At 58.6% G+C, this 56,733-nt stretch carries 53 protein-coding genes and 2 pseudogenes (1 of these 55 only partly in view); 34 read left to right on the top strand and 21 right to left on the bottom strand.

Features of this window, described 5'->3' with window-relative positions:
• Nucleotides 1-686: the 3' portion of a helix-turn-helix transcriptional regulator gene (locus BS629_RS34415; protein ID WP_018245418.1), read on the top strand. Its footprint begins 334 nt before the window's first position; only the last 686 of its 1,020 coding nucleotides appear in the window; its start codon lies beyond the left edge, outside the window; the stop codon is at nt 684-686.
• Between the two features lie 84 nt (nt 687-770).
• Here BS629_RS34415 and aptA read toward each other — a convergent pair whose 3' ends face one another.
• Nucleotides 771-2,105: an omega-aminotransferase AptA gene (aptA, locus tag BS629_RS34410; RefSeq protein ID WP_018245417.1), complete on the bottom strand. Its 1,335-nt coding sequence runs from the start codon at nt 2,103-2,105 to the stop codon at nt 771-773.
• A gap of 143 nt (nt 2,106-2,248) precedes the next feature.
• Here aptA and BS629_RS34405 point away from each other — a divergent pair, with 143 nt between their 5' ends.
• Nucleotides 2,249-2,797, top strand: a complete 549-nt coding sequence (locus BS629_RS34405) for a cupin domain-containing protein (RefSeq protein WP_018245416.1) — start codon at nt 2,249-2,251, stop codon at nt 2,795-2,797.
• On the opposite strand, the gene BS629_RS34400 is transcribed toward BS629_RS34405, so the two are convergent.
• The 4 genes from BS629_RS34400 to BS629_RS34385 form a co-directional block, all read right to left on the bottom strand.
• Nucleotides 2,794-3,576 carry a pyrroline-5-carboxylate reductase gene (locus BS629_RS34400; protein WP_018245415.1) on the bottom strand — a complete coding sequence of 261 codons (783 nt, stop codon included), beginning with the start codon at nt 3,574-3,576 and terminating at the stop codon, nt 2,794-2,796. The genes BS629_RS34405 and BS629_RS34400 overlap by 4 nt on opposite strands.
• A 216-nt stretch (nt 3,577-3,792) precedes the next feature.
• Nucleotides 3,793-4,374, bottom strand: coding sequence for a TadE/TadG family type IV pilus assembly protein (locus BS629_RS34395; RefSeq protein WP_018245414.1), 582 nt, complete (start codon nt 4,372-4,374; stop codon nt 3,793-3,795).
• A 1-nt stretch (nt 4,375) separates the two neighbouring features.
• Nucleotides 4,376-4,906, bottom strand: coding sequence for a TadE/TadG family type IV pilus assembly protein (locus BS629_RS34390; RefSeq protein ID WP_018245413.1), 531 nt, complete (start codon nt 4,904-4,906; stop codon nt 4,376-4,378).
• Nucleotides 4,903-6,264 carry a TadE/TadG family type IV pilus assembly protein gene (locus BS629_RS34385; protein WP_026188666.1) on the bottom strand — a complete coding sequence of 454 codons (1,362 nt, stop codon included), beginning with the start codon at nt 6,262-6,264 and terminating at the stop codon, nt 4,903-4,905. The genes BS629_RS34390 and BS629_RS34385 overlap by 4 nt, the downstream gene beginning before the upstream one ends.
• 688 nt (nt 6,265-6,952) lie before the next feature.
• Between BS629_RS34385 and BS629_RS34380 the strand changes: the two genes are divergently transcribed.
• Together BS629_RS34380 and BS629_RS34375 are read left to right on the top strand one after the other, a co-directional pair.
• On the top strand, nt 6,953-7,366 hold the full coding sequence (locus BS629_RS34380; RefSeq protein WP_018245411.1) for a hypothetical protein: 414 nt from the start codon (nt 6,953-6,955) through the stop codon (nt 7,364-7,366).
• Nucleotides 7,367-7,432: 66 nt separating this feature from the next.
• Complete coding sequence (locus tag BS629_RS34375; protein WP_018245410.1) at nt 7,433-7,678, top strand: hypothetical protein; 246 nt, start codon at nt 7,433-7,435, stop codon at nt 7,676-7,678.
• 183 nt (nt 7,679-7,861) lie between these two features.
• On the opposite strand, the gene BS629_RS39055 is transcribed toward BS629_RS34375, so the two are convergent.
• A complete protein-coding gene (locus BS629_RS39055; RefSeq protein WP_155256966.1) occupies nt 7,862-8,017 on the bottom strand; it encodes a hypothetical protein in 156 nt (51 codons plus the stop codon).
• Nucleotides 8,018-8,371, bottom strand: a complete 354-nt coding sequence (locus BS629_RS34370) for a hypothetical protein (protein ID WP_018245409.1) — start codon at nt 8,369-8,371, stop codon at nt 8,018-8,020.
• 91 nt (nt 8,372-8,462) lie between these two features.
• Between BS629_RS34370 and BS629_RS34365 the strand changes: the two genes are divergently transcribed.
• From BS629_RS34365 to BS629_RS34295, 15 genes are all read left to right on the top strand, one after another.
• A complete protein-coding gene (locus BS629_RS34365) occupies nt 8,463-9,002 on the top strand; it encodes a hypothetical protein (RefSeq protein ID WP_018245408.1) in 540 nt (179 codons plus the stop codon).
• A 3-nt stretch (nt 9,003-9,005) separates the two neighbouring features.
• Nucleotides 9,006-9,668, top strand: a complete 663-nt coding sequence (locus tag BS629_RS34360) for a lytic transglycosylase domain-containing protein (protein ID WP_018245407.1) — start codon at nt 9,006-9,008, stop codon at nt 9,666-9,668.
• Nucleotides 9,665-9,964, top strand: a complete 300-nt coding sequence (locus tag BS629_RS34355; RefSeq protein WP_077988792.1) for a TrbC/VirB2 family protein — start codon at nt 9,665-9,667, stop codon at nt 9,962-9,964. The genes BS629_RS34360 and BS629_RS34355 overlap by 4 nt, the downstream gene beginning before the upstream one ends.
• A gap of 5 nt (nt 9,965-9,969) precedes the next feature.
• Nucleotides 9,970-10,308, top strand: a complete 339-nt coding sequence (locus BS629_RS34350) for a VirB3 family type IV secretion system protein (protein WP_018245405.1) — start codon at nt 9,970-9,972, stop codon at nt 10,306-10,308.
• Complete coding sequence (locus BS629_RS34345) at nt 10,301-12,667, top strand: VirB4 family type IV secretion/conjugal transfer ATPase (protein ID WP_018245404.1); 2,367 nt, start codon at nt 10,301-10,303, stop codon at nt 12,665-12,667. The genes BS629_RS34350 and BS629_RS34345 overlap by 8 nt, the downstream gene beginning before the upstream one ends.
• Nucleotides 12,667-13,365, top strand: coding sequence for a P-type DNA transfer protein VirB5 (virB5, locus tag BS629_RS34340; protein WP_018245403.1), 699 nt, complete (start codon nt 12,667-12,669; stop codon nt 13,363-13,365). Before BS629_RS34345 ends, virB5 begins: the two co-directional genes overlap by 1 nt.
• Complete coding sequence (locus BS629_RS34335; protein WP_018245402.1) at nt 13,362-13,586, top strand: EexN family lipoprotein; 225 nt, start codon at nt 13,362-13,364, stop codon at nt 13,584-13,586. Before virB5 ends, BS629_RS34335 begins: the two co-directional genes overlap by 4 nt.
• A gap of 3 nt (nt 13,587-13,589) precedes the next feature.
• Complete coding sequence (locus BS629_RS34330; protein WP_027690921.1) at nt 13,590-14,510, top strand: TrbL/VirB6 family protein; 921 nt, start codon at nt 13,590-13,592, stop codon at nt 14,508-14,510.
• A gap of 52 nt (nt 14,511-14,562) precedes the next feature.
• The gene (locus BS629_RS34325) at nt 14,563-14,847 is read left to right on the top strand and encodes a hypothetical protein (protein ID WP_018245400.1); all 285 of its coding nucleotides are present in this window, start codon (nt 14,563-14,565) and stop codon (nt 14,845-14,847) included.
• 1 nt (nt 14,848) lies between these two features.
• Nucleotides 14,849-15,520, top strand: a complete 672-nt coding sequence (locus tag BS629_RS34320; RefSeq protein WP_018245399.1) for a VirB8 family type IV secretion system protein — start codon at nt 14,849-14,851, stop codon at nt 15,518-15,520.
• The gene (gene virB9, locus BS629_RS34315) at nt 15,517-16,374 is read left to right on the top strand and encodes a P-type conjugative transfer protein VirB9 (RefSeq protein ID WP_018245398.1); all 858 of its coding nucleotides are present in this window, start codon (nt 15,517-15,519) and stop codon (nt 16,372-16,374) included. The genes BS629_RS34320 and virB9 overlap by 4 nt, the downstream gene beginning before the upstream one ends.
• Before the next feature lie 9 nt (nt 16,375-16,383).
• Nucleotides 16,384-17,559, top strand: a complete 1,176-nt coding sequence (gene virB10 / locus BS629_RS34310; protein ID WP_018245397.1) for a type IV secretion system protein VirB10 — start codon at nt 16,384-16,386, stop codon at nt 17,557-17,559.
• A gap of 6 nt (nt 17,560-17,565) precedes the next feature.
• Nucleotides 17,566-18,597, top strand: a complete 1,032-nt coding sequence (virB11, locus tag BS629_RS34305; RefSeq protein WP_018245396.1) for a P-type DNA transfer ATPase VirB11 — start codon at nt 17,566-17,568, stop codon at nt 18,595-18,597.
• Nucleotides 18,598-18,693: 96 nt separating this feature from the next.
• Nucleotides 18,694-19,149, top strand: coding sequence for an NUDIX hydrolase (locus BS629_RS34300; RefSeq protein WP_018245395.1), 456 nt, complete (start codon nt 18,694-18,696; stop codon nt 19,147-19,149).
• The gene (locus tag BS629_RS34295) at nt 19,146-20,168 is read left to right on the top strand and encodes an extracellular catalytic domain type 1 short-chain-length polyhydroxyalkanoate depolymerase (RefSeq protein ID WP_018245394.1); all 1,023 of its coding nucleotides are present in this window, start codon (nt 19,146-19,148) and stop codon (nt 20,166-20,168) included. The genes BS629_RS34300 and BS629_RS34295 overlap by 4 nt, the downstream gene beginning before the upstream one ends.
• Nucleotides 20,169-20,609: 441 nt before the next feature.
• Here BS629_RS34295 and BS629_RS34290 read toward each other — a convergent pair whose 3' ends face one another.
• The 3 genes from BS629_RS34290 to BS629_RS34280 all read right to left on the bottom strand — a co-directional run bounded on the left by BS629_RS34290 (nt 20,610) and on the right by BS629_RS34280 (nt 22,385).
• Nucleotides 20,610-21,491 carry a DUF1236 domain-containing protein gene (locus tag BS629_RS34290; protein ID WP_018245393.1) on the bottom strand — a complete coding sequence of 294 codons (882 nt, stop codon included), beginning with the start codon at nt 21,489-21,491 and terminating at the stop codon, nt 20,610-20,612.
• Between the two features lie 101 nt (nt 21,492-21,592).
• A complete protein-coding gene (locus tag BS629_RS34285; protein ID WP_018245392.1) occupies nt 21,593-21,988 on the bottom strand; it encodes a DUF1236 domain-containing protein in 396 nt (131 codons plus the stop codon).
• A 130-nt stretch (nt 21,989-22,118) separates the two neighbouring features.
• Nucleotides 22,119-22,385 carry a BON domain-containing protein gene (locus tag BS629_RS34280; protein ID WP_018245391.1) on the bottom strand — a complete coding sequence of 89 codons (267 nt, stop codon included), beginning with the start codon at nt 22,383-22,385 and terminating at the stop codon, nt 22,119-22,121.
• Nucleotides 22,386-22,638: 253 nt separating this feature from the next.
• Between BS629_RS34280 and BS629_RS34275 the strand changes: the two genes are divergently transcribed.
• Entirely contained in the window at nt 22,639-22,920 is a 282-nt protein-coding gene (locus tag BS629_RS34275; protein ID WP_026188665.1) for a DUF982 domain-containing protein, read from the top strand.
• Between the two features lie 520 nt (nt 22,921-23,440).
• Here BS629_RS34275 and BS629_RS34270 read toward each other — a convergent pair.
• Nucleotides 23,441-24,349 carry a nucleotidyltransferase and HEPN domain-containing protein gene (locus BS629_RS34270; RefSeq protein WP_171820914.1) on the bottom strand — a complete coding sequence of 303 codons (909 nt, stop codon included), beginning with the start codon at nt 24,347-24,349 and terminating at the stop codon, nt 23,441-23,443.
• Nucleotides 24,350-24,712: 363 nt separating this feature from the next.
• Between BS629_RS34270 and BS629_RS34265 the strand changes: the two genes are divergently transcribed.
• Entirely contained in the window at nt 24,713-25,129 is a 417-nt protein-coding gene (locus BS629_RS34265; RefSeq protein ID WP_018245388.1) for a UPF0158 family protein, read from the top strand.
• A gap of 495 nt (nt 25,130-25,624) precedes the next feature.
• Here BS629_RS34265 and BS629_RS34260 read toward each other — a convergent pair.
• A pseudogene (locus BS629_RS34260) lies at nt 25,625-25,855 on the bottom strand (methyltransferase); the annotation flags it as partial.
• An 89-nt stretch (nt 25,856-25,944) separates the two neighbouring features.
• Here BS629_RS34260 and BS629_RS34255 point away from each other — a divergent pair.
• Nucleotides 25,945-28,605 carry an AAA family ATPase gene (locus tag BS629_RS34255; RefSeq protein ID WP_018245386.1) on the top strand — a complete coding sequence of 887 codons (2,661 nt, stop codon included), beginning with the start codon at nt 25,945-25,947 and terminating at the stop codon, nt 28,603-28,605.
• 912 nt (nt 28,606-29,517) lie between these two features.
• On the opposite strand, the gene BS629_RS38770 is transcribed toward BS629_RS34255, so the two are convergent.
• The 4 genes from BS629_RS38770 to BS629_RS34235 all read right to left on the bottom strand — a co-directional run bounded on the left by BS629_RS38770 (nt 29,518) and on the right by BS629_RS34235 (nt 37,913).
• Nucleotides 29,518-29,790, bottom strand: a complete 273-nt coding sequence (locus tag BS629_RS38770; protein ID WP_130813555.1) for a hypothetical protein — start codon at nt 29,788-29,790, stop codon at nt 29,518-29,520.
• Nucleotides 29,791-30,060: 270 nt separating this feature from the next.
• Nucleotides 30,061-31,383 (bottom strand): McrC family protein, encoded by a 1,323-nt coding sequence (locus BS629_RS34245; RefSeq protein WP_018245382.1) that lies wholly within the window; start codon nt 31,381-31,383, stop codon nt 30,061-30,063.
• Nucleotides 31,383-34,622 carry an AAA family ATPase gene (locus tag BS629_RS34240; RefSeq protein WP_018245381.1) on the bottom strand — a complete coding sequence of 1,080 codons (3,240 nt, stop codon included), beginning with the start codon at nt 34,620-34,622 and terminating at the stop codon, nt 31,383-31,385. Before BS629_RS34240 ends, BS629_RS34245 begins: the two co-directional genes overlap by 1 nt.
• Nucleotides 34,623-37,913 carry a TM0106 family RecB-like putative nuclease gene (locus tag BS629_RS34235; protein ID WP_026188664.1) on the bottom strand — a complete coding sequence of 1,097 codons (3,291 nt, stop codon included), beginning with the start codon at nt 37,911-37,913 and terminating at the stop codon, nt 34,623-34,625.
• Between the two features lie 117 nt (nt 37,914-38,030).
• On the opposite strand from BS629_RS34235, the gene BS629_RS34230 reads away from it, so the two are divergent.
• Nucleotides 38,031-39,014 (top strand): helix-turn-helix transcriptional regulator, encoded by a 984-nt coding sequence (locus BS629_RS34230; RefSeq protein WP_018245379.1) that lies wholly within the window; start codon nt 38,031-38,033, stop codon nt 39,012-39,014.
• A gap of 395 nt (nt 39,015-39,409) precedes the next feature.
• Nucleotides 39,410-39,670 carry a hypothetical protein gene (locus tag BS629_RS34220; RefSeq protein ID WP_018245377.1) on the top strand — a complete coding sequence of 87 codons (261 nt, stop codon included), beginning with the start codon at nt 39,410-39,412 and terminating at the stop codon, nt 39,668-39,670.
• Nucleotides 39,671-39,739: 69 nt separating this feature from the next.
• Here the strand turns inward: BS629_RS34220 and BS629_RS34215 are convergent, their stop codons facing one another.
• The 3 genes from BS629_RS34215 to BS629_RS34205 all read right to left on the bottom strand — a co-directional run bounded on the left by BS629_RS34215 (nt 39,740) and on the right by BS629_RS34205 (nt 42,326).
• The gene (locus BS629_RS34215) at nt 39,740-40,543 is read right to left on the bottom strand and encodes a GIY-YIG nuclease family protein (protein ID WP_018245376.1); all 804 of its coding nucleotides are present in this window, start codon (nt 40,541-40,543) and stop codon (nt 39,740-39,742) included.
• A gap of 103 nt (nt 40,544-40,646) precedes the next feature.
• Nucleotides 40,647-41,510: a PGN_0703 family putative restriction endonuclease gene (locus tag BS629_RS34210; protein ID WP_018245375.1), complete on the bottom strand. Its 864-nt coding sequence runs from the start codon at nt 41,508-41,510 to the stop codon at nt 40,647-40,649.
• Between the two features lie 90 nt (nt 41,511-41,600).
• Nucleotides 41,601-42,326: a DUF2726 domain-containing protein gene (locus BS629_RS34205; RefSeq protein WP_018245374.1), complete on the bottom strand. Its 726-nt coding sequence runs from the start codon at nt 42,324-42,326 to the stop codon at nt 41,601-41,603.
• Nucleotides 42,327-42,819: 493 nt separating this feature from the next.
• Here BS629_RS34205 and BS629_RS34200 point away from each other — a divergent pair, with 493 nt between their 5' ends.
• The 4 genes and pseudogenes from BS629_RS34200 to BS629_RS34185 all read left to right on the top strand — a co-directional run bounded on the left by BS629_RS34200 (nt 42,820) and on the right by BS629_RS34185 (nt 45,750).
• Nucleotides 42,820-43,494 (top strand): MreC domain-containing protein, encoded by a 675-nt coding sequence (locus tag BS629_RS34200; RefSeq protein ID WP_018245373.1) that lies wholly within the window; start codon nt 42,820-42,822, stop codon nt 43,492-43,494.
• A gap of 129 nt (nt 43,495-43,623) precedes the next feature.
• Entirely contained in the window at nt 43,624-44,178 is a 555-nt protein-coding gene (locus BS629_RS34195) for a hypothetical protein (RefSeq protein ID WP_018245372.1), read from the top strand.
• A gap of 114 nt (nt 44,179-44,292) precedes the next feature.
• Nucleotides 44,293-44,658 (top strand): hypothetical protein, encoded by a 366-nt coding sequence (locus BS629_RS38765; RefSeq protein WP_130813554.1) that lies wholly within the window; start codon nt 44,293-44,295, stop codon nt 44,656-44,658.
• Between the two features lie 196 nt (nt 44,659-44,854).
• A pseudogene (locus BS629_RS34185) lies at nt 44,855-45,750 on the top strand (MBL fold metallo-hydrolase).
• Between the two features lie 446 nt (nt 45,751-46,196).
• Here the strand turns inward: BS629_RS34185 and BS629_RS34180 are convergent.
• The gene (locus BS629_RS34180; protein ID WP_183610777.1) at nt 46,197-48,338 is read right to left on the bottom strand and encodes a methyl-accepting chemotaxis protein; all 2,142 of its coding nucleotides are present in this window, start codon (nt 48,336-48,338) and stop codon (nt 46,197-46,199) included.
• Nucleotides 48,339-48,355: 17 nt separating this feature from the next.
• Nucleotides 48,356-49,285 (bottom strand): substrate-binding domain-containing protein, encoded by a 930-nt coding sequence (locus tag BS629_RS34175; protein WP_077988789.1) that lies wholly within the window; start codon nt 49,283-49,285, stop codon nt 48,356-48,358.
• A gap of 432 nt (nt 49,286-49,717) precedes the next feature.
• Between BS629_RS34175 and BS629_RS39050 the strand changes: the two genes are divergently transcribed.
• The 6 genes from BS629_RS39050 to BS629_RS34145 all read left to right on the top strand — a co-directional run bounded on the left by BS629_RS39050 (nt 49,718) and on the right by BS629_RS34145 (nt 56,377).
• Nucleotides 49,718-49,861, top strand: a complete 144-nt coding sequence (locus BS629_RS39050) for a hypothetical protein (protein WP_158081471.1) — start codon at nt 49,718-49,720, stop codon at nt 49,859-49,861.
• Between the two features lie 312 nt (nt 49,862-50,173).
• Nucleotides 50,174-51,112 carry a substrate-binding domain-containing protein gene (locus BS629_RS34165; protein WP_077988812.1) on the top strand — a complete coding sequence of 313 codons (939 nt, stop codon included), beginning with the start codon at nt 50,174-50,176 and terminating at the stop codon, nt 51,110-51,112.
• A gap of 137 nt (nt 51,113-51,249) precedes the next feature.
• Nucleotides 51,250-52,242 (top strand): inositol 2-dehydrogenase, encoded by a 993-nt coding sequence (gene iolG, locus BS629_RS34160; protein ID WP_077988787.1) that lies wholly within the window; start codon nt 51,250-51,252, stop codon nt 52,240-52,242.
• Nucleotides 52,243-52,274: 32 nt separating this feature from the next.
• Nucleotides 52,275-53,237 (top strand): Gfo/Idh/MocA family protein, encoded by a 963-nt coding sequence (locus BS629_RS34155; RefSeq protein WP_077988786.1) that lies wholly within the window; start codon nt 52,275-52,277, stop codon nt 53,235-53,237.
• 113 nt (nt 53,238-53,350) lie between these two features.
• On the top strand, nt 53,351-54,925 hold the full coding sequence (locus BS629_RS34150; protein WP_077988785.1) for a Re/Si-specific NAD(P)(+) transhydrogenase subunit alpha: 1,575 nt from the start codon (nt 53,351-53,353) through the stop codon (nt 54,923-54,925).
• Between the two features lie 18 nt (nt 54,926-54,943).
• On the top strand, nt 54,944-56,377 hold the full coding sequence (locus tag BS629_RS34145) for an NAD(P)(+) transhydrogenase (Re/Si-specific) subunit beta (protein ID WP_077988784.1): 1,434 nt from the start codon (nt 54,944-54,946) through the stop codon (nt 56,375-56,377).
• The last annotated feature ends 356 nt before the right edge of the window (nt 56,378-56,733 follow it).

Below are 56,733 nucleotides of genomic sequence, written 5' to 3'. Positions count from 1 at the left end.
ATTCGGTTCCCGCTCGTGGCACGATCCTTGAAGCAGGTCGTGCCACAGGTGCTCGCCTGTTTGGCCCCCGCCGTCATTTCGGCCTGTTCATCGATCAGGCAAAGATCATCAGCCACCTCACGCAGATGTTCGAGCGAACGATCAGCGGCGATATCGATTTTCATCCTCACATCGATCTGACGGCCGGCCCGGGGCTTGTATTGCAGCAGCTTGTCTCGAGCCTCCATCGCGGCCTTAGCGGCAACGGGCCGCTGCAACGGTCGCCGCTGGCCGTCGGCTCGCTCTTCGACGCGGCGGTCTACCTGCTTCTGGAAAGCTGCCCCAATCGCTATTCGAACCAGCTTGCGCTCCCTGCTCCGGCACCAGCCCCACGCCATGTGAAATGGGCGATCGACTTCATGCAGGAACACATCGCCGAGCCGATTTCGCTCAACGATATCGCGATGGCCGCCAAGGTAAGCGTTCGCACTCTGCAACAGGGTTTTCGGCAGTTCAGGGATACGACTCCGATGGCCTACCTGCATGAACTTCGCATGGCCGCGGCCCATCGCGATTTGCTCGCGTCTGATGCGAAGCAAGGCATTGCCGACGTCGCGCTCAGATGGGGATTTACGCATCTGGGGCGGTTTGCTGCCGAATACAGGAAGCGTTTCGGCCAACTACCGTCACAGACCTTGAAGCGCTGAGCTCCGTCTCGGTGTGCCGGATGGTTCCGTCGACGATGGACCAGGCGTCCGATCGCCGACGGGAGCGGCACGCGGGATGCGGATCTATGCCGCGCGCTTCAGGGCATCGCCAAGTGTCGAAACAATTCTGTCGATCTGGGTTTTCTCGATAATGAGCGGCGGGGAAAGGGCGATAATGTCGCCGGTCACCCGGATCAGCAGGCCCTTGTTGAAGCAGTCGACGAAGATTTCGTAGGCGCGGGTTCCCGGCGCGCCGTCACGAGGAGCCAGTTCGACTGCGCCGACCAGTCCGAGATTACGGATGTCGACGACGTGAGGGAGGCCTTTCAGCGAATGGAGGGCCTCTTGCCAATACTCGGCCAAATCGGCTGCGCGGGTCAGCAGGCCTTCCTCCTCGTAGATCTCCAGAGTAGCGAGCCCGGCCGCGCAGGCGACCGGATGGCCGGAATAGGTGTAGCCATGGAAGAGTTCGATCGCATTATCAGGTCCGACCATCAGGCCGTCATAGACCTTGCGGCTGGCAAAGACCGCGCCCATCGGGATCGTGCCGTTGGTGATGCCCTTTGCCGTGGTGATCAGGTCGGGCACGACGCCGAAGTAGTCGGTTGCGAAAGGCGTGCCGAGACGCCCGAAGCCGGTGATGACCTCGTCGAAGATCAGCAGGATTCCGTGCTTGTCGGCGGTTGCGCGCAGCTTCTCCAGATAGCCCTTCGGAGGCAGAACGACGCCTGCCGATCCCGACATCGGCTCGACGATGACGGCCGCGATGGTTTCGGCGCCGTGCAACTGCACCAGGCGCTCGAGATCGTCCGCCAGTTCCACGCCGTGAGCGGGAAGGCCCTTTGAAAATGCATTGCGCCCGATGTCGAGCGTATGGCGCATATGGTCGGCCGGTATTTGCGGGAAGACCCGCCGGTTGTTGACGAGACCGCCAACGGAAATGCCGCCGAACCCGACGCCATGATATCCCTTCTCACGCCCGATGATCCGCGTGCGGGTGCCCTGGCCGATCGCCCGCTGATAGGCGATGGCAATCTTGAGCGCCGTATCGACCGATTCCGAGCCTGAGCCGGTGAAGAAGATCCTGTCGAGCTTGGCTTGCGGGCCGCCCGGCGCGTTCGCAGCCAGCTTCGAGGCAAAGTCGAAGGCGATCGGATGCCCCATCTGGAAGGTCGGTGCATAATCCAGCGTTGCAAGCTGTCGTTCGACGGCTTGGGAAATCTTCTTGCGGCCGTGGCCGGCATTGCAGCACCAGAGCCCGGCCGTGCCGTCAAGCACCTGATTTCCATCGATGTCGGTGTAGTACATTCCCTCGGCTGCTGCGAGAAGCCGCGGTGTGGCCTTGAATTGCCGGTTCGCAGTGAACGGCATCCAGAAATTTTCAAGTACGGGTGCGTTCGTTTTGCTGAGCTGGTCCATCCTGGCCTCCTTTGGGGTGGCGCCGAGAATGGCAATTTCTCCCTTTCAAACAAGTCCTTTTCTTTGTCGGCGCAAACTGTTGAAATTCAAAGGATGTAAAGATATAATTTTGGATATTCTGGACAACACAAACGAACCGCATCATGTCAGTCGATATCGGCAACCGTCTTCGCCATCTCCGCATCGCCCATAAGCTTTCCCAGCGTGAGCTCGCCAAGCGCACCGGAGTGCCCAATTCGACGATCTCGCTGATCGAATCGAACGCCTCCAATCCCTCGGTCGGAGCCCTGAAGCGAATTCTGGACGGCATCCCCATCGGTCTGGCGGAATTCTTCGCCTTCGAGCCCGAGCGTCCAAGGAAGGCCTTCTATGCCGCCGAGGAGCTGGTGGAGATCGGCAAGGGCGCAATCTCCTACAGGCAGGTTGGGGAAAACCTGTTCGGACGCAGCTTGCAAATCCTCAAGGAATGTTACCAGCCGGGCGCCGACACTGGAAAGGTTCCCCTTGTTCACGAGGGCGAAGAAGGCGGGATCGTGCTCTCGGGAAGGCTCGAGGTGACGGTCGATGACGAGCGGCGGATCCTCGGGCCGGGTGACGCCTACTATTTCGAAAGCAGGCGCCCGCACCGCTTCCGCTGTGTCGGGCCGGTGCCCTGCGAGGTCATCAGCGCCTGCACGCCGCCGACGTTCTAGTTCCTGCCCTCGATCCGGGCAAGTACTCCGTCGAGTGCAGCGGTCAGGGCGGCAAGGCCGCCCTTCTTCTCGAAGTCTGAGTAAACCTGCTCGTTAAGTCCGCCCTTGGTCGCAAATTCGCGGCTCAGCGCGCTGAACGGTTCGTTGCCGGGGCTGTTCGCTTTCTGCGCCAGGCTTGCAAAGAGCGGGGCAATGTAGGCCTGTCCCTTCGCCTTTTCGAGGCCGCTTCTTTCCAGCCAGACGGCAACCTGCTCCATGATGCCGAAATAGGTCGACATCATTGCGCTCGCTGCCGCGAGAAGATCATATTCCTTCCTCGACTGGCATTGGACAGCCGTTCCGAGCGCATCGAAAAGCGCTGCGACGGCGGTATCGGGCGGATAGATGGCCGTGACGCCTTGCCGGCCGGCGACGAAGGGCAGGGGTATCGCCTGCACGAGATGCACGTCGGCGCCGATCCATTCGGAGAGGGCCTGGCGCTCCGTTGCCGCAACGAGGCTGACGACCATTTGGCCATCCCTGAACGATAGCGCGCGCACGACCTCCTCGGCGACCTGCGGCCGTATCGCCAGGAATACCATGTCGCTGCGCTCGACGACGTCCTGATTGTCCTTGGCAATTCTCACGGCGGCGAATTCGTCAGCCAACGTCGCGGCGATGTGAGCGCTGCGTGGAGACACGTGAATCTCGGATGCATAGGCCGGCTCAGTGAGAAGCCCGCGAACCATCGCTTCGGTAATCGCGCCGGTGCCGACGAATCCAATACGGTCGATTTTCATTTGATTGCTCCGCAGCCCGCAGCCGGCCCTACGCGACATCACCGCGCCAAACCAGATAGCCTCCAACACGACGAAGGCAGCGGTTGCCGTCTTCACCCAACTCCCCCGCGACTATGCACCCAGCAAGCTTTGGGTCAATGCCGTCCGCCGTAGCTGTATGGCGGACTGTTGGGAACGATCGGCCCGCAGAGGACGAAATCCGACAGACTCTGGAGCTTACTTGTAAGTGATCTTGTCGCCGACCCTCGGGCGATTGAAGTAATGGCGATCGAAGCTGTAGCCATTCTGCCCGGTGAAGTTTGAAAAGAACGCCGAGACCGGCGTCGTCAATGTGTACTGCACCCTGGTCAGCACCACCTGTACGCCGTCATCCTGGATCTCCGAAGGGACCTCGATCGTGCTCGCCGTGCCGGAGTTCAGTGCGGAGGTGTTGAGTGCTGCAGACCAGTTGACCGTGGCGCTGCCGCTCTTGGCAATATCGTCCACCGCGACGGTGATCGTGAGCCCTGTCGTCTCATAGGGCTGCAGGATGAAGCTGGCGCCGGAGAGAAGTTTGGCGACATCGGACTTCGTCCAGGAGCCCTGCTGTGAAATCATATCGCCTGTGGAAGAGGCGATCTCGTCTATCTTTCGGCTGACCGTGAGCGCATGGCCGAGATCGACGGTGCCGAACAGCAGCATCACCAGGATCGGCAGGACCAGCGCGAATTCCACGCCCGAAGCCGCCGACCGGTCGCGCATGAGATGACGGGCGCGGGATTGGGCGAGGCGGAAAAGGGACTGGCTCCGTTTCATCATGTCAGAAAGGCTCGTTGCGGAAGAGAACGGAAGATCCGAGTAGGTAGCGGCCGTCGGAAAGCTTGGCGCTCGACAGGCTGAAGAAATTGACGACGGCTGTCCATGGCAGGAACGTCTGAACCAGGATGTAGTCGCTGCCCTTGCCGATATCATAGGTCTCGGTCACAGTGAGATTGCCGCTGTCATCGATGGGATCCGTGCTGGCGGCGGACGAGAGGTCGGAAAGCACGATCACCTTGACCAGGAGACCGCTGGAGCAGCTGAACGAGAGAAGCATGTCGTTGCAAATCCTGGCTTTGAAATCGGCCAGCGTAATCTTCGAAGATGCAACCTCGCCGGTGCGGATCATCCGGGAGATCTTGTGAACCGAAGCGTCCAGCGCCGAATTGACGAAGAACATCAGCGACACTTCGATAATGCCGAAAATCATGATGAAGAGCGGCAGAGCCAGGATCGCAAATTCGATCGCAGCGACCCCTTTGCGATCGCCAAGCAGCCGGCGCAACGATGCGAAGCGTTTCCCTCGTCTCATTGGGTCAGCCGGACGGATGCGAGATATTGGGTGAATAGCGCCGACAGGCCTGCCGTGATCTCGGCCGACGACGAGGCTGAGAGGAACAAGCTCTTGGACGATGCGCAGTCGGAAAGCGCATAGGGGATGTAGTCGCGCCTGGTGATGCTGGTCGACACGCCGCTTTGCATGGTACCACCATAGGTGCCCTTCCAGTTGGCGCTTGCCATGGTCGAGCCGACGGTTGCGTTGTAGCCCCAATCCGAAGTGAGCGGCAGGTATTCGGTGTAGAGAACCGCCATGGTGGCGGACTGGTTTTTGACGTAGGCGCACCAGTCCGGATTGAGAGGCGCCACCTTGTTCCAGTATGCCCCATACGTCGCCTGCCCGTTCTTCCATGTCACCTTGTCGGTCACCCATTCGCGCTGCGATTGAACGCCGTCCGTCAGCAAGAGAACCAGCTTGAGCGGCGAGTTTGAGGAGGTTCCGTCCCCGCCGGTCCCGACCTTCTGTTTGAGCGTTGCAAGCGACACGTCAAAATAGGTGGCTGCCTTCGAGGTCGCGCTTGTGAGGCCGTAGCTTGAGGTTGTGAGCCGGTTGCGCGCCGTGTCCGTGCTCAGCGTCGGGGCGAGAACTTCTGTGAGCGTATCGCCGAGGCTATATAGTCCGACCTTGATCCGTTGATGGTTGCTGTCTGAGGTGTCGATCAGGGCAAGCACGTCCTTGACGGCATCGCCGGCGACATCGGCGCGCAGCTTTATGCTCTTGGCCGTGCTGTATTCATAGTTGTTGTTGTATGTCTTGTTGCCGATTTTGTGCGCATCGCCCGTGTGGCAGGCGAACTGGCAGCCGATGCCGGAATACATGGTCGACTGGCCGGCCGTTGTTGCTGCTAGAAGCATCGACGGCGATGTGTCGATGACGATGTAGACATTGAGATAGGAGGTGGCCGGCCCCTTGACGGCGCTTGCCACGCTGACGTCAACGGTGTCGATGTTGGCGATCTTCATCAGCGTCGTCGGAACCGTGCCGCTGGCCGTCGCCGTGATCTTATGGTTTGACGTATCGATGTCGATGTCGCCAAGCGTATAGCTGTTTTCGACCTGCGCGTGGAACCAGTCGGAAACCTTTTGCTTGAGAGCGACGGCGTCGTCGGTATCGATCTCTTTGACTGCGGCGATCAAGGCCGTGTCCAGGTCGCTCTGCATCCTCTGGCGGACATTGTAGGTACGAATGTAGTCAAAGCTCGCGCCGACTGCGACGATCATCGGCACCAGGGTGAGGGCAACGACGATCGCGACATTGCCGCCCCTGTCCCTTCCGAGACCGCGAAGGGTTTTGAAGACCCGATCAACTGAATATGAAAGATCCGAGCGCAAAAAGACCACCGTCAATAAGTCATACTAATGTGCAAGAAGTATCAAAATTGCTTAAGTCTTTGTTAATTCCTGCGTTTTCCGATGGAATGCAGACCGCAAAAGCACTGTTTCGTGCGCAAATTGTATATGTTTGCGAATTTTGGATAGCCGTGGAATGACATCTCTCTCATTCATGATTGCGGGGATCCGCATGCGTGAGTGAAGCCGGAAGCGGGGACACGCCCGGCGCCATCCGCGACCTGGCGGTTTCGTTCGACAGAATGAGCTATCCAATCATGGAGATCAGCGCTTTGGCGGCAGTTTTCTGCTCTTTCTCGGGCTGAAGACCTGCACAAGACCTTCGATCAGGCCGTGGGTTTCGTCGCGCTGCAGCAGGAAGCCTGCCTTGCCCTCTTCCGACAGGGCGGTGCGCCGTCTTCGGTAGGACCTTCAGGATTTGATTTCCGCGAAATAGATGGGCTTCAGATATCAAGGAAAAGTTCGTTGGGAGTTTTCGTGGTTGCCATCGTGCCTCCTGTTACTGGCCAATGAAGCCGCCCAGCGCGGCAACAGTTCACTTTCTCAGACTACGCCGAACTGGTCGGGAAGCTCACGTAACGCTCGCTTCGTTGGACACTTTTGCAAAGGGCTTGCCCTCCTAGGGCGCAACTCCATTTTTACCCGAGAACCAAATGTAAGGAGGACAACCATGCCACCTCGCAAGTCCCCTAAATCTGCTACCCTCGAAGCCGCCGGCCCGAAAATCGGCAGCCCGGTACCAAAGGGCATCGTGAATACTGCGACGGGAGAAGTCGGGGCCGCTGTCCAGCCCGCTTATGATCCTGGCGAAGAATTCGCAGCCGTTCGCAAGCAGCTCGAAACGTTGCAGAAGCAGGTGTCGGATGCTGCCCAGTCTATCAAGAGTGGCGCGCGGAAAGCTGCCAGGCAGACAGAGGCGACGGTGAATTTGTATCCTGTTTCGACGATGATTGCGGTCGCAGCCGCCGTCGGGGCGATCGCCTTCGCAATAGGAGGGTCCCGCTCGGCGCCGCCCCGCTCGCGTTACGACCGCGTGCTCGATGAGATGCGCGATCTTTACGACAGGGTACGAGATCGGATCTAGGTCGTTTCGGGATTGCGAATAAGGTGATTCTCCGCCACGCTTGACCTGCAAGCGAGGGGAAAACGCATGCTCGACATGATCATCAAGAATAGTCTCGAGGTCGTTGATCGCACCGAACGCGTGATCGATGCGGCGAGGCGACTTCTGGGAGCAGGACTCGACGAGGTCGAAGCCTATCGGCTTCACGTTGAAATCGAAAAGTTGACGGACGTCGTCTTTGTCATGGACGAGGCTGCCCGGCTTCTGCGACGGACCTTCGAGCTTCGGCCAGAAATTGCCCGCTACGCCATGGTGAATTGGACGATCCACTGAGGGTTGAACCCCTCGGATGAGGGCAGGAACAGGCGCGCCTCACGCGGGTGAGGTGCCCCCGCAAGCCTTCGTTTTTCTGTTCAGTCGGGCGCCGCCTTTATGCAATTGGAACGCCTCCCCAACGGCAGGATTCTTTCCCTTTATGAGGAAGACGGCGCCTGAGATGGCTGGATTGCCATCCGATCAAACGGTGTCATCCTCGGCAGGAAAGGGATGATCCATCGCCTTCCATTCTTCAGCTGGCATCGATCGACCGCCACCATGGGTCGCTGCAGGCGTTGCACCGATATCTTGAGCGACGGACTTTAGACGACAAAAATCGTCACTTAAATCGGTCATTCATCCGGCTCCGAATGAGCTCAGTTTCTCCAGGAGCGCTTGTGAAATCTCGAACTGGCGTGCTGTTCCACGACCCATCGAGTTCTTCACGATCGTCTCGTCGAGCATCCCCCGTTTCACCAAGAGATCGACCGTCTCCTTGACGCCGGTGCGTGTCAGAGCGGTAATTTCCATGATACTGGAAAGGGTTAACTTCTGGTGTGCCTGGTTCATGCTGTAGAGGACAGTCATCATGCCGACCTGTTTCAGCCTTGCCTGAGGTGTCTCGTCTTCGAGGGGATGATCGAGGATTTCGTGCAGGATGAGACCTGAGAAAGCCAGATTGCGCCATTGGGTTTCGAGTGCTCTTGTCATGCCGTTTTACTGTGTTATATAAATCAGTATAGATTGTTGTACAGGCAAGCCACCTCTTCCGCAACCGAATGTCCTCTGGAGGGTCGTGCTCATGAAAAACCTTCTCGTCAACTCGGTCGTCGCGGCCTGCTGCCTGGCGCCACCCTACCTTACTTCACCTGGCAAGGCGCAAGCAAATGAGTGGGGCTGCGAGGTTATCCTGTGCCTTTCCAACCCCGGAGGCCCAACGCAGTTCGCGGCATGCCGGCCGTCGATCCAGAAACTGTGGCGTGAGCTTGCCGAGGGGCATTCCTTCCCGGCATGCAGCGGCGCCACCTTCCACAGTTCGCGCCCGGGCTATGAGCCCTATTACTGCGAAACCGGATACCGGGTGAAGACCGATTATGGTCCGCGCGGGCAAGAAACCATCTGCGTGTCGGCGGCCCTCCAGCCAGTGAGCGACGCGTTATGCCACGATGTCGGTGAGAGCCGCAGTTCCGGCGACGGCTCGGTTTTGTCCCCGCGATGGCAACGGTCGGATGGTGGGCGCCGATGCATGGGCTATCCGACGGCCCGCCCGAAGGTGAGAGCGCAGCCCCACTATGTCGACGTGACGATCGATGGGATGGCGACGCAACGGGTCTGGTACTGATCGATGGCCGTCACTTTCATGGATCTCGCCCAGGATTGCGCGCCCATGGTGGAGGTCAGGACGCTCGCCGCCGTCATCAGTCTCGAAAGTGGTTTCAAGCCTTTCGCCATTCGCATCAACAGCGGCCCGCCGCTAGAGCGTCAACCCGCATCAAAGGCTGAGGCAATTGAACTCGCGACCTCCCTCGTTGCCAATCGTCAGGACATTCAGATCGGTCTTGGCGGCATTGGCGAGGCGGAACTGCGCAGGCTCAAGCTATCGATTTCGGATGCGTTCGATCCCTGTGTGAACCTCAAGGCGACGGCCACCCTGCTCGACGGCTATTATCGCCTTGCCTTGCGTTTCGGCGCCGATGCGAAGCAGGCCGAAACAGTGATGCTTCAGTCCTATTACGGGCATGACGATCCGTCGGTTGGCAAGATGGTCAGATATGACGAGCAGGTCCGCCAGGAAATGGGGCGACTGCCTGCCAGCCTGGGGTCTCTCACCATCGTCGAGCTGCGTGACGAAGCGCTTCGCGCCGAGCCGTCACCCAGCCGGGAGGCGTCCGCGGTCGAACAATTCCCTCCCCAATCCGGTGAAGCCGCATCGTGGGACGTCTTCAACGCCCGGCGCTCATCCCAGGTTCTCGTGTTTCAAAAAACTCGATCGGAGCAAAGCCAATGATCTCGAAAGCAAACCTTCGCCCTGTGGCGGCCCCTCTCCTGATGGCCGCAGCCATCGTCGCCTGCCTGGTGGAGCCTGCCTTTGCCCAGGCAGCCGGCGTCGAAACCGTCCTGCAGAATATCGTCGACATGCTGACCGGCAACATCGCTCGGTTGCTCGCGGTCATCGCCGTCATCATCATCTGCATCGCCTGGATGTTCGGCTACATGGATCCGCGCCGCGCCGGCTTCTGGATCATCGGCATCGGCGGGATTTTCGGGGCGACGGAACTCGTCAATACGATCGTCGGAAGCTGATCATCATGCCGACCACCGCCGCGATTGAGGAGGACACCCTGTTCCTTGCCTGTACCCGCCCGGCGATGATCGCCGGCGTGACGATGGAGGCGATGGGCTTGAACGTCATGCTGACGACGATCCTTTACATCACCGCCGGATCGATCGCCTACGCGCTTGTCGGCGTCGTCTTCCATTTCATATTCCGAACACTCGTCAAGCACGACCACAACATGTTCCGCATCCTGATCTCGTGGATCGAGACCCGCGGCCGGTCGCGCAACGCCGCCTTTTGGGGCGGCGCGACCCTCTCGCCCCTGACGCTCATCAGGCGCTATGACGAAAAGGATCTGAGCCTTGCCTAGCATCGCAACGCTTCGCTCGCGCGAACTCGGGCCCGAGACCTTCATTCCGCACGTCCGTCATGTCGATGAGACGATGATTGCCCTCGAATCCAGGGCGCTGATGGTGATGCTCGCGCTCGAAGGCATATCGTTCGAGACCGCCGATGTCCTGGATCTCAACAGTCTGCACCGCGATCTCAATACGCTCTACCGCAACATCGCCGATGAGCGCCTGGCGCTCTGGACGCATGTCATTCGTCGTCGCGACAACACCTATCCGGAGGGAGAGTTCGCCAATTCTTTCTCGCAAGGGCTGAATGCGCGCTACCGCGACCGCATGGTCGCGGAGGATCTGTTTCGAAACGATCTTTACCTCTCGCTGGTCTGGCATCCGGGCCGGGATCCCGCCGAAGCAGCAGCCAGGCTGCTTTCACGCCTGCGCAGGGCGCGCCGCGCCGGCATCGAACTCGACGAAGATGCCTTGAAGCATCTCCGCGACAAGCTATCCGACGTGACCGCCGGGCTGAAACGCTTCGAGCCCCGGGTGCTCTCCCTCTACGAGCAGGACGACATTCTCTTCTCCGAGCCGAGCGAGGTCCTGCATCAGATCGTCGGCGGCCGGCGGGAGCGCGTTCCGCTGACGGAGGGCCGGATATCCTCGGCGATCTATTCGGATCGGGTGATCTTCGGGCGTGAGACGATCGAGATCCGTCATGAGGCCGAAAGCCGCTATGCCGGCCTATTCGGGTTCAAGGAATATCCGGCGACGACCCGCAGCGGAATGCTCGACGGCATCCTGACGGCGCCGTTCGAGCTCATCCTGACGCAGTCTTTTGCCTTCGTCTCGAAAGCCGATGCGCGCACGATCATGGGTCGCAAACAAAACCAGATGGTCAGCGCTGGCGACAAGGCGGCGTCGCAGATCGAAGAGCTTGGCGATGCCATGGACGAGCTGGAGTCGAACCGCTTTGTCCTTGGAGAGCACCATCTGGCGCTGTCGGTCTTTGCGCCTTCGGTGAAGGAGCTTGCCGACCACATGGCGAAAGCACGCGCCTATCTCACCAACGGCGGGGCGGTCGTCGCCCGCGAGGATCTTGGGCTCGAGGCGGCATGGTGGGGGCAATTGCCGGGCAATTTCCGCTATCGCGCAAGATCGGGCGCCGTCACGTCGCGAAATTTTGCAGCGCTCGCCCCCTATCATTCCTACCCCACCGGCAAGAAAGACGGCAATGAATGGGGACCGGCCGTCGCCATGCTGAAGACTGCTTCCGGCTCGCCCTTCTATTTCAATTTTCATCATAGCGACCTCGGCAACACCTTCGTCTGCGGCCCGTCCGGCTCCGGCAAGACGGTGCTCTTGAACTTCATGCTCTCCCAACTCGAAAAACATGATCCCCACATGGTCTTCTTCGACAAGGACCGCGGAGCCGACCTCTTCGTGCGGGCAGCAGGCGGCACCTACCTGCCGCTTCGAAACGGCGTTGCCACCGGCTGCGCGCCGTTGAAGGCACTTGAACTGACGCCTGAGAACAGAGTTTTCCTCGCCCGCTGGGTCGGCCAGCTGGTCGGGTCGGCGAAGCGCGAACTCACGGTCTTGGAGCTGCGCGACATCGCCTCTGCCATCGATGGCCTGGCGGACCTGCCGGTGGACAGGCGCTCCATCGGCGCCTTGCGCACCTTCCTCAACAACACCGATCCCGAAGGCATTGCCTCAAGGCTCAGGCGTTGGGAGAGGGGAGGACCGCTCGGCTGGGTGTTCGACAATGAGAGCGACGACATCGGGATCGGCGCCAAGTTCATTGGCTACGACATGACCGACTTTCTCGACAATGAGGAAATCCGCACCCCGTTGATGGCCTATCTGTTCTTCCGCATCGAGCAGCTGATCGACGGGCGTCGGATCATCATCGTCATTGACGAGTTCTGGAAGGCTTTGCAGGACGAGGGCTTTCGCGATCTCGCGCAGAACAAGTTGAAGACGATCCGCAAACAGAACGGGCTGATGTTGTTTGCGACCCAAAGCCCGCGCGATGCGATCGTCTCGCCTATTGCCCACACGATCATCGAGCAGTGCCCGACGCAGATCTTCCTTCCCAACCCGCGCGGCGACCATGGCGATTACGTCGACGGGTTCAAATTGACGGAGCACGAGTTCGAGCTTGTCTCCCGCGAGCTTTCGGTCGAAAGCCGCCGCTTCATCCTCAAGCAGGGTCACAACAGCGTCGTCGCCGAATTGAACCTCAGGGGTTTCGATGAGGAGCTCGATATTCTGTCCGGCCGCACAGCCAACATCGAACTTGCCGAGGCGATCCGGGCGCAGGTTGGCGACCGTCTTGAAGACTGGCTGCCGCTGTTTCAGCAAAGAAGGAGGACGGGTTGATGGAAAGGCTCAAAACAGGGTTTGCTCTGGTGTTGATGGCGGCACTCGTGCCTGTTGGAACGGTGTCGGCACAGGGCATTCCAGTGATCGATGAGACGGCGATCGCCAAGCAGATCGAGAGCATCACCCAGCTGAAATCCCAGCTCGACACGCTCAATCAGCAGCTTCAGCAGGCTCAGCAACTTTACGCATCGCTGAACAAGGTCACCAATATGGCCGATGTCGCCGGGCTGCTGAACGATCCCTCGATCCGCAAGGCATTGCCGCAGGATTTCAATGCCATCGAAGGGCTGCTCAAGGGCAATGGCACCGGTGTCCTCGGCAATTCCGCCTCGAAATTCCTTGATGATAATTCCACCTATCGCACCAGCGCCAATGATTTCTATGCGCAGGAATTGGCGCGCGCCCAGAACCAGAATGCCGGCCAGATGAGCCTCGGCCAGCAGATCTACGATGCCGCCACCAAGCGTATCGACGGCATCGATCAGCTGCGCCAGCAGATATCAGCTGCCGCGGATGCCAAGGATATCGCCGATCTTCAGGCACGCCTGCAGGCCGAAACCGCGTTTCTGCAAACCGACGTGCTGCGCATGCAGGCTCTCCAGATGGTCCAGCAGGCACAGGTTCAGGTCGACGACCAGCGCAAGGCCGAGGACTGGCGAAAGCGCCTGGATGCCATGGGGGAGGCGCTTAAATGAAACTTCTCCTTCTTGGCATCTTCACACTCACCCTTTCCGGCTGCTTCGGCCAGGGAGACAGGATTTATACCGTCGACGAGCTGATGGCTGATGAGGCCCTGCTGGCGAAGATCACAAGTGAATGCCGCAACAACCCCGGCACCCTCCGCCAGACGCCGAATTGCCAGAACGCGGAGGCGGCGCACTGGAAGCTGTGGCTCCGCACTACGCCTGGAGGCTGAGCCATGTACCAGGTCTTCAGCTTCGTCGATGGCCAGTTCAAGTCGCCTCTGGAGAATTTCATCTCGTCGGGCACGTCGAACATCGCCAGCTGGATCAGCGGTCCGCTGACTGCGGCGCTGACGCTCTACGTCGTGCTCTATGGCTACCTTGTCCTGCGCGGCTCGGTCCAGGAGCCCATTCTCGAATTCGCGTTTCGGGCGATGAAGCTTGCCATCATCGTCATGCTGGTGCGCAACGCCAGCGAGTATCAGACCTACGTCACCAACATCTTCTTCGAGACGCTGCCCCGCGAGATCTCACAGGCGCTGAACTCGGGAACGGCGCCGAGTGCCTCCACTTTCGACAGCCTGCTCGACAAGGGCCAGAAATGCGCCAAGGAAATCTGGGCGCGTGCCACATGGCCGGCCGACATCGTCACCGGCATCGGCGGGATGATGGCGATCGGCGCGAGTTTCACCGTGGCGGCGATCGGTTATATCGTCTCGCTCTATGCCCGGCTGGCGCTTGCCATCGTGCTGGCCATCGGCCCGATCTTCGTCGCGCTTGCGATGTTCCAGTCCACTCGTCGTTTCACCGAATCCTGGATCGGTCAGCTTGTCAATTTCGTCATTCTCCAGGTCCTGGTCGTCGCAATCGGTTCACTGCTGATCAGCTGTATCGACACGACCTTCACGGCGGTCGAAAGCTATACCGACGTCATGATGCGCCCGGTCGCCCTTTGCGCCATCTGCCTTGCGGCCCTTTACGTCTTCTATCAGCTGCCAGGCATTGCCTCCGCGCTCGCGGCGGGCGGGGCGTCTTTGATCTACGGCTATGGTGCTGCCCGAGACGCACACGAAGGCACGCTTGCCTGGGCGGCCTCGCATGGTGCCCGAGCGGTTGGACGAGGCGCCCGTTCCGTCAGCCGCCGCCTCAGATCCTGAGGAGCCGAATGATGACTTCTCCACGAAAAACGTTTCAGAGGTTTACGTTCAAATGATCCGCATCTTCTTATCGCTTTTCATTGCCATGGAGCTCACGGGCTGCGCTTCGGCCTCCCACCCCTTGCCCAAATGCGACGGCTATTCACGCCGGCCGCTCAACCGCGCCATGTGGCAGTGGGAGGACGACAAGCCTGCCAAGCAGAGTGGCTCTGATAATGTCCCGGCGACGGCGGCCGGCCAGGCGACTTCCTATAGCGAAGAGCCGCCGACGGAGGAGCCTGCCGCCTTCGCGCATTTCGATGCCGTGGGGTCCTATCGGCCGTGCCGGGGGCGGTGACATGGTGAATACGGACAGTCTGAAAGACTATTTCGACAAGGCGCGCCGTTTCGATCAGGATCGGCTGGTCCAGGTAGAACGCTCGGCGCGCATCGCCTGGTCAATCGCGATCGCCGCCAGCGTGCTTGCCGCCACTTCGATCTTCGCCGTTGCCGGGCTGACGCCCTTGAAAACGGTCGAGCCTTTCGTCGTTCGGGTCGACAATTCGACCGGCATCGTCGACGTCGTCTCGGCGCTGACCTCGACGGCCGGCAGCTATGACGAGGCGGTGACCAAATACTTCGCTGCCAAATATGTGCGCGCCCGGGAAGCCTATGTCTGGAGCGAGGCCGAGGAGAATTTTCGCACCGTCGCGCTCCTCTCGACCCAGCCGGAACAGACGCGCTTTGCTGCGATCTACCGCGGCGGCAATCCGGACTCTCCGCAGAATATCTATGGGCGCAGCGCAACGTCACGCGTCAACATCGTCTCGATCTCGCTGCTCAACGCCAATGTCGTGTCGGTGCGCTATACCAGGACGGTCACCCGCGGTGACGATGTCCGGACAACCCACTGGGTTGCAACGCTCACCTTCTCCTATGTCAACGCGCCGATGTCCTCGACCGACCGGCTGACCAATCCGCTTGGTTTTGCTGTCAGCGACTATCGCGCCGATCCGGAGGCCATCAATTGAAGCAGAGTTCCCTGATCGCCCTGGCCCTGGCCGCCGGCTTTTCCCAGGCAGCGTTCGCGCTCGACATCCCGCGCGGCGCATCGCAGGATAGCCGTGTCCGTTTCATCGACTATCAGCCCTATAACATCACCAAGATCGTCGGCACCTTACGCTCCTCGGTGCAGATCGAGTTCGCGGCCGACGAGGAGATCGCCCATGTGGCGCTCGGCAACAGCGTCGCATGGGAGGTGGCGCCGGCCGGCAACATCCTGTTCCTGAAGCCCCGCGAAAACCAGCCGGTGACGAACATCTCGGTTGTGACGACAAGGCGGGACGGCTCGACACGCAGCTACCAGATGGAGCTGACGGTTCGCGACGGCACGGTCGAGGCGGGGCAGAACACTTATTTTTACGTGAAGTATCGTTATCCCACTGACGAGGCCGAACGCAGGAGACTTGAGACCGCTGCCCGCGCGCAAGCGGCTCAGGCCGGCGAAGCGGACAAGGTTCTTGCCCTTCACGAAGCCTATGGGCCACGCAACTGGCGCTATTCGGCTCAAGGCTCCGCGGCATTGGAACCGCAGGCGGTCTACGACAATGGCAAGGTCACCACCTTCGCCTTTGCAGGCAACCAGGAAATGCCGGCGATCTACATGGAAAATTCCGACGGCAGCGAGACCCTCGTGCCGAAGTCCGTCGAGAACAACGTGGTGCTTGTGCACGCGATCAGCCGCAAATTCATCCTGCGCAGGGGAAGCGACGTCCTCTGCGTCTTCAACGAGGCCTATGATCGTATCGGCATCAATCCCGATACCAATACGACCTCACCCTCTGTCGAGCGCGTCGTGAAGACGCAAGCTGCGACAGGGCAATAGGAGGACGTCATGGCCGAGGAAGACAACAGCACCCACATTCCTGGTGAGCGCGCCGAAACGAGCACGGCTAGGGGCCTCGAGAACAATCCGGCGGTGAGACGTGGCGTGGTGGCGCTGGCGATCGTCGCTTTCGTCGGCTTTGCGCTCTGGTCGATGCGCGGGCAGGAGAAGCCCGCCGACGGGGTCCAGCCCGAGCGCGTCGTCATCCGTCAGACATCCGATTTCGAGCCGGCCAAGGAGCCGGTCCAGCCGGTCGCCGCGCCGCCGGAAAACCTCCTGCCAACGCCCGGCATGCCCGAGCAGACGGGCGAGGATGAGAAGCTCCTCGACGCCGCCCGCCGTGCGCCGGTCATCGCCTATGGTGGCGAGAAATCACCGCCGGCCCATCGTCAGGACGAAGATGCGAGCACTGACGCTAACTCAAACTACCTGCCGCTGGGAAACAACCCGGGCAATCTCTCTGCCCAGGCGGAAAACGAGGACCAGCGCTTCAATCGGATGTTGACGCCGACCCAGTTGCAAGGCTCGCGCGCCGGCACGCTCGGAAATCGCGACTTCATCGTTGCAATGGGCACCTCCATTCCATGCGTCCTGGAGACGGCATTGTCCTCCGACCAACCCGGCTTCACGAGCTGTGTCATCAACCGCGACGTCCTGTCGGACAATGGCCGCGTCGTGCTGATGGAGAAGGGCACGCAGGTCGTCGGCGAATATCGCGGCGGCCTTCGCCGTGGCCAGAAACGCCTGTTTGTCCTCTGGAACCGGGCAAAGACGCCGAAGGGGGTAATCATTACGCTGGCGTCGCCGGCAACCGATGCCCTCGGGCGTGCCGGTGTCGACGGCTACGTCGATACCCATTGGTGGGAGCGTTTCGGCAGCGCGATCCTGTTGTCGATCGTCGGCGACGCGACTTCCTACGCCAGCAGCCAGCTGCAGGATAGCGATGTCGAGGCAGACAACACGACGAGCGCCGGCAAGCAGGCAGCGACCATCGCCGTCGAGCAGTCGATCAATATTCCGCCGACCCTGTTGAAGCATCAAGGAGAGCTGGTCTCGATCTTCGTGGCGCGTGATCTCGATTTTTCGAGCGTCTATCGGCTTCGCGTGAGCGAACCGCGCAACCGCATCTACGATCGGGCGGTTCTTGGTGACTTCAGCCGCGCCTCCACCCTGGTCACGAAATAGACCGCCATGAAAGAGGGAGCCGATTCCGGTGTCGTGCGCGAGCTGCTGGTGCCGCTGTCGCCCTTCCTGGGTGACAAGTCGCTTTACGAAATCATCATCAATTGGCCGACCCAGGTGGTCACCGAGGGCACAGCCGGTTGGCAATCCCACGATCTGCCAGAGCTGTCGTTCGATAAGCTCATGCGGCTGGCGCGGGCTGTCGCGAGCTTCTCCAACCAGGCAATCGACGAAACCCGGCCCATCCTCTCGGCCACACTGCCCGGCGACGAGCGGATCCAGATCGTCATCCCGCCTGCCACGACGAAGGGAACTGTCAGCATCACGATCAGAAAGCCGTCGTCCGTGTCGCTGAGCCTGAACGATCTTGATCAAGGCGGCTTGTTCGCCGAGGTGGCAAGGGAAGACGCGGACGTTTCTGCAATCGACCGTAGGCTCCTGGATCTGCATCGAACCGGCTCATACCAGGCATTTCTTCGAGAAGCGGTCTATGCGCGCAAGAACATCATCATCTCCGGGGCAACCGGTTCCGGCAAGACGACGCTTTCGAAGGCGTTGATCCGCCATATCCCTTCGAGCGAACGCATCATCTCCATCGAAGACACGCCCGAGCTCGTCATCCCGCAACCGAACCATGTCCGTCTCTTCTACTCCAAGGGTGGCCAAGGGCTGGCAAAGGTCGGGGCAAAGGATCTGCTCGAATCCTGCCTGCGCATGCGACCGGATCGCATTCTTCTGCAGGAACTGCGCGACGGCACCGCGTTCTACTACATTCGCAATGTAAACTCCGGTCATCCGGGCTCGATCACAACCGTGCACGCCGATTCTGCCCGGCTTGCTTTCGAACAGCTGACACTGCTGGTGAAGGAATCCGAAGGCGGGAGAGATCTGGAGCGAGACGACATACGCGAGATGCTGAAGATCGCAATCGACGTCATCGTCCAATGCAAGCGTATCGATGGCCGGTTTCGGGTGACTGAAATCTACTATCGGGCCGCCGCGGGAACCAAGACCGTCGATGTTGCTCGCAGTGATCGTTGAAACTGCTGACGCCTTCCCACACGCCAGGACTGAAGCAAACTGGACTCTTGAAAGTCTCCCAGCTAGCTTGCGCGGGCTTCGAACCGGAGGCGGACAATGCTCAACGAAGACGCCCAGGCGGAACTTACGAAAACCCTGTTTGGTCGCGATGTCGCGCAGGCTGGTGCTCTCTGCTACCGTAGGACCGAAGGCGGTGGACTTGATATCCTTTTTGTAGGCAGCCGACGGAACGGCCGCTGGGGCATTCCAAAGGGGCGCGTCGAAGATGGTGAAGCCAGCAGCGCTGCGGCGCTAAGAGAGGCGTTCGAGGAAGCCGGAGTGGTCGGCATCGTCGACGAGACCGTGTTCGGTTCATTTTCGTATCGAAAGGACACGGGTCCCAACCACTACCAGGTGGCCGTCCATCTTCTGCAGGTTTTAAGGATCGCGGACGAGTTTCCCGAGAAAAGCATTCGTAAGACACGATGGTTTCGACTGAAAGACGCCGTGCGCGACGCCGCCCAGCCAGGTCTGCGAACGCTCTTGTCGCGGGTTGAGAACCTGGACCCATGAAGCTCGGTTTCGGCAGATCGCTGTTAAAGGCCCTCAGAGCCCAAAAGAAAATCAGCAAGCAGATCGAGAAAGTTGTCAAAGCGACCCGAGGCAGAACGAAACGTAAAACATCCCGTCCCCCGAAACCGATATTAGTCGAGACAACCGCGTTTGGAAGCAATCCGGGCCGCCTGGTGATGAAATCCTCTGTCCCGACGACGCGGCTGCCGAAGAACCCCGCTCTTGTCGTCTTGCTTCATGGCTGTCATCAGACTCCCGAAAGCCTGGATGCCGCGGCCGGCTTCTCCAAGCTCGCGAAAGAACGCGGTTTCGTTCTTCTTTATCCGCAGCAGAAGAGAGCAAACAATCCGCAAAATTGCTTCAACTGGTTTCGACCCAGCGCGGTGGCTCGAGACCGCGGAGAGGTGCGTTCAATCAAGCAGATGATCGAGCACATATGTGAGCGACATCGCGTTGACCGTTCGAGGATCTTCGTCGCTGGGCTGTCCGCCGGCGGGGCGATGACGGGCGCCCTTGTAGCTAACTATCCCTCCTTGTTTGCCGGCGCCGCGATCATCGCCGGCATGCCATTCGGATCTGCCCGTGACGCGATGTCGGCCCTGCGCGCGATGAAGTCAGGTGCGATGCCGCCACTAGGCGGATGGGGACGACCCATCGCTGAGATTTCCCCGGAAGCCAAGGCATGGCCTGCGATAACCATCTGGCAGGGCATGGAAGACCGGGTGGTCAAGCCGGTCAATGCGCTCGCGTGTGTTGCCCAGTGGCTCGAAGTCCAAGGCATTGGAGAGAGCAGCGGCCGTTTGGAGGAAAAACCCTGGGGCAGGTTGCAGTCGTGGAAGATGAGCGGCCAGCTGAAAGTGGCCCTCTATTCGGTCGCCAATATGGGCCACGGGCTTCCGATCAAGAAGCGCAAGAGCGTCACCGCGCTACGATCTGGAGACCCCTACGTGATCCCGGTTGAAATCTCAGCTCCAGCGGAGATGATGCGGCTGTGGGGTTTGTCGAGGTTTCGAATATAAGCAGCTTGCAGCAAGTTCGGCGGTAGCTGGCAAATTCGCTCCCAGGAAGGGTGCTACGAATACACCGTCCCGCGGGCAACGAAACGCCAGGCTTGCATTCGAACAGCTGACACTGCTGGTGACCCGCGCCCTCCTGCAACCCCTCGCTATAGGCGCCCGTCCGCCATGGGGCTTCGGCCAACCACGCCGCCCACGCTGACATAACGCGTGATCGCTTCCTGTCCCCCTGCTTTGAGCCCCGAACCAGGGCATCCTATTCGATCGGGCACCTTTCCTCGCCATACGAAGATGATACAAATCCTCGGATAATAGGTCCTGTGTACCGAGCTTTCGTATCGTGCCACCTTCGATGTTCCAACGCCAGATTGCCCATACCGTGCTGACCGCGCGCGGAATTTCGCACAGCGCCCCGGCGGCGGATGGCCGCCGAGGCGCTGGCGGTTATGCCGCAATGATGTAGACGATGGTGAATGCAGAAGGATCGACGATGACGATCCGCCCGTCGGCAAGGATGAAGAAGCGGTAGCTTTCATATTGCGGAACGATCTTCACGATGCGCGGCGGTAGCGGTTCCAGCCGTACCTTTTTCGGGATCTTCACCCCGACGGAAACCGTGAAGTCGACTTCCTTCACCGGCTCGACATGGACCTCCTTCACCACAGTGCGAATTTCAGTCTGCTGCTCGACCGAGATGTTGACGTTGGTCTTGGTGTTCGTCTGATTGTTTGTCGTGTTATTGTTATTGACGTTTGTTTCAGACGAGCTTTTGTTGGTCGTCGACGAATTCTGATCGGTCGACTGTTTGGACGCATCACCGCTCTGCGTGGGGGTGCCGCTATCCGTGCCCTCTGCAGGCTTGGCATTTTGCGTGCTGCTCTTCGTACCTGAAGTGGCTGCGCCGCTGTTATCGGTGGTGCCGGACTTGGCGGTGGGCTTCTGTTCGGTCGTCGTGCCGCTACCGGCGTCTTGCGATCCAGGCTTGGTTTCCGTCGAAGCCTTGCCGGAGGCGCTTCCACTCGTCGAAGACTTGTCCTGGGAAGGCTGCTCGGCGCTCTTCTGGGTATCCGAGCCCTGGCCAGATTTCTGCTGCGATGATTGGCCCTTGCCTTGCGGGCAGGCTCCCGACGCGTCGGGGGTGCAGTCGGTGCCGGTTCCGGCGGCGCTGGAGCCGGACTGCGAACCGGAGTCCGTGCCCGTCTGAGAACCGGATTGGGCCTGGCCGCTGCTCTTGGTGTCCTGCTGGGCTGCTGCCGGCAATGTTGCAAGGGGCGACACGCTCAGTGACAACGCTGCCATGAGCATGGTGAGATGGTTGCTTTTCATGATCAATCTCCGAGAATTCGGGCACGCGATGCCGCCTCGCATTCTCATGCGTCGCATGCGTGCCCTCACTGTTAGAAAAACGGCCTAAGCCGGTCCGTCGGTCATTGGATGACCTGGACGACCTTTCGGGAAGAAGGTTCGACGATCACACGCTGATCGTTGACGATCGCGTATGCATATTTCGGATCATCGGGGACTGGTGTCACGACAACGGTCTCCGGCAGGGGCTGTCCTACAACCACCTTCTCCTTCACCACGACGCGTTCGGTCGGGGCCGGAGCCTGCTGGACATAAGTGATCACTTTCTGAGGCGGCGGATCGATGACGCTGCCTGCCACGCCGCCGACGATGCCACCGACAGCAGCACCCACCGGACCACCGACAATCGCGCCCGTGGCAGCTCCGCCTACCGCACCTGTCACCGTTGACGACTGCGCGAAGGCTGACGTCGATACCAACAGGATGCTGGCGGCAATTCCTACTGCTTTGATATTCATCTGTTTTTCTCCTTTGACGCGGTTGGTTCCGGTGGAGGGCGAAACCGTCAAACAGAAAAACTGTTCCAGAGCTGGGACTTCGTGCCGGGGCTACATCGGACCTTGGTCTCAGCCCGTATGGATACCGCCACTACTGCATGGGGAAACGGCTCAACATCCGGTCCTGGACGTTTTCCTGGCCGACGATCATCGCTGCGATTGAGATGGCTTTGTCGCGGTCTGGAGCATTTGTTATGTAGCCTTCGAGCAGAACGACGGGGCCAAGCATCCTGATCTCGATGGCACTGCTGTCAATGTCAGGATCGACGGAAAGAGCTGCTGATATCGTTGCGATAGTGGAGGCCGCACTGTGGCCTTCCGAACAGCGGTCTTCATGACTATTGGGGCCGAACTTCATACTCTCCTCCTGTTCCGCCCCTCCACGGAACTTCATGTTACCTCAAGCCTGATATGAGAAGCAGGTCCTGGGCCGGCCAGTCCGACTTAGGTCCGTCTTCCACTCGGCGCTATCCGACTTAAATTTTGCTCATCCTTGTTGAAAGGACACCAGGGAGGTTTTAGCGATGTTGCTGTATCCAGTCAGAACCTCCCTGGTGAAGCGTTGCCGATCCATGTCCGGCGTCGCATTTTAGGAATAAAGGCGGCTATTCGTGCAAACGGTCGGTATAGTGGATTGGCATAGAAGCGAAGATTTCGCTCCCCTGATGCTTGTGATGAGCGGACAAGAAAAGCATCGGCTGATACGATCACTCCGTGAGGTTGCCGAGGCTCTTGTCGCCGCCTGGCCGACAGACGATGGCAAGGAATACATCGCGGCGGTAAGAACATGTCTCGATGCCATTAAAGGTAATATCCCAGCAAAGGCAGCGCGTACCGCACTCCTTCGCGCTGCGGAGGAAGCCGGAATTCCGGTGATTGCCGTCGTCCGCTGACGGGAAACCTTTGCCGACAGTCGGCGCCAGTGTTGTCGTCGCAGGGCCTTTTTTATTTCGGTTTAAGATGATCGGACCGTAACCGCTGCTCCGCTCCCACCTTGTCCTCGCCGCCCCAATCCGTGATCGCCTTCCATGATGAGCAACCGGAGTTTCTCCATGGAACTGCACGCGGCACAGTGGGCACGATCTCTCATCCAAACGGATTATTGAAATCACCGGTCAGGTCTAGATTTGGAGCAGATTTCCGGCGACCCCACACGAAATGGTCGTGGATTGGGCTCGATCTTCGCGACGGATTCTCTCTTTTAAAAGCAGATGTGGCGGTGCAAAGGAGCCCTCATGGCTGGATCCATGTCGTCGGATGACGCTTGAAATTCAGCCCAGGCGTAGGTTCACCCTCGGGCCAATTGAAGCCATCTTTAAGCTTGGATCTAGCCTTCGGCCTTCCACCTATCGCGACCCGGGGCGTACTGAGGGCAAACGATTTCACCGATCAGTAACGTGAGCCACACCACTGCTAGTGGCTGTCGTGTTTGAGCTTTTCGAGGTGCTCGGAGCAAACGGCCCCGACCAATTCAAGCAGGACGGTCGTCCGCTCACCGAGCCAAATCAGCGCCTCCTCGCTGATCTCGTAATGTTTCGAATAGCGCGCCTTCACATAGGCCTCGTTCAATGTATTGAACCAAGCGCGTTCCTTGTGCTGATCACGTGGAAAGGCTTCGGCCAGCCGGCGGTCCTGCTCCTCGGCGAGTGAGCGAAGGAACTTGATGTTGTGCGATGGCGGGCCATAGTTGGTGAGGGTGAGCAGAACGCAAGAATATGCTTGCTCGAGGGATTGATGAAGTTCGAAAGCAGCATTCTCTGCATATCCACGATCTATCGCCAAGTGGCCTATTTCCAAGAAACGAGTTGCCGCTCGAAACCGTTGGTCAAAATGCTCCTTCGCGACGCGAAGCCGATCCTCTATCGAAAGCGGCTCGGGCTCCGCCAGTGGCTCATCGTCCAATTCATAGAGAACGATGCCCTCCTTGCGAATGTCCGAGAAGAAATACTGCCCCTCCTTAAGGTAGGTATTCACCTCGCGTCTGGAGTGGACGATGAAGCTCACCGGCGTTTCGATCGACTTGTCCCGGATCAGCCGATCCGCTGCCTTGTGCCAGTATTCGGCGAACTCGCAGAGCTTGCGGTTGTTGACTATGATCAAGAGATCGAAATCGGAGCGATACCCCTTCATGGTGAAGGGTTCATCCACCCATCCGCCCTTGGCGTAGGAGCCGAACAGAAGAATCTTCAGGATCCTGCCGCGCTTCTTGAAGTCGGCCGTGCCTTCCTTCAGCGCGTCCTCGAATTCCTCATGCAGGATTTCGAGGACCCGGCCGAGCTCTCGATGCTTGCGAAGCGGCATATGATCAAGCGACGATTTCATGAGCAATCGATAGGCGAAAGATTTCGTAGCGTCTACTCGCAGTTTTGAGAGGCAATCTACAGGAAGTAATCCACATCTAAGATCGCGTCCTTTCGAGGATCGCGTTGATCGAAGGTGACCATGAATGCCGATCCCTGGGCAGGTCGACGCAAACACTCCCCGAGGTGACCCTGGCGGACGGCGGCGTCGCTTTGGCTTTACCTCCCGATTCATTCATCGCACGTTTTCGATCTAACGGCTTCACGCAGGCAGGCGGAGCGCAAGCAGTTCTCCCATTGCAAGCACGGGAGACGCCCACGTTTGCGCCCGATTTGGGACCGAGTTATATCTTGCGACGACAGGCTGGTGAGGGGCAGGACGGGAATGGCTGTGGACTTCAGCGAGCTTCTGGACGCGTTCGAATTCGTGAGCTCCGTCGGAATCGGCGAAAACACGGCTTTTCTATGCAAGGAGACAGGCAAGATCTACTGGCATTCGGACTGGGCGGACGATGTTGAGGAAATACCTGACATCGAGGACAGCGAAGAATACATCCGCATTCCGGAGAAGAAAGAACTGGATCTTGGCAAGCCGCTCGTGCTGAAGTTCGCTCGCCACCACTTGCCCGGCGATAGCGATAAAGTTCTGGAGATCTTCAGCCGGGAGGGTGCCTATGCCCGCTTCAAGGACCTGTTGGAGCAGAGGCACGCCATCGATCGGTGGTACGCATTCGAGAGGAAGGCCACGGAAGAGGCTTTGAGGACCTGGTGCGACGACAACGACATCGAAGTCAGTGGTTGAGGTTGGCTCAGGATCCGACTGGCCCCCAGCGAACAGGAGCCTGAAGTGTTTCCCGCACAGTTTACTGCGTCACGTGGCATGAATCGAACGTCGTGCGACGGAAATCTCTATTGCTCTTTGACTCACGAATCGACTCTGAGCAAATACAAATTGCTGAATTTGCCAGCATAGCCATCGATAACCGTTACTTATCGGTAGCGATGAGGTACGGAAACCGGCGTCCGGATGACAGAAATAAACAGGCAATTCATTTCCTTTTACGCGATTTAAGATGTTAATTCAAATGGTTAATTGTTGACTAAGATGGCGAGGGTGCCATGGGGGCCTCGGGGCAACTTGCCTTTGTGGCTTTCCAAGCTGAACACCCATCCCGCAATTTGGACCTAACCGCTTCACCTTGGGACAGGGGAGGGCTGTTAAAGGCCGGACATTGGTGAGATAGCCGCGGAAGCGGTAGAGCCGCCGCTGATGTACCTATCCGGGTGCGGTTTCCGCTCAGTCAGGCTTGAGGCCGATCACCATCGAGTCCGGCCCCAGGCAACGGCTCGAGCGTGTGGATACGAAACCGGCGTCGCGCATCCAGGCCTGGCAGTCGGCGCCGTTGTAGTCGAACCCACCGAGGGTCTCGATCAGCATGTTCAAGCTCATCAGCAGGCCGAAGGCGTTGCTGCGGCGCTCGTCGTCGATGATGGCGTCATAGACGATCAATGCCCCGCCGTTCGGCAGTTTCGAAATTTAACTAATACAATTTAGAATGTATCGAAAATGGCGCGCTCAGTTTTCGGTTGAAATGCGGGAAGTTCTTGGGGGGAGATATGGCGTCAGCCAGGCAAGATTTTGAACGCTTTATCGCTTGGCTTCATGAGCCGGAGAGGGAGATTCCGTCGAATGTACGTCGTCTAGTCAATTTGGCGTTCGCGAATTTCGACGCTTTGGCGCAGACTTCCCGCAATCGCAGCCAGCGCTCGGTTTATCTTACCGGGTTGGCTCGTGCGGCGCTTGCTCAATCGACTGACGAGGCGCCCATTCCTCAACTCGCCCCGGCAAATGGGGCTTGGCCGTGGAGGCGCTTGGGGCATCTGACGCTTGGCCCGTTCCGTGGTTTCCGCACACCCGAAGACTTCGATCTCCAGAAGCGGATCATCCTATTCTATGGCCCAAATGGTACCGGCAAGACCAGTTTTTGCGAAGCACTGGAGTACGCGCTGCTCGGTGCAGTTGAAGAGGCTGAAAACAAGCGCATCGATCCCCAGGTCTATCTCGCTAACATTCATGAGAATCGATTCGTCCGCCCTACACTAACAGCTTGCGACCACCAGAATCGCGAAGTCGATGTGCACGCGAATGCGGAAGCCTTTCGCTTCTGCTTCGTCGAAAAGAACCGAATAGACGCATTCTCGCGCATCGCAGCGAGGCCCGCTGGCCAGCGGTCAGAATTGATTGCCACCCTGTTTGGTATGGACCAGTTCAGCGACTTCGTCAGCCAGTTTAACGAGAGCATGGATGGCCAGCTCGTTCTCGAACCTGAAAAGGAGCGCGAGTTAACGGCGCGTCGCGAAGCGCTGGCGAACGACCAGACCACCGTCGAAGGGGACGAACAATCGCTGGAGGTTCTGGACACGGAAGAGGCCGACTTGGCACGCGGCTATTCGGCAGAAATGACCTATGCCGGTTTGAAGCAGTTGATCGGCAACGACGAAGTTAAGGGTCGCTTGCAGGAACTGGAAGGCATTCTCAATGCAGTCCCACCCGCCCTCATTGGTGCAACGCGCGATGGTCTTCTTGAAGCCTTCGAAGCGGCCGAGGAACGACACGAACAGGTCGGCAGGATCGAGGCAGCCTTGGCGGAGCGAAGCGCGCAGGTTTCGTTCATGGACCTCTATGCCTCCGTGCTCGCTCTTCGAGAGACTGAGGGTGATCGTTGCCCCGCCTGTGATACGCCATTGAACGGAGCGATACACGTCGTCACCAATCCCTATGAGAAGGCACAAGCGGGTCTGGACCAACTGAGAGACCTCGCCGAGCTGCAGGAGAACCTCGCGACCTCTCAAGCGGAACTCGGAACTGCTTCGCGGGCCCTGCGCCAGCAAATGTCTGCCCTGAACCGGTTCGTTGCTGCCCAACGGGAAGAAGAGACCGCGATCGGACTCTATCTATCGGACCTGCCGGCCGAACCCGCCGGCGCCTGGTGGACACCCCTTCAAAAGGAGCATCCACAGGAGGAAACGGTATTGCTTGAACAGCTGCTTACGGTCGCCGACAGAGTGGCGGCGCAAGACACCGCCTCAGCCCTCGCCCAACAAGAACGGCAGAAAAATATCGAAGAGCGCGATGGATTGAACGGTTTCCGTTTGGCGGTGCAGGCCCAGGATCTCAAGCGTCAGCAGCATGTCGATAACGTTGCCGCTGCGAAGGTCCGAATTGCCGAGTTCGATGAGGCCAACGCTGAACTGATCGCCCAAGTCGCCCAAGAGAGACTGGACATTGACCGCGACGTTCCAATCAAGGCGGCTTACGACCGCTTTCTAACTGAAATCCGGAGTTATCGCGAGCAACTGCCGGGTGGGCTCATGGCTGGTCTCAACGATATGGCCATGACCCTCTATAATGAGTTCAATCGAAATGACCTTGACGCGGACAAGATCGCGGAAATGCATCTCCCCCTAACGGGCGAGGACAAGATCGAAATCGTCTTTCGAGGCAGGCCCGGCGCGCGGGTGGACGCGTTGCATGTCTTAAGCGAAGGTCACATTCGGTGCCTCGGGCTCGCGATTCTACTTGCCAAGGCGAAAAGCATTGAGAGCCCGCTGGTGGTGTTCGACGACGCAATCAACGCGATCGACCACGATCATCGCGGCGGCATCCGGGAAGCTATTTTCGAGAACGACAACTTCCTGGACATGCAGCTTATCGTCACCTGCCATAGCAACGAGTTCATCAAGGACATTCAGCAGCACCTGCCCCAGAGGCAACGAGAACACTGCAGTGTCATACTATTCCGTCCTCACACGGGCGACTATCAGCCGCGGGTTACCCGGAATGTCCCCATCGCGAACTATGTCGCGCAAGCTCGAGCAGCCAAAAATCTCTTGAACGACAGAGAGGCATTGGCCGCGTCACGCCAGGCGCTCGAAATGCTGACAGAGAAGACTTGGCGATGGCTGGGCAGTCACGATTTGGGCCTCTTGACGCTTCAACTTGCCGGAGTAGATGCTGAGCCACGGTTGCGCAACGTCTGTGACGCGATACTCCGCAAGCTCCGGGACGCCGCCGCCTTCAATCACGCAAGCAAGGGCCGGCTGATTGCCGCTTATGGTAGGATTTTGGGTATCCCGGACGCCAACCTCGTTTGGACCTATTTGAACAAGGGGACGCATGAGGAGGCGGACCGGGACGATTTCGACGGCGACGTGGTTGAGACTGTCGTTCAGACTCTCGAAGCACTAGATGCAATCGAGCTGCGCCGGGGACGGTAGAGCGCCGCGATATGCGATGCCTCCGTGTGTTGCCGGCGCAGTAAATTCACAGGGCCGTCGTTGGTGAAAGATGCTTGAGGCGAGGCGAGAAGTGATCGCTGCTGGCCTCAGCTATCCTGGATGGAATCAGAACTAATCGTGCATACCGCCAATCCTACGCCCTCCACCTGCATGAAGAGCGATTTACGCCGCCTTTTCAATGGGCATTGCCTTGCCTGCCAGGGAACCGGAATCCAAACCAGACTCGGGAAAGGGTTCTCAAGCACAACTACTGCCAGAGAATTGGCTATGCCCGGGATGTTTGCGAACGAAGTTTCAAATCTTGCGGTGGACGACGCTCTTTCCGAAAATTCCTACGGCTCGCCGTCCGGGTTGGGCCGGCGAATATCATAGGCACCATGATCACGCGAGTTACAAACTCGGATCGAGGCAGCCACCGTCCTGGTTTTCTCCTCGATTTGAACCAACCGTGATTTGCGAGCAGTACAACTCCGCCGACGCGACGGCGAAGCGTACACTGAAGCTGCCCAAGGAATTTTCGTTCTCGCCCTGGGAGATTCGTAAGTTCGTGTTGGCGTACCCACATGGAAAGCACCTGATAGATTACAGGGTAGCGAAGGCAATCTACTCGGCGCTATCACAGCCGGTTACGACTCCCGTGTTCTGGGGAGAGTGATTGGCCAGGCCAACATTCTGGACTGGATGATCACACGATCACTGATATTCAATACGGCAAGTGCGATCTCCGGGCGCCGCTGCTCGCTCGCCTGCAGGCTTTTTTATGGCTGAGGTCGACGCGTTAAGAAGACGGCCAAATTGGAGCGGTGCACGATGACGTCGCAGGCGAGTTCCACGCACTGTTCGTCCAGCGTCAGGTCGCCATTCTGCACCAAGGCGCTCGCGACCCAAGCTTCATGCGCGTTCAGCTTGCCGCCGTCTTGATTTTCGTTTTCGATCCTGTGGAGAGAAGTTGAGGAGAAACGGTTTGTGACGGACGGTTAAGGTTAAACCAGAGCGTTCATGTTCATGTTCAGAAACTATCGCCAGCGGGTCAAAACCACAGGCGTTGATGATGATTCTGGGACGCTCCTGCACGAGCTTTGCTTCGAGGAAATGCTCATGTGATGCGGATCGCTCCTTGAGGTCTGCGATCTCCCATTTGGCTATGAATTCTTCCGGCGTCATCTGCCGATACAGCCTCTTACGTCATGCAAAAAAAATTGCATTCAGCCATAACACGCGCTCATCTGCTTCAGAACCCATTTGAAGAAAGTTCGCACAGCTTTGCCGCGTAACAGAATCTCGAATATTGCGACTTTCTGCCGGATCTGCACAAAGTGGACATAGGCTCACGACTAAGATGGATGATCGGTTTTGATTGGTATCCGACAGGCAGGATTAGACCCTTACCCAAAATGAAGCTGACATTCTATACATCCGGTGGAAGCATTTTGATTAAACGTTTCCGCTTTCGTCAAACCTGGGTTTGTCATCCCCGATGACCAGGCGGCGAAGCTTGGCCAGCATTTGCGAGCTGTTCGATACATCGATGCTGGCGGTCTCGAGGCTGGTCGCGTGTCCCGTGATGCGGTAGCGCGCGTGAACCGTGTCTTCGGCGCTAAGCCCCGGGTGGTGGGGGTAGAGCAGCGTCAGGCGTGGCGCGCGATAGAGCTGGGCATAGGCCATCATCTGATAGACATCGGCCTGCGAGACACCCTGCTTGGGATCATCGATCCGCGCAGATATCCTCTTCCACTTGGTGTCGATGACATGAGTCACCGTGCCCCCCTGTCGGATCAGAATATCGGGCTTGGTCTGGAACAGGGCGCGTCCGCTGTCTTGTGCACTCAAACAAAAGAGGCGCCCTGCCTGTAACGAGACGGTGAGTCCGGTCCCCGCCAGTGCGCGGGGGATCAAACGGCCGACATATTCCTCAAACAGCGCGTTCATCTCGAACAGCATGGCAGTGCCCTCGCCGGCGCCGCCTGTGGTCGTCTGATAGCGATCCTGCAAAAAGAGCCGGGCCATGGCGAAGAGCTCCTGCCAGGAGCGGTTGGTACGGTCGATCACAACTTGGTCCCAGCGCAGGGCGGAAACCGGCTCATCGGTAATCTCGGCATAGACGAAGGCGAGCTCCCGCAGACGTTGTTGGTTGGCGGCGCGCCGTGAGAGCCGTGCAAGGCGCACCACAGCCGCTTTCATGATCCGGTTGAGCGGCGTGTCTTCCGACAATACATCGAAGCGGCAGGCAAGTCGCGAAGGGTCGACAGCATGGCGGGTGAACTGACGGGTGATGTCGAGCTGTCCACGCAAGATCGACAAATCCTCCTCGCGGGTGACATAGCGGCGCGGCATGCCCTTGCGCAGGGCTTCGGTCAGTTTGTTGCAAAAGATGCGGATCAGGATTTCGAGGAGGGTTTCGCGCTGCCAGGCAAGATCGGTGATAACGCCCAGGTCAATTTTCAGATCGAGGGCGACAGCCAGCATATGCACCAACCGCTTGCGGATCGCCGCGTTATGGTGATCGAGCGTTTCACCGGGCGCCACATCGATCTTGGGTAGAATCTCCAGGCTTGCATCGCCTACCGCCAAAATCCCGACCACGCCGCGGGCGCGCAGGGCATGCCGGCCATGTTCGAGAACGCCGCTGCCGCCGCGCCCGGCAAATGCCGATCGTGCCGCCAGCGCCGCCAGCTTACTGGCATGGCCGTCAGGAATCTGACCCGCTCCCTCGCCATAGGCGAGCTTGTCCCATTCACGAACCGTATAGGCGGGCATCAGACGGCAAAGTCCGAAAAGTCGAAACGGGGCTTCACGCTCCAGCGCATCTTGTCACCGCCCAGTTCATCATCGGCAAAGCCGGCCGGCGCCGCCATTCGTCTAGCTTCGAGGAAATGGGAGCCATTAGTGCCGTCGCCATCGCCCAACACCCCGGCGACCTTCGACCAATCCTCGTAGAAATACTCGGCCAAGAGCGGGATGACTTTGTGGCGCATGACGTCTTCGACATCGGCGCGGCTGCGGCAGCCGGTGAAATAGGCGTGGCCGATCTGGTGTTCGCGATCAAAGAGATATTCGATCCGCTCGTTGATTGTGAGCAACAGCTTGCACAGATCGATCCCATCGAGATTTGCGGCATCAAGCCCTCTGACCGCTAGGGCTCGGCGCAGTTCTTCAACATCGGGCATCAGCTCGCGGAAGGTAAAGCGGCGGCGTAAGGCGGTGTCGAGCAGCGCGATCGAGCGGTCCGCCGTGTTCATCGTGCCAATGATATGCAAATTCGCCGGCACGCCGAATTCATCCCGCGAGTACGGGAGATGCACTTTAAGCGCGTTAGGCTGACCCAGGCGCTTATCGGGTTCCAGGAGCGTAATCAGCTCGCCGAAGACCTTGGAGATGTTAGCGCGGTTGATCTCGTCGATGATCAACACGAAGGCCTCGCGGTCAACGTCGGCGTCGACCTCCGTGATCACGCTGTTCATGTAACGCTCAAGGGCCGGAATATTGAGGCGCTCCTTGTTCAGCCAGTAGAGCGACCGCATCGTGAAATTGCCGTCATAGATTTCGGTGACGGGAACGCCCGCAGGATCGTGCCAGAGCCAGCGGACGGCACGTCTGTGGCCGAATCGTCCCTCCGGTCGCGGATGATATTCGTAGGGGCCAGTTACCTCACCTATGGCTCGGACCAAGCGGTTCCCTTTCGAGACAACGATGATATCGCCGGACTTTAGACGATTGCGAAACGTATCGGTGATCGACACCTGCCCAGACTGCAGGCTGACCGGCCCTTCGATTTTGCCCTGTGCTTCGCAGGTTTTCAGGATCTCCTCGGCTTTTTCGTACTTTGGGTCGCTCCAGTCGATGTCTTCCCAGTCAAGGAGGGTATAGCCACGTTCCGTCACTTCCTCGAAGAGCTCCTGGTCGCCAGCATCCCTGCTGAAGCCCACCGACATCTTGTAAATCTGGCGGCCCTCCGTGGTGATCCGATTGCTAATCGCTTTTTTGCCGAGCCCGGTCTCTGCTCGTTTCGCAATGCGCCGGAATATCCCGGGCACGGTTTCGAGCCGAAACGCTACCGAGGCCCCTTCTTCGCCTTCCTCGGATCCGGTTGTGGGCTGACGACCCTCGACAAAATCCTCGTAGGCCATCGACTGATGGAATGTGACGAATTCGATCCGCCCTTCACCGACGAGCCGGCGATATTCAGCCATCAGGGCATCGCGGTCATTGCGCAGCGGCTCGGCCGCGGCATCGCCCAGGCAAAGCCGAACCGCCTGCCAGGCCGTGGCGTAGGTCTTGCCGGTTCCGGGCGGCCCGTAGAGGATCAGATTGGTAGTGGCGGGCATCGCGGTGGTGGGTTGGAGCGTCATTATCTGGTGCCCTTCGGGTGCGGCGAGCTGATAGGTGAAGACTGTAGAACTGCTGGGATTGGGCAGGGTGTACGTCGGTACAGGGACATCGGCGAGCTTCTGAAATTTCTCGCCGCCGAGCGCGCTGCAAATGGCCGGGAACGCATCGCGCAGACCCATGTCCCGGCTCAGGTCGCTGGCGCGGATCGTGACCTTTGCCGCGCCGTTCTCACGGGGCGGTTCAACATAATAGTTGTGCGCGCAGAGCCGGATGCGATCAGCATCACGTACTAGATGCTCATAGCGTTCTGGCGGGGTGACCGGCGCATTATCGGCATCGACGATGATATATCCGGCATTGTGGAGCTGGGCGGCGGCATCGGCCTTCTGCCCCCAGCCGCCATTGAGCTGCGTCTTGCCGCGGAGGAAGCCGAGGATTGGCTTGGAGGGATAGATCCGGTTGGGCCGCTCGCGGGTAGAGCGCACCCAATAGTCGCGCGGCTCGCCGAAGGCCTTGAAGATGGCGGCGTGCTCACCCGACTGGCGGTAGCTGTCATAGGCGTCCATCGCCGTCTCGATCGCCTCGCGCGAAAAGGTCGCTGCATCCTCTTCCTTGTAGTTGTGGACGATCCACAGCGCGCTTTGCACATCGATCATGTCGCGCGGCGCCAGGCCCCGGTCCGCAAAAGCGCGGCGGACTGCCTGCATGAAGCGCCATTCGTCGCGATAGGTGTCAGCTATCGACGCATGATCGGGAAATCGGCTGCCGACTGCTTCCAGCCAAAGGTCCTGGCGCACGGAATGGCGGACATAGATGCCCTCCTCGGGAGCGAGATGGAGGTACAGGAATTCTGCGATCTGGCGGGCCGGATCGGGTTTGCCGCCCGGGACGGCCGCGATCCAGGCGGCGACAAAGGCCTCCAGCGCAGAGGCATGTCCGTCGGGTGCTCCAAGCGCAACGTCGACGAGCGCGCGCAAGGCTGGCCAGAGCTGCCCGCGATCGGCGTCGCCCTTGGACGACATCGGCCAATAGGTGCGCCATTGCAGCAGATTGCTCTTGGCCAGCGCGGTGTTGACGGCATCGACTAGTTCCTGGTCGGAGCTGGCTTGCGCGATCACTGTCTTGAGCTCGGCCGCAATCTCCAGCTTGTAGGTCCGCTCCGCCTCATCGAAATGCGGATCGGGCCGATCAAACCGATCGAGGGCGGGAAAGAAATGGCGCAGCCGCTCGATCCAGCGCGTGATCGCAGCCGGATTGAGCACCAGCGGAGCGCCGGACTGCAACAGCAGAGCGATCAGCCGGCGCAGAGCTTCGGCATTCTCAATTCTAACGACACAGCAGTCAGCATCGCCAAAGGACCAGTCGCGGCTGAGGGCGGAATGCCGCCCGCCATCCTTTATACCACTCTGATAGGGTCGTAACTCGGTGGCGAAGGCATTCGCCTCGGCCAGTTCGTGCCATTTTGCATGGAGAAAGACGTTGGCCGGGTTCTGGATTTCCCACAGTAGCCGCTCGCCCGCGCCAAATTCAAACGACGCCATTTTCTTGGTGACGCCATCGCCCGGGCGCAGGCCCGAGCCGCGCACCACGTCGAAAAGCACCCGGCGCAGTGGTGTGGGCCGATCGCGCTCATTTTCTTCGAGGCGCGCCTCGAAACTCTCCCACATTCAAAATTCTCCAAGGTCAGGCAAGGCGCATAGTGTGTTCACAAGGCGCATCTGTTCGACGGTGTCGCATTTTGCTTCGCGTAGCTGCGGCGCGCCGAAAACGAGCGCGAGGCCCTTGGCGCGTGAGACAGCGACATTGATGCGGTTGAGCGAGAACAGGAAATCCATGCCGCGCGGTGTTTCTTCGACCGACGAGGCGGTCATGGATACCAGGCATACGGGTGCTTCCTGGCCCTGGAACTTGTCGACCGTGCCGACACGAATGGCAGCAGGCAAGGCGTCCCGCAGGGCATTGACCTGCGCATTATAGGGCGCGACGACGATGATATCAGCGGGACCAAGCGCGCGCGTTGTCCCATTCTTATCGGTCCAGGTTCCGGAGAGCAGATCGTCAATGGTCGCTTGGATGGCAGCGACTTCCTCGGACGCAATCTGGGTATTGGCCTCGTGGGCGACTGGCACCCAGAAAGCGCCAGCTTCGGGACAGCCCGTCCCGCGCACTGCCTGGACGGCCGTTTCGGGAGCGCTGATGAGCCGCCCTTCATAGACCTGCCGCGAAATAAACTCGCAGACATCGGGATGCATGCGGCGCGAGACCGGCAGAAAGATTCCGCGATCGGGCGGAATGGTAGCGTGATCGCCCAGCATCCACTCAAAACAGGAAAGGTTGGCGGGATCGGGATGCGCTCCCTGAATGACCTGGGGCAATTGACGCGGATCGCCGACCAGCACGATGTTGCGAGCGCAGCGGCCCATGGCGACCATATTGGCCAGCCCCACTTGCCCGGCTTCATCGACGAATAGCCAATCGAGCGCCTGCTTGTGTTCGGGCCGAGCGAAGAAGAAGGCGGTGCCGCCAATCACATGGGCGTGGCGCCATAGCGGATCCTCGTTGTCGGTCGCGCGGATGACGCCGATGCAGCTGTCTGGATAACCGTCCTCGCCGCTGCTGACCTTGTGGCCGATACGCAGACCCGGAACAGGATCGCTATCACCTTGCGCGGCAAGACACCCCATCAGCACATTGCGGATAGCCTCGTGGCTGTTCGAGGCCACGCCAACGCGGTGACCTTGGCGTACCAGCGCCAAGATCGCGCGCGCGGTGACATAAGTCTTGCCGGTTCCCGGCGGTCCCTGGATGGGCAAGACGGTGCCGTCCATGGCGGCGATCGCCGCGATCGTGCCGGTCAAAGGATCGGCGCCACCGAGCACATCGGCGCGCTGTCCCGTCACAAGACGCGGAGCCGCGCGCGCAAGCAGGCCATCGAGCGCTGTCAGGCGGCGCGCGCCGCACTGATCGTCGATCACGTCGCGCAAGGCCGCGGCAATGACGTCGGTGCTAAGCGGCCAATCGGGATGCAGCGTCAGGCGATCGGTCAGGAGATGCGCTTTGGCCGGCCCGGCCTTGACAGCAATGATGCGCTCGCCGCGGTCGAGCTCTTCGATGCTAACACTGGCTGGCGGTCCATCGACGACCGGGACAGTCGCGTTGCGACCGGCGCGCAGCTTGGTCTCCTGGGGCGAAAAGCGGTAGCGCCGTACCATCGAGCGCTTGACCGGCTCTGCGGGGCCGATAGCCTCCAGACCAGCCAGCGTGTCGAGATCATCGATCAGATCGTCCTCGTCCTTGCCGGCACTGTCGAAGACCGCCCATTGCGCCGGCTTGGCCTCGCGCTTGTGGAAGAGGCCAAGATTGAACAACATGTCCCGCCGCGCCTGCGGCAGACCCGATGCGGTAAGCTTGGCGCGAAGGGCTTGCGTATCGGCGTCTTCCTCGACTTCCTTGTCGCTGGCATCGGCCGCCAGCACCGGCCAAGGCGCGGCGGGCCGAATGCTCACCAACCAGTCGCGCAATTCTTCGGTCGAGATGCAGTCGATGCGGTTATAGTCCTCGATCTCATCGAGGATCGATTGTTCGCCGGTTTCGCGCCAGCGCTCATAGGCGACAACCGAGCCACCGGCGGTTTTCACCTCACCCTCGCGCACTCGGCCATAGAAGGCTTCCATCGACTTGATCGAGTAATTGGCTTCTGAGCCGATGAGCCCGCAGCGCACCACGGCGAAAAGATCGACAAAACGCCGCTCGCGCAGCAGACGGTCGAGGAGGGCCTCGCCGATCCCATACTTTGCGGTCAGCCGCCGCAAGGCAGTAATCTCATAGGGCGCATAGTGATAGATGCGCGCTTCGGGATAGGCCGCGAGCCTTTGTCGAAAGAAATCGAGGAGCTCGGACAGGGCCCGCGCTTCGGCGCCATGGTCATGTGCCCAGAAAGGTTTGAACTGCCCATCTAACCAGACGCCGTGGAGATATTCGAGGCCGCCTTCGTAATGCGGGTCGCCCTCGATATCGTAAAAGATATCGCCCGGCCGCGGCGCGGGCAAGAGATCGAAGCCCTTGCCGGGTTCCGGCTCGCGCAACTCGAAGGCGGGCGCCCCGGTCTTGCGGGCATGCTGCAGACGCGCCTGCGTCACCAACCGTGCCCGGGTAGTATCGGCCATGCCGCGGATCGGATGATAGAGCGCGGCCAGCGCTTCCATGGTGGTAACACCGGCCGCCTCAAGCTTCTTGACCTGGGTCCGTGTAATGTTCGCGACGTTGAACAGGCTGTCCTCGGCCTGCCACTGGCTTTCGCAATGATCACCCCAGCGGCACAACCCGCAATCGGCGCAAGGGATCGGCCGGGTCGCCACTGGATTTTTTAGGAAGGCCTCGAGCCGCCGGCGCGCCATGCGGGCATAAGCCTGATAGTCGGCGAGGCGCAGGCGCGCACGGTTGCCATCGCCCAGTTCGACATGGGCAAATTCAGGGGCGATGCCCTGAATCTGCGTCAGCAGGTCCGAGTATAGCACTAGCTGCAGCACATGTTTGGGATGGGGACGTCGCTTGAGCTTGGTGTCGGTCACTTCATAACTGAAGAGGCCGAGGTCCGAAGGGCGCTCGACGCGCTCGAGGAAATCCGACCAGCCGCCCCATTTGTCGCCAAGTAACGCCCCCTGAAAGACGATCCGCGGTCCCTTGGCCAACGCCACACGGGTTTCCCGTGCATTGTCGGCCAGATCGGACCGCGCGATCTCAAACACCGATACACCTGACGCCTTGAGCTTGGCCAGATGCGCGGCTTCATGGGCATCGCCCTGCTTCTGAAGCAGAGCCGCGTCATCACTATCCTCGCGGGGCACCGGCCCGTTGCCTCGCATATAGGCGAGATCGAGCGCGGTCGCATGGCTACAGCCCATGAACCGCATTAGATCCGATGCAGACAAAAATATCTGCCCCTCTATAGTTCGCATTGCCGCCCCCTAATCGAGCGCAATCCGCGACAAGAATTGAATCTCGACAGATTGCAAATTCAGCCATAGCGTATGTGGGTGTCAATATCTGACGTAGTGGCGCCCAGGAATTATGTCATGTCGTTCTCCAAGGCTCAGGATCTGATCAGGCTGGCGCGGCTGGCCGCCACGCGACGGAGCGGGATTGGCCTCGATGAAATCTGCGAGGAATTCGGCGTCTCGCATCGAACAGCGCAACGTATGACCGATGCGCTGGAGACCCTGTTCACCAATGTCGAAGTGTTGGATGGCCTGGACCGTCGGCGGCGCTGGCGTGTCGCCGACCCTATGCTCGACCGGCTCCAGATCCGTCAGGAAACGGCAATCGAGGCCCTAGAGATCGCCAGCCGAACGGCGCGCGGCGAAGGCCGGTTGCGCCACGCTGCCGCGCTGGAAGACGTTCGCGACGGATTGCTAGCGCGTCTGACACCCAAAGACGCCCTGCGCACCGAAGCCGATGTCGAAGCGGTTCTCTTGGCGATGGGATCGGTCACGCGCCCCGGCCCGCGCGTCAATCTGGTGCCGACGGTACTGGATGCGGTGATAGAGGGGCTGCGCGGTCCATTCCGCCTACGGCTACAATATGGAACAGAGGATGCGCCGGAACGGATCGTCGAGCCCCATGGTCTCCTGCTAGGGCATCGAAGTTATCTTGTGGCGCGCCAGCCGGCCCGCGGCGAAGAGATGCTGAACTTCCGGATGGACCGGATGCTGAGCGCCCAGTCCCTGGATGAGAGCTTCAGCCTTGCGCCCGACTTTTCGCTAGAGGATTATGCGGCCCAATCATTCGGCGTCTACCAGGATCCGGCGCAATATGACGAAGTCGTCTGGCGTTTTGCGCCCCGCGCCGCAGCGCGGGCGGCTGAGTTCTGTTTCCACCCCAAACAAACCATTGAAGCGCAAGAGGATGGCGGCCTAATCGTGCGCTTTCGTGCGGCGGGCTGGCTCGAAATGGTGTGGCATCTCTATTCATGGGGCGATGCAGTCGAGGTCATCGCCCCCGAGGGGCTTCGCAGCCTGGTGGAACACCACCGCAGAAGCGATTTCGATGCCTTGCCATAATTGAGCTCAAACTCGAAGGCGCGGAAGCGAATCCATCCGCGTCTGAGCATGACAGCTTCTGTCACCCTTATCGAAGTAGTATGGGAATGGCCCGATTCCTAGGGTCATTCGATAAGGAGCGGGCAAATGGCGAAAGGCAAAGGAGGCGGAAGCAATTTCCGCAGCGCAATCAGTGGGCGGTTTGTAACAACCAAACATGGACTGGCAAGCCCCCGGACGACGGTGCGGGAAGCGAACGGTGGCGGGAGCACTGGGGGCACCTATCGGAGTGCCATCTCCGTCAGCCCCCTTTTGGCCTCGCGAAGCGGCCTGAGCACCGAAGAAGACACTATGGCTGTGGTGGCGGACAAGCTCGCCGAACTTGTTGCGACCTAGCTTCATTTAGAGTTGCGCCGATGCTGAAAACCGATACCCGCCAGGCCAACTGGCGCCGAGCCAATCCGGCCAAATATGATGCTCATCTTGCCGTGCAGCGGGCGGTGACGGCGGGTGATCTGGAAAAGCAAACGTGTGAAGTCTGTGGGACTAAATCGGTCGATGCTCATCACGATCAATACGACGAGCCCCTAAAAGTACGTTGGCTATGCCGGCTACATCATACCCGTCTACACCACCGCGGCGAAGATATGTTTCCGATCCGACGCCGAGACAAGTGATAAAGGGGATTATCAAATACTGCCAAGCAGTTGGGATTCCAAAATAGCGGTTCGTTGGTTCGAACCCATTCAAGGCACTCTCTTGAGTTCTGTCCGGCATGCAGCTTCGACAAACGGAAGCGCGTATTTGACATCGGGAGCGCTCGAAATGCGGATTTCGTCCTTCAATCGCCCCCATCCGTGCGTCTCGGGTATCTTTCGCACTTTCTCTTCAGCGTCCACCAAGCTGGTCTCGGGCAGGCGAATCAGGATTGCCCTTCGCTGGACCTTAATCTCCAGAAAGTTCGTCCCGCCCGAAACCTTGTAGGCGATGCGTTGCCGAGGCGTGACGACCTCGCCCGAACGCAAGCGGCCATCAATCGCCAGGATGTGGTCACGGAGCTCACGCAGAAGCGGCTGCCTGACCGCGTCGGCGTAGGCAATGTGATCCTCGAAAGAGGCAGGGCCTTCCGGCGTTCCTTGCCTTCTCCTCTGTGGTCCTACGGAAGGTTTACGCGGGACAAGATCGATGTCGCCTGTGGTCACAGTATCAGCCATCGGAGCGCTGGGTTCCTGTACAGCTGGTTTCTCCGGACGAAGTCCGACTGCGGCGGCAACTTCATTGAGGATATCAATCGCGAAACTGAGACTGACCTGAAAGAATTCACGGTCCGAACCGGACCGATGCTCCGCCAACCTCTGATGGATCAACCGTTCCGCCCGCTGACAATCCGTCACCCGTCTGGACAACAGCACTTCGAAGTTTTGAGGCACTCCCGTCGCTGACGAGATCTCGGCGGCCCTTTCTTCGGGCGTCCGAGTCGTCATTCCGATCTTATACTGGTTTGCGCGATAGGCTGGATTGAATAGGATGTATATGTGCCCTTCAGTCAAGACTTCCTCCCATTTCGGGAATTTACAACGGCTAGCGGGTTCCTCGGTCCTAGGTTCCAACGCACCTCTGGGTGTCGGTCCGTCAATTTCGCCAGTGGCTAGGCTAGCTCGACGGTGAACCCATTGCTGCCGAAGCAATCTTGTGATCGACCCATGCAGCAAGGCCGTTCCAGAGTTCTCGGTCGAGGCCGACTTGGCAAGCGATCGCAATGATCTGCTGGTATGAGACGGGCGTGATCGCAGATTGGCCGGCGAGACTGGGATCCATCAGACCCCGCTTCGCCTTCCGCGCCGTCGGGAAACTGGGGTGATCGGCAAAGACTGCGAGAGCAGTTCCTTGAAGATGGCGGTGCTTGCCGAGCGCTGCCGCCAGCACGGCGTTGCGCATCCACTGATAGGCATCTCCCTTAAAAGGGCAGGGCGTATGGTCAACACCCGTATCGAGCGCGAAGACCGTTGGGATATATTCCCAGTAACGAATGCCCTTGCCTGTAAGAGCACACTGTGAGCGCACGCCGTTGCCCGGGTTGATCTGATCGACGTAGCTTCCGTTGCATTGGCGCGCGCCAAAGCCTGACACCGCGGTTTGGCTACATTGTCCTCCGGGTTCGGTGAACTTGCACTCGATGACGAGTGCTGCCGCGGAGCCGATAGCAAGTGCATCGACTTGCGTCGGCCTCGGTTCCCCCAGAAGCCGATCAGTATCGGTCCACTCGAGTGTTATCGCCCATGGACCACCCGGTGCCACTCCCACACGCTCGGCGATCGCGTCGAAAATGCGGTCGCGATCTGTGCTCGTTTTGAGTGTGCCGAACACATCGATTGCAATGGCTTGCGACGAATGCACCTTATAGGCCTGAATTCGGTTGGTTCGGTCACGATGCCAGGGAAACGTCTCCCAGTCCTCGATCGCTCCGTGACTGGCCGGAAATAGATTTTCGCGGACTGCCTGGAAATCGGAGATCATCTTGGGTGCGCCTCAATTCCATCAAGCCAAGAAGATGGTTTCCTCCAATCGAAGAGGCTCAACCGTGCAGGCATTCGTGATGGGATCGCTTTAGGTGACACTCGGCTTGTCCACCAGCTTCTCGACCAATCGCCTGAGTTCCGACGGGGTCGTTTGGCCAGCCACAACCTCGTGGTAGCCAATTCCGGCGCGTCGCAACGCCTCTTTCTTTACGGCGTCGCGCGCGGCCGCTGCGCCTTGATGATGCGCTCCGCCTTGGTATTCGATGACGTGCCGCGGTCGGCAGTTGCTGTCCACGAGCAGTAAGTCGACACGCTTGGAATTGATGCAACTGTAGGCGTCTGGGTCGGCACTTCGAAGGATCTCGCCCAATGAAACCTGAGCCATCACCTGCCATGACGGATTGCAGCCGATCACGACACTGTCGAGTTCTCGAAACACCCGGGCTTCACTCTTGTTCAGCAATGGCTGGACGGTGAACTTCGAGCGCATCACAATACGCAGTTGATCCGTGGCATCGATTGGCCGCGATGGCTGAGCAGATGGGGTCTGAAGCCAGGGGCCTTGTATGACGCGCTCGTTCCAGCGCCTTTCCTCCGATTGTGACCTGTTTCTCTCTCGCCACGCCAGTCTGCTCGTCGCGGTTAGATACTGCTCAACGGCCATGCCGATGATAATACCCACGAACAGCGCGGCGATTAGCAGTTCGGGCTTTTCAAAGTCTGCAATGGTTATGCCGCCCGAAGCGCCGGCTGCGGCAGCTCCGATGATCAGCCAAGGTGCTGCGAACAGCACCGACCTCTGGCGATATTGCATGCCCCTCTCCGGATTTCCCGCCAAGATAGTATGACGCTTTTACGGGGCGCGGAAAGTTATCCAAAAGAATGAGGTTTCACACGCCGCAAACTTCCACCCGATGATCGGTTTCCTGTTTCCGAGGGATGGTTCTAGCGACTAGCCGGCATCCGCTTTAGCCAGGATTCCTTCATCGCTGGCACAGCGAAAGCTTTAGAGTCAGTGCCAAGCCTGTTGCCATGGTGTTCACGCTCTGGGCTAAAAAGATCGCATAATGCATCGTCGGGAACCTGTGAGAAAGTCTCGGGACGAACTACTGGTCGCCGTTTCCTTTCAAGAACGTTCAGCGCATAGACCGCCCTCAGCCCCCATCCGATTGGCCACAAATTCTGCTCCGCGAATGGTGCGGTGATCGGAAATGACGGTGGGTGTAGACTGGTAGTCCGGAAGGCGCTATTCGTGATGTACCAGCATACCACCAAACCCTTCCGCGGATTTTCCAAGGCCTCTTATATTGAAAAAAGTGCAACGCAGCTTTGCCGTCGAGTACAAAACCGGCAGGCGAAAACTCGATACCAGGTCAAACTCGATCTGGGGCAACGTGGATCTAAAGTCCGTCGCTCGCGACGTAGAGGAAGAGGCAACGCCGATTCTGTCGGGTAGTTCTCAGTGTGGCAAACCCGTCAATGAAATGTCTTTACCAAAAGCAGATCAGCCCGGGTCGTTGTTGACACCGCCTCTCGGGCCGTCGACAACTGCATCAGATACACAGGAGATAAGCATGGCCGACGAGACTGATACGGCAATGAGTGCCGCTGTTCGGACCGTTGTCGAAACGCCCATTGCGCCGAAAAAACAGCGCAAACCCCGCGCCAAGAAAGCGGCGGCACTCGAGACCGCGTCAGCTGACGCTACGGCAGAGCCAGCAGCTGCTCTGGCCGGCGCCGGTGGTGTGAAGAGGAGAGGGCGCAAGGCAAAGGTGATCGAAGCTGCAGCGAGCGCCAAACGCGCACCTGTGCGCCGTGCTCCAAAGGTTGTGCAGGCAGCGCCGGCCGCGCCGATGACCGCGATCGATGAGATGGCAGACCTTTTGCAGTTGGAAGAGGAAAATCAACGACTGCGCAAGCTTCTGGCTGAAAAACTTCGCGCTGAAAATGCCGATCTGCGCAAACGGCTCAAGCTCGATTGATGTAAGCAGCCAGTCAACCGCCGGCCGCATTTCTATGCTTATCGAGACATAGAGTTTGGCGGCGATGGATGCTGCTGCCGGAATTCAAACTCACTGCCTGCTTGCGGGATAAAACGCGAGGTCGGATAGATGGCGTCTCCCTGGAACCTTCTTGCCCGACTGATCTCCCTAGGACGCGGACAAAAGAGAGAAAACGGCTCGACCGAGAAGGTTACGCCGGACGCGTTGGCTATTTCCGGTCCGACTGAAACGCCTGCCGAGGAGAGCCCGATTAGCGCTGCTCGACCGGCAAGTGAGGAGCTACCTCGTCACGATCAAGCCGCTGCAATCTCCGCAGTGCCAGTGCATTCCGAAGAAGCCGAAAACGATGTCCGCGACAAGGTCGACGGCGATGTCGCCAAAATGGTGGAGGTCGCTAATCCGGCTATATCCGGTGGTACTGGTATCGACGTCACCGCTGCACATGATACCCCTAGGATCAAGCGAACTGTCGAGGTCGCACCGCGCAAGCAAAGGAGCCGCGGCAAGGAAGCGGTGGCGATAGCGAACGATCGTCAGGCTATCCACACTGCAAACGAGATGAGCCTCGATGACGAGATCAAGGTGCTGAGGGATCAGTTGGCCAGAAAGCTAACGCTGCAAAACGCGCAGTTGAGAAAAATGCTAGACCGGTTTGAACGGTGAGCGTGGCGCGCTGCCTGCCCATTTAACCCCGGATCAATTGCAAGCCTGTTGCAGGCGAACGAATCTCAGATTTGAACAGGGTGTCACCGGTTCGAGTCCTTTCAAGGCGAGAATTTGGAAGTTCGGCGACATCCTTCTCCCACATTCAATCATCTGCCCGGTTTCCACATCAAAACACGCCCGTTCGACTCGCTGTGGACGCTGATCGCGCCGGAAACGGGAATCTCACGAGTTGCCGAGCTGCGCTTCCTAGGACATGAAACTGATCGGACGATGGATGCAGCGATCATCGGTCCGCCAATTGAACACGTTATGCATTACCTTCAGCAATTCGGGAATGATCGAGTCGCAGAAGCGATGCCTACCGGCAAGACTACGGCGATCGGGGGCTGCTTCTCAATAAAGTCTGCAGCGGTACGCATCGACACCGCCGAGTTGAGCCATAACCCCTGGAATTTCAGTCCCGCCAGCCAAAATTGAGGGTCACTTTAAGAACCGTCGGAGCTCGGCCGAGACCAGCGTCACTGCTCTGTGAAGTGCCGTCCTCAAATGTGATTTCTATTTTTATATTCAAGCTCTTAACTCTCCCGCTAAACCGGCTAATCAACAAAGCGCGTGCATCCCTTGATGACACCCATTCTGGACCGTCCGACAGGGGCTCATTCGGAGATACAAAGTGATTACACGACGAACCTCTTTAAAACTAGCAGCTGCCGCCGGTACGCTCGCCGCGCTTGCCCCTTCTATGCTGCGGGCCGCGAACGGTGAGCTACAATGGCGGTATTTTCAAGCCGATGAGGCCGGCTTCTGTCGTACGCCGGTGCTTCTGACAAGCGAACATGAAGCCATTCTCATCGACGGCGGTTTCACTTTGCCGTTCGGGCGGGACCTTGCCGAAGCCATCAAGCTTACAGGCAAAGAATTGACAACGATTTATGTCAGCCGCAACGATCCAGATTATTATTTCAGCTTACGGCCCATAGTTGAGGCCTTCCCAGGCGCGAGGGTAATCGCCAAGCCCACCACCGTTCAGGCAATAGAGGCTAATGTCCAAAAGAAGCTGGAAATATGGGCACCAAAATTGGGGGGATTGGTCCGCGCACGCTGGCGGATGTAATTATTCCCGAAGCTTCGAACGAGAGCTCACTAGTCCTTGAGGGTAACGGAATTGAAATCGTTGACGTGCCCGACATGTATGACCGTCGATACATATGGGTGCCTTCACTCGAAGCGGTTTTCGGGGGTGCGTTGATCAATTCCGGCATCCACGTGTGGGTTGCCGACACTCCGTCAGCTGAAGCGCGTGCGTCCTGGGTCAAGGCGCTCGATGCCATCGCAACAAGGAAGCCAAAAATTGTCGTGCCGGGCCATCAGAGCGAAGGGACCAAACAAGGCATTGCGGCCATCGCTTTCACCCGCGAATATCTAATCGCCTTCGAGGAGGAAATGGGCCGCAGCTCGGACAGTGGGTCACTAGTTGCTGCAATGAAGAAACGCTATCCGGACCTGAAGAGAATCGGCTCGCTCGACCTCGGGGCCCGGGTTGCCAAGGGCGAAGTAAAGGGGGGATGACGCTTACGCAGCCTCGACTGAAGAATATGGCGGAGGATACTGACCTTGAAGCATGCCTCGTGCAGTAGCTCCCTGCTTCCGCACGATGGGTTCTTTGCAAAATTATGGTGGCGTGTCTCGGCTCCATAAAACATTCCCTCGGCCCGAGAGGTTGCGCTCGATCGAATCTGAGCATAATTCCCGCAAAGCGTCACAAGCGAATCTCAAAGATCACGACACGCTTTAATGGCCTGCAGGTCGTCGATTGCCGCTGGTTAGCGCGGCATGTCGGAAGGAGAGGGCCTTCCGTTCGCATCTTGCCGCGCTCGCACGTCAACAGACCGGATCCCCGACATGGTGAAGAACGGCTCCGGTTCGACGGAGGACTGGCATCGCGCACATGGTTCAGAGTCCGTTCCAAAGGTCGTTATGCGGCTGGATATCCAGCCGCACCACGACCCTTTTGCCTAGCACGCCATCGCATAAGAACTGTGCTTGATGTCTTTCAGGCTTCTCGTTTTAAACTGTCCGACCAAAGCGGCAAGCCTGTTAGTCTCACACGTTAGGCTTTGTGCGGCAGCGGTGGTTTGTTCGACCATCGCTGCATTTTGCTGCGTAACCTTGTCCATCTGATCGCCGGCGGCCGATACCTCGCGGAGGCTGAGCGCCTGATCGCGTGCCGACACAGCTATTTCAGTCACCGTCGCGCTCATGGCATTAAAGTGCGAAACGATCTGCTCAAGCGAAGATCCTGACTCGCCTACCAACCTGACCCCAACATCAACCTGGTCCGACGATGTCGAAATAAGCTGCTTGATTTCCTTTGCTGCATTTGCGGAGCGTTGTGCAAGTTCGCGGACCTCCTGTGCGACGACGGCAAAGCCTTTGCCAGCTTCGCCGGCCCTGGCGGCTTCAACGCCAGCATTTAGCGCCAGGAGATTCGTCTGAAAGGCAATCTCGTCAATCACGCCTATGATGCTCTCGATTCTTGCGGAAGAATTTTGGATTTCATTCATCGCCGAGATTGCACGATTGACGATTTCTCCGCCTTTTTCGGCGTTCGCACGGGTCGTCGTCACCGCGTCGTTGGCGCGGCTGGCGCCTTCAGCCATACCGTTGACGCCTCGCGTAACCTCCGAGAGCGCTGCGACAGTCTCTTCGAGCGACGAAGCCTGCTGTTCAGTCCGACGAGCAAGGTCATTCGTAGCGGTGGAGATTTCGCCCAAGCCCGACCGTATCGTCGAAACGGCTTGGATGACGGCGTCGAAAGCGCTTTCCAGACTTGCTACCGAATTGTTGAAGCGGTCGCGAATTATGGAGTAGCGGGCATCGACATCACCAATCCTGGCGGTCAAATCTCCGGTCGACAACGCGTCCAAACCCTTGGAAATCTGGCGGAAGGCAAATTCCATCGCGTCTGCCTCAGCCATTCGCTGTCCCTCCTGTCGTTGGCGCTGCTCCTCGGAAGCAAGCCTGACGCTTTCGGCGGCGATATCGGCTGCTGTCTTTGCATGCTTGGTTTCCTGGAACACCATCAGTGAACGTGCCATGGCACCGAGTTCATGGCCGTTGTCGGCGCCATCGAATTCAGCCAAGTCCTCGCCACGAGCAAGTCGTTCCATTTTCGCAGCCATGGTGCGTACTGCAGACGAAATTAAACGCCCCAAATAATATGAGAGTGCAAGGCCGATCACGATCAGCGCTGCACTGACAGCGAGTGTAACTGTGGTAGCACTCGAGGCCGTCTGATCGACGGAGCCATCGAGTTCTTTCTGGGTGTCGGCAACCCTGGCCTGCAAAGCCTGGAAACCCGTCGCTATCTTCGGACCGAGTTCTTCAATTTCGCTGACCCTGATGCGCTTGGTTTCACTCCACACATCCCGCATCTCACCAAGGCGTGCGCCATAGTTCTGCATGAGTTGCGCGGCGCCGGAAAGACGCGTCTGCTGCAGGTCATTGTGGGCCATTCTTGTGGCAGCAGCATTCAGATCGACCGCCTCACTCAGCGCGAGTTGCGCGGTATCATACGCCTTCAAATCGCCGGAGTTTACGAAGCGTTCGGAAAAATAGAGGCTCTTGTTGAGGGCTTGGAGGGTAATCGTTGTCGCGTAGAGAAGCTTCAGGTCGTTCTGGCGCCAGGCACTGCGCAATATGTCGTTCAAGGCAATGCCTGTCCACGGCCCAAATTCAGTGACTTTCGAAAGAAGCTGATCATGCCGTGACTGCAGCGCAACCAGCCTATCGAACGCCTGGTCGTAGGCTGCGACCTGCCCCCTAATTGTGGTGACGTCGGCTTGGAGGCTGGGGCTCCGGGCCAAGCGCGTATCATCAAGCGCAAATGAACTGACCCCGACTTTGAAACGGTTAACCAATTCTTTCGACGGGGCAGACCGAAACGCTTCTGCGGACATCTGAATGTCGCGGAGCCGATCGCTATAAATCGATATGGCTAGGCTTTCACCGACCGTTGCGCGGTAAGACGCAAAGACAGATGTGAGCTTATCCATCCCAGACATGACGTTGAGCGACAGGAGGCTCATGAAGAAGATGAGGGGAAGAAAGCCTAGTGTGATTTGGGCACGGATGCTGAGTTTGTTCCAGAAATGCATAATGTCGCCTCGAAAGCTTACCGGCTATTGGCCAGGTATTGGTCAACGTTCTGTGGGGTGACGAGCTCGAATGGAATGTAGTTTTCCCGTGGCACTTTATCTCCCCGCGCTAGCTTAAGTGCCGCGTCGACGGCTCCCGCGCCTTGGGCGGCGGCATTCTGAAATACGGTGACGGTTAGCTCGCCAGCCTTCATCGCTTCGAGGGCAGGGTGAACTGCATCGATGCCGGCAACAATCACGTTCTTCGTCGCGCCATCGCGACGCTTCAGGGCACGGATCGCTCCAAGCGCCATATCGTCATTATTCGCGACGATCGCGTCGAACTCGACGCCCGCCGTCAGCCATTCCTCGACCTGGGCTTCGGCAAAGTCGGGCGACCAATAAGCAGTCTGACGTTCGACGACTTTGAGACCATTGCAGTCGGGCGTGGCGAGAACATCATCAACATCTGCAGTGCGGGCCCGAGCCGCAGCATGAAAGGGCTCGCCGACGAGTACCGCGATGTTACCCTTTCCATTTAGAAGCCTACACACCTCCTTAGCTTGAAGGGAACCGGATTGCTTCTCGTCGGAAGCGACGACGGCTTGGTTCGCGGGGAGGTCAAGGACGTTGGCCGGAACGTTATTGACATAGACGAGCGGGATGCCCACCCCAGCGGCCATCGGTGTCAGCTGCGCGCCGAGATCCCCGTCGGCGAGCAGTACAATCAGTGCGTCGACCTTGCGAGCCACGAGTTCTGTGACCTGCTTCTTTTGCAGCTCCCCATCACCGTTCGCGTCCGTCGTGACGACATCGATGCCGCCTGCTTCCTTTGCGTGTGTGAGAAGGCCCTGAAGCAAAGTAGAATTGAATTCGTCCAGATTGGAGACCGAGACGCCAAGCGTCGCGGCGTTCGTTTGTGATGTCAACGTTAACATTAGCAATGTTGAAAGTAAGGTCCGGCGCATTTCCCTCTCCAAAAATGTTGGCTGTTGCGGAATTATCAAACGTTTCCAGTAAAAAGAGAATTAATCACATGAGGCAACGGGAACGACTGCGACAGGACCTGGCGTCGCATCGCCGTTGGTCGACGCCGCGATAAGGGTATCGCGAAACGCAGACTGGGCAATCATTGGACGCCGCTGCGGAAAATCGGCCGCGGCGTTCGACGAAAGGCTGACGAGGAAAGGTTCGCATGAACCAGCGAGCATTATCTTACGAAACAGGCCGCCAAAGGATGAAGGCACAGCGCAACGCTCGGCCCGTTTTGGTTGGCAAGGCAGTTTTCCTCATGCCTCTGTCCCAATGCCGCCTCGAGGAGTAGGAGTGGGGCGTGAAGTCCAACGGACTCATCGCCCGACCGCGGCCGCCGAAGGTGCTGGATCCGTTTTGGCGGAATCTTGATCGACCCCGACCGCGCGCTGCAGTACGGCGAGACTCGCCTGGGCCTGCATCAGCCTCAGATCACCGATAATAGCACCCTCGCTTGCGAGGAAGGCGGAGATGGGATGACCAAAGGTTATTCCAAGCAAGATGGCGGCTGAGAGCAAATACACACCGCGCTTTGTGGTCTTGGATATGTGCATATTTGAGTTCCCTTTTTTGTTAATGATAGATTAAAAAAAATTTTGGTCAATCAGAATGTAATCGTTGACATAGGCAAAGTTCAATGTTGTATACGTTAACATAGATCCAATATGGCATTTTGTTGTCACTGGCTAGCCTCAAGATGGTGGTCAGCGCGTCGGAATATAGCGGATCTAGGCATGTAAACGATAACATATTAACGGCTTCGGAGGAGGCCATTTCGGTGACAGCGACGCCGCTTGCACGCCACGTCAAGGAGGGGAATGCGCATGAAAAAGCTCATCACTGGAACTGCAGCACTGCTTTTGGCTACGTCGCCTGGTTATGCCGGGGACATAGGCGTTGCCATCTCGCACAGCGACTCTTTTCTCGCTGTCATGGTTCAGGGAATGAAGGATGAGGCGGCCAAGACAAAGCAGCCGCTCCAGATTGAGTTTGCTGAAGCCGACATCAACAAGCAGCTGTCGCAAATTCAGAATTTCATCGCCGCGAAGGTCGATGCCATCATCGTCAACGTCGTCGAAAGCTCGGCATCCCCGGCGATCACCAAAATGGCGGCCGATGCCGGCGTGCCGCTGATCTATGTCAACAATACACCGAGCGACCTCGATGCGCTCGGCTCGAAGGCCGCATTCATCGGATCGAACGAAGCCGAGGCTGGTGAGCTCGAGACGAAGGAAGTTTGCCGCGTTTTGAAGGAAAGCGGCAAGACCAGCGATGCAGGGATCCTGATTATTCAGGGCATCTTGGCCCAACACAGTGCCGAACTGCGCAGCAAGGCCGTACATGATGTAATCGCGACGCCCGACTGCAATTTCATGAAAGTGATCGACGAACAGTCGGCCAACTGGGATCCGGTCAAGGCGCAGGACCTGATGACCAACTGGATTACGGCCGGCTACAAGCCTGCTGCGGTAATCGCGAACAATGATGAAATGGCGCTCGGCGCCATCAATTCCATGAAGGCGGCGGGCTGGGACATGAAGGACGTCGTCGTTGCGGGCATCGACGCTACCAAGGAAGCGATGCATTACATGCAGACCGGTGACCTGGATGTGAGCGTTTTCCAAGATGCGATCGGTCAGGGTGCCGGGTCCGTCGACGCCGCAATTAAGATGGCGAAGGGAGAAAAAGTACAATCCCCCGTTTGGATCCCGTTCGAACTGGTCAATCCGGCCAACGTCGACAAGTACATCAGCAAGAACTGACACCGCCGGGGCAAGACAGGTGTGCATCCCGGTGCGCACCTGTTTCTCACGAAGGATTCGCGTCCGGCCCCTCGCGGAGGCGACCTAGAACCTGGCAGAACACTCGTCGATCCTTGGATCAGGAAAGAGATCGTAAGATGCTTAGATTGGGTATTTTGGGCTGCGGTCGCATCGGTCAGGTGCATGCTGGATCGATCGGACGGATCCAAGGCGCTGAACTCGCTGCCGTTGCCGATATTTCCTCCGAGGCAGCATCTGCCTGTGCGGCGCGCTTTAGGACGGTCGTTCGCGGCATCGACGAGATTATCAGTGCCAACGACATTGACGCTGTCGTCATCGCCACGTCGACATCTACGCATTTCGATTTGGTGACCGCAGCAGCGCGGGCAGGCAAAGCGATCTTCTGCGAAAAGCCGATCGATCTTTCCTCAGAACGAGTTCGCTCTTGCATTGAGGCCGTGAATGCAGCCGGTGTCGCCTTCATGACAGCCTTCAACCAGCGTTTCGATCCTCACTTCAGCGCTCTTCAGGCGCGCGTGCGGGCAGGTGAAATCGGCGATGTGGAGACCGTTTCAATCGTCTCGCGCGACCCTAACCCGCCTCCCGTGTCCTATGTCAAAACCTCAGGCGGCCTTTTCCGAGACATGATGATCCATGACCTCGACATGGCGAGGTTCGTTCTCGGTGAGGAGCCGGTGAAGGTATTTGCAGTAGGATCCAACCTTATCGATGCGGGCATCAAGGAAGCCGGCGACGTCGACACGGCGGCAGTCATTCTAACGACGGCCAGTGGACGAATCTGCCAAATCACCAATTCGCGCAGGACGACTTATGGCTACGACAAGCGTCTTGAAGTCCACGGATCTAAGGGGATGCTTCGCGTCTCCAACGTGCTTGAGAACCTCGTCGAGCGGGCGGGAAACAGCGGCTTTGGACAGGCGGTCGCCCAAGCCTTCTTCCTCGAGCGATTCGAGGCGGCCTACCTCGCCGAAATGCTTCATTTCGTCGAGTCAGTATCGTCCGGGACCGCCCCGGTTCCGAGCGCCGAGGATGGACTTCGCGCCCAGCTCATTGCCGATGCAGCAACCGAGTCATGGCGAGAAGGCCGGCCGGTCGCCATCCCTCGCTAATCGCTAAAATATGTAACATTCGGAAAACGCTCATGAAAATAGCAATCGTCGGCCTTGGCAAGGTGGCGGAGCTCCACGCCGAGGCACTTCGTCAGATAGGACCACATATTTTTGCCGGCGGTTGGAGTCGCTCGGTGGAAAAGGCTGCGGATTTCTGCCGACGTTTTGGGGGGGTGGCGTACCCGTCGGTCGAGGCGCTCCTGGCCGACGAGAAGATCGACGCCATTCTCGTTGCGACAAGCACGGATTCCCATTTCGAATTTGCCAAGCGTGGTCTCCAAGCGGGAAAGCACGTTCTCCTGGAGAAGCCTCTTTGCGAAAGAGCCGAACAGATTCGGGAGCTTGCGGACATCGCCGTCAGATATGATCGTATCTGCATGCCGTCGCACAACTACATCTACGCAGAGAACATGCGCCGCCTCAAAGTTCATATCGAGGACGGCCGGCTGGGTGACATCGTTAATTTCTGGGCGATCTATAACAAGCGTCATGACGCCTCCATCGGTGAACCCGACCTGACGATGCGGGAATTGATGGTTCATCACGCCTATTGCATGTTGTTTTTCCTCGGGCGTCCCTCGCATGTTTACGCCACGGGCACAAACGTGCATTTCGACGATAAGCAGGCGCACGACCAGCTCATGATCACTGCGGAATATGCCGATGGGAGAATCGCAAACCTCTGGGGCAGCTTCTCGGCCGACGACAGAAGTCGCGAACCGTGGTCATGCTATTTTAAGGTCCTGGGAACCGAAGGAAGCGGTGTCGTTGCCTGGGATGTGACGAAGTTCGGGGAGGCATCCATCCCATTCTGGGATGATGCTACTTATTGGGACAGTTTCCTGCAGGTCGAGCAATATTTTCTGAACGAGTGCCTAGCAAAGGCTTCACCTCCGCTGTCGACGTTGGCTGATGCCTTTGACGCAGCAGTCATTCTCGACGCGGCGCGTCTTTCATTGGTCGAAAAACGTCGGATAGAAGTCGCCTACCGGTAACGATTGATAACCGAAGCGAACATCCTTCGTGACGGTAGCAAAATCGAATGGAATCCCATCCGGACCTCGATCTGCCCGGGGATTTGCTCGTCAACAACCATTTGTGAGGAAAGATGAAAATCGGGGCGCCGAAGGAGAGCTATGCCGACGAAAGACGCGTCGCACTGACACCAGAGAGTGCGTTGCACCTCCAAAAGCTCGGATATGAATGCCTGGTGGAAACGGGTGCGGGACTTCCCTCGGGCGTTTCGGACGACGCTTATCGTACAGCTGGTGTCGAGGTCTTGCCTACTGCACAAGATCTGTGGCAGGCGGCGGATGTCGTCGTGAAAGTCAGGCCGCCGCAACAGGAGGAACTGGCACTTCTGACGCAAGGCAAGACTATCCTATCGTTCGTACATCCCGCCCAGAACGTCGATCTGCTCGAAATGGCCCGCGTGCGCCAAGTTAATATGATCGCTATGGACATGGTGCCGCGCATCTCAAGGGCACAGAAAATGGACGCTCTTTCGTCCATGGCAAATATCGCCGGTTATCGCGCGGTAATGGAGGCCGGCAATAGCTTCGGACGCTTCTTCACTGGACAAGTGACCGCAGCGGGCAAAGTTGCACCGGCGAAGGTCTTGGTCATCGGCGCAGGAGTTGCCGGACTTGCGGCAATCGGGACATCGACGGCGCTCGGCGCGATTACGTACGCCTTCGACGTTCGCCCCGAGGTCGCTGAGCAGATTGAAAGCATGGGCGCGCAGTTCGTCTTCCTCGATTTTACCAACGAGCAGCAGGACGGGGCGGCGAGCGGCGGCTATGCGACGCCGTCATCTCCGGAATTCCTCAACGCCCAGCTGAGTAAGTTCCGGGAGCTTGCGCCACAGATCGACATCGTCATATCAACCGCCATGATACCAGGGCGTGATGCTCCCAAACTCTGGCTTGCTGATATGGTCGCGACCATGAAGCCCGGCTCCGTGATCGTAGATCTTGCCGCTGAGCGCGGTGGAAATTGCGAGCTCACCGTCGTCGACCAGATGGTGGTGACTGCGAACGGCGTCAAGATCATCGGCTACACAGATTTCCCAAGTCGGATGGCGGAGCAGGCCTCGACGCTTTATTCCAACAACATCCGCCACCTGATCACGGATCTGACCCCGAATAGGGATGGCCGCCTCGTCCACAATATGGAGGACGACGTCATCCGCGGCGCCACGGTCGCTCACGAGGGTAGAATAACCTATCCGCCGCCGCCACCGAAAGTTCAGGCCATCGCCGCCCAGAAGCCGAGTGAAAGGTCGAGGGAGTCCAGTCCTGAGGAAAAGCGCTCGCAGGAGCTGATGGCCGTCCGAAGGCGGACCAAAGCCCAGGGACAGCTGCTGGCCGGCGGCACGATGCTCCTCCTGTTGGTCGGCGCAATGGCACCACCCAGTTTCATGGGACACTTCACCGTTTTTGTCCTCGCTTGTTTCATCGGGTTCCAGGTTATCTGGAACGTCAGCCATTCACTCCACACGCCGTTGATGGCGGTGACAAATGCCGTATCGGGAATCGTGATCGTCGGCGCACTTTTGCAGATCGGGTCCAGCAACGGAATGGTCATTGGTCTCGCTGCTGTCGCTATCCTAGTCGCCACCATCAACATTGTCGGCGGCTTCCTCGTGACGCGGCGGATGCTCTCGATGTTCCGGAAGTCCTGATTAGTTGGGGTTACACATATGACTATCGGTGTCATTTCGGCCGCCTATATCTCGGGGGCGGTGCTCTTCATTTTATCTCTTGGGGGCCTGTCCGGCCAAGAAAGCGCGAAGCGCGCCGTCCGCTACGGTTTCGTTGGCATGGCGATTGCGATTGCTGCCACGATCCTCGGACCGGGCTTCGGCCATCTGTCAATCACGTTGGCGATGATCACGGTCGGCGCTGCAACGGGTTGGCTGGTCGCAAAAAAGGTCCAAATGACAGAAATGCCGCAGCTTGTCGCGGCTCTGCATTCTTTCGTCGGCCTAGCGGCCGTGCTTATCGGCTTCAATACCCATTTGGAAGCAGAGACTATTGCCGGACTAAACGAGGCGGCCAGAGAGCAGCTTTCAGGGTTTGCGGCGATTCTTGCGAGCAAGACACCATTGGAAATGGCGATCATGAAAGTCGAGGTTTACCTCGGTGTCTTCATCGGAGCCGTCACCTTTACCGGTTCTGCAATCGCTTTCGGGAAGCTGGCAGGAAAGCTTGACAGCAAGGCGCAAAAGCTGCCCGGGGGCCATACCCTCAATGCCGCTGCGGCCATCCTTTCGCTCGTTTTGCTGCTCGTTTATGTGCGAGGCGCTGATGTTTGGGTGCTAGCCGCAATGACGGTTCTCGCCTTCTTCATTGGCTTTCACCTGATCCTGGGTATCGGCGGCGCCGACATGCCTGTCGTCGTTTCCATGCTGAACAGCTATTCGGGCTGGGCTGCGGCTGCGATCGGCTTTACGCTCGGAAACGATCTTCTGATCGTCACCGGTGCATTGGTCGGATCTTCGGGCGCAATTCTGTCTTACATTATGTGTACGGCAATGAACCGTTCCTTCGTCTCGGTTATTCTCGGCGGCTTCGGCGCGACGACCGGGTTTGCCGTTGCGATTGAAGGCGAGCAGATCGCTATTGATGCCGATGGCGTCGCCGCCGCACTCAACGAAGCCGACAGCATTGTCATCGTTCCGGGATACGGCATGGCAGTCGCGCAGGCCCAGCAAGGGGTCGCGGAATTGACACGCAAGCTGCGCGCTGCAGGCAAAAACGTGAGGTTTGCAATTCATCCTGTCGCTGGCCGCCTCCCGGGTCACATGAACGTGTTGCTTGCCGAAGCCAAGGTTCCCTATGATATCGTCCTCGAAATGGATGAGATCAACGAGGACTTCTCCCAAACTGACGTCGTCATCGTCATCGGTTCAAACGATATCGTCAATCCAGCAGCTCAGGACGATCCAGCGTCGCCGATCGCTGGAATGCCTGTGCTGGAAGTCTGGAAAGCAAAACAAGTCTTCGTCTCGAAGCGCGGTCGGGGCACCGGCTACTCTGGTATAGAAAACCCGCTCTTCTGTCGCGAAAACACGCGCATGCTGTATGGCGACGCAAAAGAGAGCATGGCGCAGTTGCTGCCGCAGATTGGCTGATTGTGCCGTCGCTGAGGGAAAGATGGCGTCGCAGTTCTTGGTTTGCTGGCAATTGCTGCCGCTTGGATTGACGCGATTCAAACGGCCGGTTGCCGGCGCCGGGGTCCCTCCGAAATCAAATAGTGCGGCACGTTTCCGTTCGGAAGGGCAGCAGTCACTAGCTCAACCCGGCCAATAGTAGCAACTCGGTCCTGTTTTGCGGCTAAGGCGGGCTGGAGGAGATGCTTGCGTGTGCTGCGCATTTGGTTTTGGCTCCTGGCAATTGGCGGGTTATTCCCGATCACATTTCCAATGTAATCGTTGACATTGAGTTTTTCTCGTGTTGTATACGTTAACATTACAGTTTCTTGACGGGG

It is taken from the genome of Rhizobium leguminosarum bv. viciae USDA 2370, assembly GCF_002008365.1.
GTDB lineage: Bacteria > Pseudomonadota > Alphaproteobacteria > Rhizobiales > Rhizobiaceae > Rhizobium > Rhizobium leguminosarum.
Note: the sequence above shows the minus strand (reverse complement) of the source record. Positions and strands in the feature narration are given on the sequence as shown.

Excerpts from the sequence above, each read along its gene's own strand:
- aptA (WP_018245417.1), bottom strand. The coding sequence starts at position 2,105 with ATGGACCAGCTCAGCAAAACGAACGCACCCGTACTTGAAAATTTCTGG.
- BS629_RS34405 (WP_018245416.1), top strand. The coding sequence starts at position 2,249 with ATGTCAGTCGATATCGGCAACCGTCTTCGCCATCTCCGCATCGCCCAT.
- BS629_RS34400 (WP_018245415.1), bottom strand. The coding sequence starts at position 3,576 with ATGAAAATCGACCGTATTGGATTCGTCGGCACCGGCGCGATTACCGAA.
- BS629_RS34395 (WP_018245414.1), bottom strand. The coding sequence starts at position 4,374 with ATGATGAAACGGAGCCAGTCCCTTTTCCGCCTCGCCCAATCCCGCGCC.
- BS629_RS34390 (WP_018245413.1), bottom strand. The coding sequence starts at position 4,906 with ATGAGACGAGGGAAACGCTTCGCATCGTTGCGCCGGCTGCTTGGCGAT.
- BS629_RS34380 (WP_018245411.1), top strand. The coding sequence starts at position 6,953 with ATGCCACCTCGCAAGTCCCCTAAATCTGCTACCCTCGAAGCCGCCGGC.
- BS629_RS34375 (WP_018245410.1), top strand. The coding sequence starts at position 7,433 with ATGCTCGACATGATCATCAAGAATAGTCTCGAGGTCGTTGATCGCACC.
- BS629_RS39055 (WP_155256966.1), bottom strand. The coding sequence starts at position 8,017 with ATGACCGATTTAAGTGACGATTTTTGTCGTCTAAAGTCCGTCGCTCAA.
- BS629_RS34370 (WP_018245409.1), bottom strand. The coding sequence starts at position 8,371 with ATGACAAGAGCACTCGAAACCCAATGGCGCAATCTGGCTTTCTCAGGT.
- BS629_RS34365 (WP_018245408.1), top strand. The coding sequence starts at position 8,463 with ATGAAAAACCTTCTCGTCAACTCGGTCGTCGCGGCCTGCTGCCTGGCG.
- BS629_RS34360 (WP_018245407.1), top strand. The coding sequence starts at position 9,006 with ATGGCCGTCACTTTCATGGATCTCGCCCAGGATTGCGCGCCCATGGTG.
- BS629_RS34355 (WP_077988792.1), top strand. The coding sequence starts at position 9,665 with ATGATCTCGAAAGCAAACCTTCGCCCTGTGGCGGCCCCTCTCCTGATG.
- BS629_RS34350 (WP_018245405.1), top strand. The coding sequence starts at position 9,970 with ATGCCGACCACCGCCGCGATTGAGGAGGACACCCTGTTCCTTGCCTGT.
- virB5 (WP_018245403.1), top strand. The coding sequence starts at position 12,667 with ATGGAAAGGCTCAAAACAGGGTTTGCTCTGGTGTTGATGGCGGCACTC.
- BS629_RS34335 (WP_018245402.1), top strand. The coding sequence starts at position 13,362 with ATGAAACTTCTCCTTCTTGGCATCTTCACACTCACCCTTTCCGGCTGC.
- BS629_RS34330 (WP_027690921.1), top strand. The coding sequence starts at position 13,590 with ATGTACCAGGTCTTCAGCTTCGTCGATGGCCAGTTCAAGTCGCCTCTG.
- BS629_RS34325 (WP_018245400.1), top strand. The coding sequence starts at position 14,563 with ATGATCCGCATCTTCTTATCGCTTTTCATTGCCATGGAGCTCACGGGC.
- BS629_RS34320 (WP_018245399.1), top strand. The coding sequence starts at position 14,849 with ATGGTGAATACGGACAGTCTGAAAGACTATTTCGACAAGGCGCGCCGT.
- virB10 (WP_018245397.1), top strand. The coding sequence starts at position 16,384 with ATGGCCGAGGAAGACAACAGCACCCACATTCCTGGTGAGCGCGCCGAA.
- virB11 (WP_018245396.1), top strand. The coding sequence starts at position 17,566 with ATGAAAGAGGGAGCCGATTCCGGTGTCGTGCGCGAGCTGCTGGTGCCG.
- BS629_RS34300 (WP_018245395.1), top strand. The coding sequence starts at position 18,694 with ATGCTCAACGAAGACGCCCAGGCGGAACTTACGAAAACCCTGTTTGGT.
- BS629_RS34295 (WP_018245394.1), top strand. The coding sequence starts at position 19,146 with ATGAAGCTCGGTTTCGGCAGATCGCTGTTAAAGGCCCTCAGAGCCCAA.
- BS629_RS34290 (WP_018245393.1), bottom strand. The coding sequence starts at position 21,491 with ATGAAAAGCAACCATCTCACCATGCTCATGGCAGCGTTGTCACTGAGC.
- BS629_RS34285 (WP_018245392.1), bottom strand. The coding sequence starts at position 21,988 with ATGAATATCAAAGCAGTAGGAATTGCCGCCAGCATCCTGTTGGTATCG.
- BS629_RS34280 (WP_018245391.1), bottom strand. The coding sequence starts at position 22,385 with ATGAAGTTCGGCCCCAATAGTCATGAAGACCGCTGTTCGGAAGGCCAC.
- BS629_RS34270 (WP_171820914.1), bottom strand. The coding sequence starts at position 24,349 with ATGAAATCGTCGCTTGATCATATGCCGCTTCGCAAGCATCGAGAGCTC.
- BS629_RS34265 (WP_018245388.1), top strand. The coding sequence starts at position 24,713 with ATGGCTGTGGACTTCAGCGAGCTTCTGGACGCGTTCGAATTCGTGAGC.
- BS629_RS34255 (WP_018245386.1), top strand. The coding sequence starts at position 25,945 with ATGGCGTCAGCCAGGCAAGATTTTGAACGCTTTATCGCTTGGCTTCAT.
- BS629_RS38770 (WP_130813555.1), bottom strand. The coding sequence starts at position 29,790 with ATGACGCCGGAAGAATTCATAGCCAAATGGGAGATCGCAGACCTCAAG.
- BS629_RS34245 (WP_018245382.1), bottom strand. The coding sequence starts at position 31,383 with ATGCCCGCCTATACGGTTCGTGAATGGGACAAGCTCGCCTATGGCGAG.
- BS629_RS34240 (WP_018245381.1), bottom strand. The coding sequence starts at position 34,622 with ATGTGGGAGAGTTTCGAGGCGCGCCTCGAAGAAAATGAGCGCGATCGG.
- BS629_RS34235 (WP_026188664.1), bottom strand. The coding sequence starts at position 37,913 with ATGCGAACTATAGAGGGGCAGATATTTTTGTCTGCATCGGATCTAATG.
- BS629_RS34230 (WP_018245379.1), top strand. The coding sequence starts at position 38,031 with ATGTCGTTCTCCAAGGCTCAGGATCTGATCAGGCTGGCGCGGCTGGCC.
- BS629_RS34220 (WP_018245377.1), top strand. The coding sequence starts at position 39,410 with ATGCTGAAAACCGATACCCGCCAGGCCAACTGGCGCCGAGCCAATCCG.
- BS629_RS34210 (WP_018245375.1), bottom strand. The coding sequence starts at position 41,510 with ATGATCTCCGATTTCCAGGCAGTCCGCGAAAATCTATTTCCGGCCAGT.
- BS629_RS34205 (WP_018245374.1), bottom strand. The coding sequence starts at position 42,326 with ATGCAATATCGCCAGAGGTCGGTGCTGTTCGCAGCACCTTGGCTGATC.
- BS629_RS34195 (WP_018245372.1), top strand. The coding sequence starts at position 43,624 with ATGGCGTCTCCCTGGAACCTTCTTGCCCGACTGATCTCCCTAGGACGC.
- BS629_RS34180 (WP_183610777.1), bottom strand. The coding sequence starts at position 48,338 with ATGCATTTCTGGAACAAACTCAGCATCCGTGCCCAAATCACACTAGGC.
- BS629_RS34175 (WP_077988789.1), bottom strand. The coding sequence starts at position 49,285 with ATGCGCCGGACCTTACTTTCAACATTGCTAATGTTAACGTTGACATCA.
- BS629_RS34165 (WP_077988812.1), top strand. The coding sequence starts at position 50,174 with ATGAAAAAGCTCATCACTGGAACTGCAGCACTGCTTTTGGCTACGTCG.
- iolG (WP_077988787.1), top strand. The coding sequence starts at position 51,250 with ATGCTTAGATTGGGTATTTTGGGCTGCGGTCGCATCGGTCAGGTGCAT.
- BS629_RS34155 (WP_077988786.1), top strand. The coding sequence starts at position 52,275 with ATGAAAATAGCAATCGTCGGCCTTGGCAAGGTGGCGGAGCTCCACGCC.
- BS629_RS34150 (WP_077988785.1), top strand. The coding sequence starts at position 53,351 with ATGAAAATCGGGGCGCCGAAGGAGAGCTATGCCGACGAAAGACGCGTC.
- BS629_RS34145 (WP_077988784.1), top strand. The coding sequence starts at position 54,944 with ATGACTATCGGTGTCATTTCGGCCGCCTATATCTCGGGGGCGGTGCTC.